Source organism: Pseudoselenomonas ruminis (assembly GCF_008271295.1).
In the GTDB taxonomy this organism is placed as follows: domain Bacteria; phylum Bacillota; class Negativicutes; order Selenomonadales; family Selenomonadaceae; genus Selenomonas_A; species Selenomonas_A ruminis.
The window spans coordinates 57,672-114,852 of sequence record NZ_VTOY01000001.1; the positions used below are offsets into that span (position 1 = coordinate 57,672).

At 50.7% G+C, this 57,181-nt stretch carries 58 protein-coding genes (2 of these 58 only partly in view); 52 read left to right on the forward strand and 6 right to left on the reverse strand.

What is annotated here, in order from left to right:
- From neuC to FZ040_RS13895, 7 genes are all read left to right on the forward strand, one after another.
- Positions 1–382 carry the 3' end of a UDP-N-acetylglucosamine 2-epimerase gene (gene neuC, locus FZ040_RS00250; protein ID WP_149170149.1) on the forward strand. The gene continues 779 nt to the left of window position 1, outside the view, so 382 of the gene's 1,161 nt are visible here — the last part of the coding sequence; the start codon falls outside the window, past its left edge; its stop codon occupies positions 380–382.
- Between the two features lie 28 nt (positions 383–410).
- The gene (neuB, locus tag FZ040_RS00255) at positions 411–1,466 is read left to right on the forward strand and encodes an N-acetylneuraminate synthase (RefSeq protein ID WP_304621457.1); all 1,056 of its coding nucleotides are present in this window, start codon (positions 411–413) and stop codon (positions 1,464–1,466) included.
- Entirely contained in the window at positions 1,463–2,161 is a 699-nt protein-coding gene (locus FZ040_RS00260; protein ID WP_149170151.1) for an acylneuraminate cytidylyltransferase family protein, read from the forward strand. Before neuB ends, FZ040_RS00260 begins: the two co-directional genes overlap by 4 nt.
- Positions 2,162–2,367: 206 nt before the next feature.
- The gene (locus tag FZ040_RS00265; RefSeq protein WP_149170152.1) at positions 2,368–2,688 is read left to right on the forward strand and encodes a hypothetical protein; all 321 of its coding nucleotides are present in this window, start codon (positions 2,368–2,370) and stop codon (positions 2,686–2,688) included.
- Positions 2,689–2,745: 57 nt separating this feature from the next.
- Entirely contained in the window at positions 2,746–3,672 is a 927-nt protein-coding gene (locus FZ040_RS00270) for an NAD-dependent epimerase/dehydratase family protein (RefSeq protein ID WP_149170153.1), read from the forward strand.
- A 106-nt stretch (positions 3,673–3,778) separates the two neighbouring features.
- Positions 3,779–3,970: a toxin-antitoxin system HicB family antitoxin gene (locus FZ040_RS00275; protein WP_149170154.1), complete on the forward strand. Its 192-nt coding sequence runs from the start codon at positions 3,779–3,781 to the stop codon at positions 3,968–3,970.
- An 87-nt stretch (positions 3,971–4,057) separates the two neighbouring features.
- Positions 4,058–4,201: a hypothetical protein gene (locus FZ040_RS13895; protein ID WP_187620178.1), complete on the forward strand. Its 144-nt coding sequence runs from the start codon at positions 4,058–4,060 to the stop codon at positions 4,199–4,201.
- A 30-nt stretch (positions 4,202–4,231) separates the two neighbouring features.
- Here the strand turns inward: FZ040_RS13895 and FZ040_RS00280 are convergent, their stop codons facing one another.
- The 4 genes from FZ040_RS00280 to FZ040_RS00295 all read right to left on the reverse strand — a co-directional run bounded on the left by FZ040_RS00280 (position 4,232) and on the right by FZ040_RS00295 (position 6,967).
- Complete coding sequence (locus tag FZ040_RS00280; protein ID WP_149170155.1) at positions 4,232–5,053, reverse strand: Rpn family recombination-promoting nuclease/putative transposase; 822 nt, start codon at positions 5,051–5,053, stop codon at positions 4,232–4,234.
- Positions 5,054–5,243: 190 nt separating this feature from the next.
- A complete protein-coding gene (locus FZ040_RS00285) occupies positions 5,244–5,585 on the reverse strand; it encodes an RpnC/YadD family protein (RefSeq protein ID WP_149170156.1) in 342 nt (113 codons plus the stop codon).
- A gap of 67 nt (positions 5,586–5,652) precedes the next feature.
- On the reverse strand, positions 5,653–6,477 hold the full coding sequence (locus FZ040_RS00290; RefSeq protein WP_149170157.1) for an Rpn family recombination-promoting nuclease/putative transposase: 825 nt from the start codon (positions 6,475–6,477) through the stop codon (positions 5,653–5,655).
- A gap of 190 nt (positions 6,478–6,667) precedes the next feature.
- A complete protein-coding gene (locus tag FZ040_RS00295) occupies positions 6,668–6,967 on the reverse strand; it encodes a hypothetical protein (protein WP_149170158.1) in 300 nt (99 codons plus the stop codon).
- Between FZ040_RS00295 and FZ040_RS00300 the strand changes: the two genes are divergently transcribed.
- Positions 6,933–7,283 carry a DUF6431 domain-containing protein gene (locus FZ040_RS00300; protein ID WP_255448727.1) on the forward strand — a complete coding sequence of 117 codons (351 nt, stop codon included), beginning with the start codon at positions 6,933–6,935 and terminating at the stop codon, positions 7,281–7,283. The genes FZ040_RS00295 and FZ040_RS00300 overlap by 35 nt on opposite strands.
- Before the next feature lie 117 nt (positions 7,284–7,400).
- Here the strand turns inward: FZ040_RS00300 and FZ040_RS00305 are convergent, their stop codons facing one another.
- Positions 7,401–8,387: an Rpn family recombination-promoting nuclease/putative transposase gene (locus FZ040_RS00305; protein ID WP_149170160.1), complete on the reverse strand. Its 987-nt coding sequence runs from the start codon at positions 8,385–8,387 to the stop codon at positions 7,401–7,403.
- Positions 8,388–8,617: 230 nt separating this feature from the next.
- On the opposite strand from FZ040_RS00305, the gene FZ040_RS00310 reads away from it, so the two are divergent.
- The 6 genes from FZ040_RS00310 (at position 8,618) to FZ040_RS00335 (ending at position 15,845) form a co-directional block, all read left to right on the forward strand.
- The gene (locus tag FZ040_RS00310) at positions 8,618–9,610 is read left to right on the forward strand and encodes a bifunctional heptose 7-phosphate kinase/heptose 1-phosphate adenyltransferase (RefSeq protein WP_149170161.1); all 993 of its coding nucleotides are present in this window, start codon (positions 8,618–8,620) and stop codon (positions 9,608–9,610) included.
- A 33-nt stretch (positions 9,611–9,643) separates the two neighbouring features.
- Positions 9,644–12,559, forward strand: a complete 2,916-nt coding sequence (locus FZ040_RS00315; RefSeq protein ID WP_149170162.1) for an insulinase family protein — start codon at positions 9,644–9,646, stop codon at positions 12,557–12,559.
- 90 nt (positions 12,560–12,649) lie between these two features.
- Positions 12,650–13,537: a 4-hydroxy-tetrahydrodipicolinate synthase gene (dapA, locus tag FZ040_RS00320; RefSeq protein WP_149170163.1), complete on the forward strand. Its 888-nt coding sequence runs from the start codon at positions 12,650–12,652 to the stop codon at positions 13,535–13,537.
- Positions 13,538–13,605: 68 nt separating this feature from the next.
- On the forward strand, positions 13,606–14,268 hold the full coding sequence (sdaAB, locus tag FZ040_RS00325; protein ID WP_149170164.1) for an L-serine ammonia-lyase, iron-sulfur-dependent subunit beta: 663 nt from the start codon (positions 13,606–13,608) through the stop codon (positions 14,266–14,268).
- 20 nt (positions 14,269–14,288) lie between these two features.
- Entirely contained in the window at positions 14,289–15,164 is an 876-nt protein-coding gene (gene sdaAA, locus FZ040_RS00330) for an L-serine ammonia-lyase, iron-sulfur-dependent, subunit alpha (RefSeq protein WP_149170165.1), read from the forward strand.
- Positions 15,165–15,278: 114 nt separating this feature from the next.
- The gene (locus FZ040_RS00335) at positions 15,279–15,845 is read left to right on the forward strand and encodes a coenzyme F(420) biosynthesis enzyme (RefSeq protein WP_149170166.1); all 567 of its coding nucleotides are present in this window, start codon (positions 15,279–15,281) and stop codon (positions 15,843–15,845) included.
- Between the two features lie 31 nt (positions 15,846–15,876).
- Here the strand turns inward: FZ040_RS00335 and FZ040_RS00340 are convergent, their stop codons facing one another.
- Positions 15,877–16,710 carry a transglycosylase domain-containing protein gene (locus tag FZ040_RS00340; RefSeq protein WP_149170167.1) on the reverse strand — a complete coding sequence of 278 codons (834 nt, stop codon included), beginning with the start codon at positions 16,708–16,710 and terminating at the stop codon, positions 15,877–15,879.
- A gap of 231 nt (positions 16,711–16,941) precedes the next feature.
- On the opposite strand from FZ040_RS00340, the gene argC reads away from it, so the two are divergent.
- From argC to FZ040_RS14075, 38 genes are all read left to right on the forward strand, one after another.
- Positions 16,942–17,976, forward strand: coding sequence for an N-acetyl-gamma-glutamyl-phosphate reductase (gene argC / locus FZ040_RS00345; protein WP_149170168.1), 1,035 nt, complete (start codon positions 16,942–16,944; stop codon positions 17,974–17,976).
- A gap of 18 nt (positions 17,977–17,994) precedes the next feature.
- Positions 17,995–19,206, forward strand: a complete 1,212-nt coding sequence (gene argJ, locus FZ040_RS00350) for a bifunctional glutamate N-acetyltransferase/amino-acid acetyltransferase ArgJ (RefSeq protein WP_149170169.1) — start codon at positions 17,995–17,997, stop codon at positions 19,204–19,206.
- A gap of 20 nt (positions 19,207–19,226) precedes the next feature.
- Positions 19,227–20,117: an acetylglutamate kinase gene (gene argB / locus FZ040_RS00355; RefSeq protein WP_439653897.1), complete on the forward strand. Its 891-nt coding sequence runs from the start codon at positions 19,227–19,229 to the stop codon at positions 20,115–20,117.
- A gap of 12 nt (positions 20,118–20,129) precedes the next feature.
- A complete protein-coding gene (locus FZ040_RS00360; RefSeq protein WP_149170171.1) occupies positions 20,130–21,335 on the forward strand; it encodes an acetylornithine transaminase in 1,206 nt (401 codons plus the stop codon).
- A gap of 110 nt (positions 21,336–21,445) precedes the next feature.
- Positions 21,446–22,375 (forward strand): ornithine carbamoyltransferase, encoded by a 930-nt coding sequence (gene argF / locus FZ040_RS00365; protein ID WP_149170172.1) that lies wholly within the window; start codon positions 21,446–21,448, stop codon positions 22,373–22,375.
- Positions 22,376–22,429: 54 nt separating this feature from the next.
- On the forward strand, positions 22,430–23,647 hold the full coding sequence (locus tag FZ040_RS00370; protein WP_149170173.1) for an argininosuccinate synthase: 1,218 nt from the start codon (positions 22,430–22,432) through the stop codon (positions 23,645–23,647).
- Complete coding sequence (gene argH, locus FZ040_RS00375; RefSeq protein WP_149170174.1) at positions 23,644–25,071, forward strand: argininosuccinate lyase; 1,428 nt, start codon at positions 23,644–23,646, stop codon at positions 25,069–25,071. The genes FZ040_RS00370 and argH overlap by 4 nt, the downstream gene beginning before the upstream one ends.
- A gap of 101 nt (positions 25,072–25,172) precedes the next feature.
- Positions 25,173–25,361, forward strand: a complete 189-nt coding sequence (locus tag FZ040_RS00380; RefSeq protein WP_149170175.1) for a hypothetical protein — start codon at positions 25,173–25,175, stop codon at positions 25,359–25,361.
- Positions 25,358–26,167 (forward strand): HAD family hydrolase, encoded by an 810-nt coding sequence (locus tag FZ040_RS00385; RefSeq protein ID WP_149170176.1) that lies wholly within the window; start codon positions 25,358–25,360, stop codon positions 26,165–26,167. The genes FZ040_RS00380 and FZ040_RS00385 overlap by 4 nt, the downstream gene beginning before the upstream one ends.
- Before the next feature lie 11 nt (positions 26,168–26,178).
- Positions 26,179–27,111, forward strand: a complete 933-nt coding sequence (locus tag FZ040_RS00390; protein ID WP_149170177.1) for a ComEC/Rec2 family competence protein — start codon at positions 26,179–26,181, stop codon at positions 27,109–27,111.
- On the forward strand, positions 27,108–27,308 hold the full coding sequence (locus FZ040_RS00395; protein ID WP_149170178.1) for a DUF3006 domain-containing protein: 201 nt from the start codon (positions 27,108–27,110) through the stop codon (positions 27,306–27,308). The genes FZ040_RS00390 and FZ040_RS00395 overlap by 4 nt, the downstream gene beginning before the upstream one ends.
- Positions 27,309–27,331: 23 nt before the next feature.
- Positions 27,332–28,387 (forward strand): N-acetylmuramoyl-L-alanine amidase family protein, encoded by a 1,056-nt coding sequence (locus FZ040_RS00400; RefSeq protein WP_149170179.1) that lies wholly within the window; start codon positions 27,332–27,334, stop codon positions 28,385–28,387.
- Positions 28,388–28,412: 25 nt separating this feature from the next.
- Entirely contained in the window at positions 28,413–29,003 is a 591-nt protein-coding gene (locus tag FZ040_RS00405) for a GerMN domain-containing protein (RefSeq protein ID WP_149170180.1), read from the forward strand.
- A gap of 158 nt (positions 29,004–29,161) precedes the next feature.
- The gene (gene tig / locus FZ040_RS00410) at positions 29,162–30,451 is read left to right on the forward strand and encodes a trigger factor (RefSeq protein WP_149170181.1); all 1,290 of its coding nucleotides are present in this window, start codon (positions 29,162–29,164) and stop codon (positions 30,449–30,451) included.
- A gap of 26 nt (positions 30,452–30,477) precedes the next feature.
- On the forward strand, positions 30,478–31,089 hold the full coding sequence (gene clpP, locus FZ040_RS00415; RefSeq protein WP_149170182.1) for an ATP-dependent Clp endopeptidase proteolytic subunit ClpP: 612 nt from the start codon (positions 30,478–30,480) through the stop codon (positions 31,087–31,089).
- Positions 31,090–31,098: 9 nt separating this feature from the next.
- Entirely contained in the window at positions 31,099–32,364 is a 1,266-nt protein-coding gene (gene clpX, locus FZ040_RS00420) for an ATP-dependent Clp protease ATP-binding subunit ClpX (protein WP_149170183.1), read from the forward strand.
- Positions 32,365–32,464: 100 nt separating this feature from the next.
- Positions 32,465–34,771, forward strand: coding sequence for an endopeptidase La (gene lon, locus FZ040_RS00425; protein ID WP_149170184.1), 2,307 nt, complete (start codon positions 32,465–32,467; stop codon positions 34,769–34,771).
- Positions 34,772–34,860: 89 nt separating this feature from the next.
- Positions 34,861–35,487 (forward strand): ribosome biogenesis GTP-binding protein YihA/YsxC, encoded by a 627-nt coding sequence (gene yihA / locus FZ040_RS00430; RefSeq protein ID WP_149170185.1) that lies wholly within the window; start codon positions 34,861–34,863, stop codon positions 35,485–35,487.
- A 55-nt stretch (positions 35,488–35,542) separates the two neighbouring features.
- Complete coding sequence (ahbA, locus tag FZ040_RS00435) at positions 35,543–36,001, forward strand: siroheme decarboxylase subunit alpha (protein WP_149170186.1); 459 nt, start codon at positions 35,543–35,545, stop codon at positions 35,999–36,001.
- Between the two features lie 21 nt (positions 36,002–36,022).
- Positions 36,023–36,508, forward strand: coding sequence for a siroheme decarboxylase subunit beta (gene ahbB, locus FZ040_RS00440; protein ID WP_149170187.1), 486 nt, complete (start codon positions 36,023–36,025; stop codon positions 36,506–36,508).
- Between the two features lie 164 nt (positions 36,509–36,672).
- Positions 36,673–38,769, forward strand: coding sequence for a TonB-dependent receptor (locus FZ040_RS00445; protein ID WP_255448681.1), 2,097 nt, complete (start codon positions 36,673–36,675; stop codon positions 38,767–38,769).
- A 21-nt stretch (positions 38,770–38,790) separates the two neighbouring features.
- Positions 38,791–39,396 (forward strand): MotA/TolQ/ExbB proton channel family protein, encoded by a 606-nt coding sequence (locus FZ040_RS00450; RefSeq protein ID WP_255448682.1) that lies wholly within the window; start codon positions 38,791–38,793, stop codon positions 39,394–39,396.
- The gene (locus FZ040_RS00455; RefSeq protein WP_149170189.1) at positions 39,386–39,790 is read left to right on the forward strand and encodes an ExbD/TolR family protein; all 405 of its coding nucleotides are present in this window, start codon (positions 39,386–39,388) and stop codon (positions 39,788–39,790) included. The genes FZ040_RS00450 and FZ040_RS00455 overlap by 11 nt, the downstream gene beginning before the upstream one ends.
- A gap of 15 nt (positions 39,791–39,805) precedes the next feature.
- Entirely contained in the window at positions 39,806–40,615 is an 810-nt protein-coding gene (locus FZ040_RS00460) for an energy transducer TonB (protein WP_149170190.1), read from the forward strand.
- A 34-nt stretch (positions 40,616–40,649) separates the two neighbouring features.
- Positions 40,650–42,242, forward strand: a complete 1,593-nt coding sequence (gene hutW / locus FZ040_RS00465) for a heme anaerobic degradation radical SAM methyltransferase ChuW/HutW (protein WP_187620179.1) — start codon at positions 40,650–40,652, stop codon at positions 42,240–42,242.
- 47 nt (positions 42,243–42,289) lie between these two features.
- A complete protein-coding gene (locus FZ040_RS00470; protein ID WP_149170192.1) occupies positions 42,290–43,045 on the forward strand; it encodes an energy transducer TonB in 756 nt (251 codons plus the stop codon).
- Between the two features lie 19 nt (positions 43,046–43,064).
- Positions 43,065–43,571 (forward strand): flavodoxin family protein, encoded by a 507-nt coding sequence (locus tag FZ040_RS00475; RefSeq protein WP_149170193.1) that lies wholly within the window; start codon positions 43,065–43,067, stop codon positions 43,569–43,571.
- Between the two features lie 18 nt (positions 43,572–43,589).
- Positions 43,590–44,327 (forward strand): ABC transporter ATP-binding protein, encoded by a 738-nt coding sequence (locus tag FZ040_RS00480; protein ID WP_149170194.1) that lies wholly within the window; start codon positions 43,590–43,592, stop codon positions 44,325–44,327.
- On the forward strand, positions 44,324–45,067 hold the full coding sequence (locus FZ040_RS00485) for an ABC transporter permease (RefSeq protein ID WP_149170195.1): 744 nt from the start codon (positions 44,324–44,326) through the stop codon (positions 45,065–45,067). Before FZ040_RS00480 ends, FZ040_RS00485 begins: the two co-directional genes overlap by 4 nt.
- A gap of 37 nt (positions 45,068–45,104) precedes the next feature.
- Positions 45,105–47,063: a TonB-dependent receptor plug domain-containing protein gene (locus tag FZ040_RS00490; RefSeq protein WP_149170196.1), complete on the forward strand. Its 1,959-nt coding sequence runs from the start codon at positions 45,105–45,107 to the stop codon at positions 47,061–47,063.
- A 24-nt stretch (positions 47,064–47,087) separates the two neighbouring features.
- A complete protein-coding gene (locus tag FZ040_RS00495) occupies positions 47,088–48,104 on the forward strand; it encodes a FecCD family ABC transporter permease (protein ID WP_149170197.1) in 1,017 nt (338 codons plus the stop codon).
- Between the two features lie 2 nt (positions 48,105–48,106).
- On the forward strand, positions 48,107–48,913 hold the full coding sequence (locus tag FZ040_RS00500) for an ABC transporter ATP-binding protein (protein ID WP_149170198.1): 807 nt from the start codon (positions 48,107–48,109) through the stop codon (positions 48,911–48,913).
- A gap of 20 nt (positions 48,914–48,933) precedes the next feature.
- Positions 48,934–49,878 carry an ABC transporter substrate-binding protein gene (locus tag FZ040_RS00505; RefSeq protein WP_149170199.1) on the forward strand — a complete coding sequence of 315 codons (945 nt, stop codon included), beginning with the start codon at positions 48,934–48,936 and terminating at the stop codon, positions 49,876–49,878.
- 122 nt (positions 49,879–50,000) lie between these two features.
- Complete coding sequence (locus tag FZ040_RS00510) at positions 50,001–51,188, forward strand: pyridoxal phosphate-dependent aminotransferase (RefSeq protein WP_149170200.1); 1,188 nt, start codon at positions 50,001–50,003, stop codon at positions 51,186–51,188.
- 203 nt (positions 51,189–51,391) lie between these two features.
- Positions 51,392–53,515 carry a chemotaxis protein CheA gene (locus FZ040_RS00515; protein WP_149170201.1) on the forward strand — a complete coding sequence of 708 codons (2,124 nt, stop codon included), beginning with the start codon at positions 51,392–51,394 and terminating at the stop codon, positions 53,513–53,515.
- Positions 53,516–53,529: 14 nt separating this feature from the next.
- Complete coding sequence (locus FZ040_RS00520; RefSeq protein ID WP_149170202.1) at positions 53,530–54,042, forward strand: chemotaxis protein CheW; 513 nt, start codon at positions 53,530–53,532, stop codon at positions 54,040–54,042.
- On the forward strand, positions 54,029–55,729 hold the full coding sequence (locus FZ040_RS00525) for a methyl-accepting chemotaxis protein (protein WP_187620180.1): 1,701 nt from the start codon (positions 54,029–54,031) through the stop codon (positions 55,727–55,729). Before FZ040_RS00520 ends, FZ040_RS00525 begins: the two co-directional genes overlap by 14 nt.
- Positions 55,729–57,181 carry the 5' portion of a chemotaxis protein CheB gene (locus FZ040_RS14075; RefSeq protein ID WP_222930923.1) on the forward strand. Its footprint extends 110 nt past the window's final position, so only the first 1,453 of its 1,563 coding nucleotides appear in the window; its start codon is at positions 55,729–55,731; its stop codon lies beyond the right edge, outside the window. The genes FZ040_RS00525 and FZ040_RS14075 overlap by 1 nt, the downstream gene beginning before the upstream one ends.

The window sequence follows — 57,181 nt, forward strand, 5'->3', positions numbered from 1 at the left end:
GGATTTACCGAATGTCCATGTATTTACCTCATTAGGCGTAAGGCGGTATCTGTCTTTGATGAAGTATGCCAAGTTTGTTTTGGGAAATTCATCTAGTGGAATCATTGAGGCTCCGGCGTTGCATGTGCCGACAGTCAATATCGGTAATCGTCAACGTGGCCGATATCAATCGGCAAGTATCATAAACTGTGGTGCTGCTGCGGAGGAGATTATGCAGGCTATGGAAGTGGCTATGAGTGAAGAACATCAGCAGATTTGTAAACAAGTTGTCAGCCCTTATGGGGATGGACATGCTGCAGAAAAAATCGCACGAGAAGTAGTTACAGTGATTAGCTCCCCGATTGACTTGAAGAAAAAATTTTATGACTGGCCGGAGGTGTAATCTGTATTGAGAAAAGACCATATATATTATTGCTGAAGCAGGCGTAAACCATAATGAAGATATGGAATTAGCACGCAGATTGGTTCGTGCAGGCGCGGAGGCTGGTGTAGATGCGGTAAAGTTCCAGACCTTTCGGCCGGAAAAACTGGTAACACAATCTGCGGAAAAGGCGGCTTATCAAAAAGTAACTACTGGTAAGCAAGAGAGCCAGCTGGAGATGCTGCAGAAACTGACGTTATTGGACAAGGATTATGTAGAACTTCAGCAGTTGTGTCAGGATTGTGGTGTAGATTTTATTTCCACATCGTTTGATAGTGAAAGTTTGCATTTTTTGACAAATGGACTGGATATGCCATTTATCAAGGTGACTTCTAGAGAAATTACGAATGCGCCGTTTCTACTGGAAATTGCGCAAACACAAAAGCCTATCGTTTTATCTACGGGGATGGCAACACTAGGGGAAATAGAACAGGCTTTGGCTGTACTGGCGTATGGTTATTTACATGAAGATTTTCCTGCTGATTTTCAGGTGGTTCAGCAAGCATATGTGTCTGTTGATGGACAGGATATTTTGCGAGAAAAAGTACAGCTGCTGCATTGCACCACGCAATATCCAGCACCGCCGTCGCAGGCCAATCTTAAAGCTATGGAAACCATGGCGCAGGCTTTTGGCCTGTCAGTTGGTTATTCTGATCATACGGAGGGAATAACTATTCCTGTGGCAGCAGTTGCCAGAGTGGCTGTAATTATTGAAAAACATTTCACGCTGGATAAAGATATGCCTGGGCCGGATCATAAGGCGTCTTTAGAACCGAATGAGTTAAAGGCTATGGTGCAGGCAATTCGCACGGTAGAACAGTCTATTGGTACAGGCATAAAGATTCCCGCTGCTGATGAGGTGCCTAATATTCCTATCGTGCGTAAAAGTTTAGTCGCAGCCAAGAATATTGAGGCTGGAGAGATATTTACCTTGGACAATTTGACTGTCAAGAGAGCTGGTCGAGGGATAAGTCCAATGGATATTTGGTATATACTTGGAGAATCGGCGAGACATGCATATAAGGAAGATGAAAAAATAAAATGAAAAATATAGCAATTATTCCAGCGAGGAGTGGCTCAAAAGGGCTCAAAGATAAGAATATTAAATTGATGGATGGCAAGCCGATGTTGGCGTATAGTATTGATGCCGCCAAGGCATCAGGTCTGTTTGATGAAGTTATGGTGTCTACGGATTCACAGAAATATGCGGATATTGCTGTAGAATATGGTGCTAGTGTACCATTCTTGCGGTCGGCAGAGAATAGCTCTGATAATGCAAGCAGTTGGGATACCGTGCTAGAGGTGATTCGTAGGTATAGAGATATAGATAGAAGGTTTGATACCGTATGTTTATTGCAGCCTACATCACCTTTGCGAACTGGAGAAGATATTGTCGGGGCGTACAAAGTTTTTCAAGAAAAGAATGTAAATGCGGTAACATCGGTTTGTGAAGTAGATCATTCGCCACTATGGACTATGACTTTAGATGAAGATGGGATGTTAACAGATTTTCGATATCGTCATACAGACGTTCCGCGACAGAACCTTGAGATTTATTATCGGATAAATGGAGCAATATATATTCGGCAGTTAGTATATGGAGATGCTGGTGTTAAATTAGAGGATGATAGAGAAATTGCCTTCATTATGGATAAAATTAGAAGTATAGATATCGATGACAAATATGATTTTGCTCTAAGTGAATATTTAATGAAACGGATAAAATATAATAACATGTAAATTAAAGTTTGTTTTATCTAGCATGATGGTTTTTATTGAATGGTTTGATTGTTATCCTATATATGCTTATCGATTTAAATAATGAGGGAGTATTATTTTATGAAGATTATTCTAAAGCCGTTATCGCTGTAATTATTACAACGGTAGCTACCACCGCTAATGCGTATCGGGAACGAAAATTGAAAAAGGAGGATTGTAGATAATCGTTGTCGATGGGTGAAACAGGCACGTATGGTAAGGCAAATTTATATGCGGCAGAAAGAACGTGTATAGATGTAGCGGCAGAAAAAGAAGTTGATACACACAAGATTTTTGAAGATATTAATATGTACGTTTCACAGTTAATTGTATATCTTCCTTATAATGGAAAAATGTTATGTGATGAAGTCTATTGTTTGGCTAAAGATAATAAAGCTGTTACAAAAGAAAAGAATAGTGGATCAGCGGAAAAATTGTTGTACCGTATTAGAGCTCAAGAAAACAAATGCCGAGTGATTTTAAAGTTTGTTTGGATATATATTAAATAAGAAGTAAAAGAATAATTATATGTTAAGCTCAATCGGTAAAAAATAGGAGGCTTATTTATGAGAGGGCTTATAACGGGTGGTGCAGGTTTTATTGGCTCGCATTTAGTTCGACAACTTTTGCAGACAGATCATCAATTGGTGGTGATGGATAATGCTATCACTGGGGGAAGGCATTATTTGCCGGCAGGAGGAGGATTTACTTGCTGGCAACAAGATATCCGAGATGCAACAGCGAAGAAGAAAATTCAACAAGAAAAATTTGATGTCATTATACATTTAGCGGCGCAAACCATGGTGGATGCTTCGATAAAAGACCCAGTGTTTGATGCTTCGGAGAATATCATGGGGACACTAAATGTGTTGGAGGCTGCACGGCAATGTGGTGCTCGGGTGATTTTTGCTTCGACGGCAGCTGCTTATGGTGATGTGGTGGAGAACGAGCTGCCAGTGCTGGAGTCCCACGAACTTTCGCCGCAGTCGTTTTATGGACTTACCAAGGTTGGCGTCGAGAAATATCTGGCGCTTTATCATCAGCATTATGGCTTGGATTACGTTATTTGCCGGTTTGCGAATGTCTACGGTGAGCGCCAGGGCGATAAAGGCGAAGGCGGCGTCATCAGTATTTTCGCCAAGCGAATTGCTGCGGGTAAGGATATCACGATTTACGGTGACGGCACGCAAACGCGCGATTTTGTTTATGCCGGTGATATTGCCCGAGGTATCTGCAAGGCAATGACTACGGAAAACGTGAATACCGTGTATAACCTTAGTACGCAGACGGAGACGAGTCTGCTGGATTTAGTACGTATCATGAGTGAGGTTTCGGGCTGTGAGATTACGCCTAAGTTTTGGCCAGTGCGCGAAGGAGATATATACCGTTCGATGCTTTCGAATCAAAAAGCAAAGGCTGGCCTTGGCTGGGAGCCGCAGGTTTCCTTAGAAGACGGTTTGCGGCGAACGATGGATTATTTTCGTGGAATTTGACATGTCAATTTGACTTGTCAATTGTCAGTTGACCGGTCAATTTTGACTTTTGACTTGTCAAAATTGACATATTCGTTGGAGTTAATTGGAACTGCGAGGTGAGTAGATGTTTGTAGTAAAGAAGAATTCGGAGATGATTAACAAGACGTTCCGGTTGCCGGTGGATTTGGTGGAGCGGCTTACGGAGGTAGCGCAGGCGCAGGAGGTGTCAGTCAATAATCTGGTGCAGCAGTGCTGTGAGTATGCGCTGGGGGATATGGCTGGTGAGGCGCACCGGGATACAAAACAGAGGAAGTGAGAGGATGACTGATCTTTCCAGGAATTTGCAACAGATTCGTGCGACACTGTTTCAGGTGCGTGTAGATGACCTTTTAGGGGGTAGCATTTGCTGCCAGAGGAGATTTCGCTTCTCGAACGTTTTCGCCAGCGTCCTATGGCAAAACAGGAGCATCTTTCGCGGCTGATTGATTTTGAGTTGCAGGATAGTGAAAATACAGAAAGCAAAACCCCATCGTTCTCGGATAAATGAGAACGATGGGGGTCTGCTTTTTGTATTGAATTAGAGTTGTTTGGCTAATTCTTGTATGCGCGCTTCGGAAAGATGGGAGTATTTGATGATTTCCTCAATGGGTTTGCCATCACGAAGCATAGCAATTGCCAAATTGGATGCCATTTCCTCGCGTCCCTCAGCACGCCCTTCAGCGCGGCCGTCATCGTGGGCTTCGCGCATTTTCATTTCATAGGTCATATAACTCACCCTTTCCTCATGGTTCGTTTTCGTTTTGGTGATGCAGGCATCGATTTCCTTGATGAAGTCGTCAGCTGCGGGCAGTCCGTTCATATAGTCAAGGAATGCTTTTATATCTGGTGATACATCGTTAGCGGTACCCTTGCTGCTGAGAAATATTTTGGTAGTACCGTCGTTTAGTTCGAGGTTTTTGTCTTCGATGCAGAGATTGCGGAATGTATAGATATGTCGGTTTTGTTCAAAGAGTTCAAACGGACAAAGAAAGATGATGATGGAGGAGCGAAGCTCCTTGTACAGTGCGCCTCTGGCCAGGGAATCAACATCAATCATAGACTGGTAGTATCTGGTTCGCTGGGCAAGTTCCTGATCGCCATAATCGCGCACTTGCATCTCGATATCATAAATTGTGTCATCACCTTCGACGTAAACATCGAGCCGTATGCCTTTGCTGTCGTATTTCATTTTTAGAGATTTTTCTTCTTCCAGGTAGGTGATATCCCGAATCTTGATGTTGAGGATTTTTTCGATGAGCCGCTTGCAAAACCGTTTGTGTCGCATAACGAGTTTGAACATATAGTCATCGATGATGGTAAGTTCCTCCCAAGGCTTGATTTCACGATGATAGGCAGACATGGCAGATACTCCTTTCTTATATTATAACGCTGGAAAATGAGTTTTGTCGATGGATAAAACTTATATAAAACATTTGTTTGCTATATCTATAATAACACAAATGTTCGAATATGTCTATAGTGATGGAAAAGTGAACTGTTACCATAAAAAACATCGTTCTCGGATAGATGAGAACGATGTTTTTTATGGATTATTTGGATTGTAGGGCAAGTTCTTCGACTTCTTCGCGTGAGAGGTTGACGAGTTCGATGATTTCCTCAATGGATTTATTTTTGGCTAACATTCGTTTCGCTATACGCAGGTCAGCATTTCGTTCTCCTTCAATACGCCCTTCAGCGCGGCCCTCAGCACGGCCTTCAGCACGTCCCTCAGCGCGGCCGTCGTCGTGGGCTTCACGCATTTTCATTTCGTAGGTCATATAACTCACCCTTTCCTCATGGTTGGTTTTTGTTTCGGTGATGCAGGCATCGATTTCCTTGATGAAGTCGTCAGCTGCGGGCAGTCCGTTCATATAATCAAGGAATGCTTTCACATCTGGTGATACATCGTTGGTGGTACCTTTGGGCCTCGGATAAATGAGAACGATGGGTTTTTATGGATTATTTGGATTGCAGGGCAAGTTCTTCGACTTCTTCGCGTGAGAGGTTGACGAGCTCGATGATTTCCTCTATGGATTTATTTTTTGCTAACATTCGTTTGGCTGTACGAAGATCAGCATTTCGTTCACCCTCAGCACGGCCCTCAGCGCGGCCGTCGTCGTGTGCTTCACGCATTTTCATTTCGTAGGTCATATAACTCACCCTTTCCTCATGGTTGGTTTTTGTTTCGGTGATGCAGGCATCGATTTCCTTTATGAAGTCGTCAGCTGCGGGCAGTCCGTTCATATAGTCAAGGAATGCTTTTACATCTGGTGATACATCGTTGGTGGTACCCTTGCTGCTGAGAAATATTTTGGTAGTACCGTCGTTTAGTTCGAGGTTTTTGTCTTCGATGCAGAGATTGCGGAATGTATAGATATGTCGGTTTTGTTCAAAGAGTTCAAACGGACAAAGAAAGATGATGATGGAGGAGCGAAGCTCTTTGTACAGCGCCCCTCTGGCTAGGGAATCAACATCAATCATAGACTGGTAGTATCTGGTACGCTGGGCAAGTTCCTGATCGCCATAATCGCGCACTTGCATCTCGATATCATAAATTGTGTCATCACCTTCGACGTAAACATCGAGCCGTATGCCTTTGCTGTCGTATTTCATTTTTAGGGATTTTTCTTCTTCCAGGTAGGTGATATCCCGAATCTTGATGTTGAGGATTTTTTCGATGAGCCGCTTGCAAAACCGTTTGTGTCGCATAACGAGTTTGAACATATAGTCATCGATGATGGTAAGTTCCTCCCAAGGCTTAATTTCACGATGATAGGCAGACATGGCAGATACTCCTTTCTTATATTATAACGCTGGAAAATGAGTTTTGTCGATGGATAAAACTTATACAAAACGTTTGTTTGTTATATCTATAATAACACAAATGTTCGAACTTGTCTATAGCGAGGGAAAAGTGAACTGTTACCATAAAAAACATCGTTCTCGAATAAATGAGAACGATGTTTTTTATGGATTATTTGGATTGTAGGGCAAGTTCTTCGACTTCTTCGCGTGAGAGGTTGACGAGTTCGATGATTTCCTCTATGGATTTATTTTTTGCTAACATTCGTTTCGCTATACGCAGGTTAGCATTTCGTTCTCCCTCGATACGCCCTTCAGCACGTCCTTCAGCACGGCCGTCATCGTGGGCTTCGCGCATTTTCATTTCGTAGGTCATATAACTCACCCTTTCCTCGTGGTTGGTTTTCGTTTCGGTGATGCAGGCATCGATTTCCTTGATGAAGTCGTCAGCTGCGGGCAGTCCGTTCATCATAGATACGCAGTTATCCGGGTATGGTTCTCATTCCCGCTATGTACGCTTGAAATGTGGCATCCGGGTGTATATGGATGTGCCAGCAGGCATTTGCCCAAACTGTGGTCATACACATACAGAGCTACCGGATTTCATCCGTCCTTACAAGCATTACGAATCCTCCGTTATACAGGAGGTCGTAAATGGAAAGTCCACGGATATTTGTGAAGCAGACGAGTCTACCATGAAGCGCTGGAAACGGGAGCACCAGCGGATGGCACCGCATGTTGAGACGCTTCTGCGGACCGTACTTTCGGCAAGCGTTACGAGCTATTAGAGGACAAATCAAGAAATCCCTAACATTTGAGCTGCAGGATAATCCCAATATAGATAGCAAGGAACCGCCGTTCTCCTCAAATTGAGAATGGCGGTTCCTTGCTATTCCGCGGGGGCGTTATAATTCTTGGGCAAGCTCAGCAATACGCTCGGGGGACAGGTTAGTGTATTTCATGATCAGGTTGATGTCCATATTGTCGCGCAGCATGTCAAGGGCGGCAGCTTCGCGTGCTTTTTGTTCGCCCTCGGTGCGTCCCTGCTCAAGCCCCTGCTCAAGCCCCTGCTCAAGCCCTTGCTCAAGCCCTTGCTCAAGCCCTTGCTCAAGCCCTTGCTTCATGCCTGCCTCACGGCCTTGTTTGAATCCTTCGGCAAGGTTTGCTTTGAGGTCGCTGTTGTAGTCCCAGATGGCAGATTCGCGAGCTATATATTCTCGATAGGCAGCATCGTCCATGATATAGCGGTCAGATGCCTGCATAGCATCTTTGATGGCTGTATTTTTCATTGCGAGTTCCTCCTTTTGGTTTTCATCAAGTTTATTGGCGAAAAAAGCTAGCCATTTTTCGATACGGTCCATAGATTGGACGGGTTTATCCTTGTATTTGGGAATTTCGAGAAAGTGGATTTCAAGGTCATCGGTCAGGCGATGGTGGGTTTCTGGGTTGTATAGGACATAGGCTGCATGCGGATCATCCTGGGGAAGAAAGCTGTAGCGCAGGATGTTGATGGAAATAGCAGGTTTCAGTGTGCCGTAATTATCACCGGTGTGGAGTGAATCAAAATGCAGGTACATGTGCGACCAATAGAACAGTGTACGTTTTTCCATGTTGCGTCGATTGACTACCTGCATTTCAATGTCGATGCGGCTGCCGTCGCTTAGAATGCCGAAAATATCAAGGCGTCCGAGTTTATCAGATTGTTTGTCGGGAGATAGTTCCGTATTATGGAATTGTAGATCGACAAATGCATCGTCACCGTCACGCCCAAGAATATCATTGATGAGTTGCAAGGTGATGTTTTTACGCTCTTCGCGACCAAAGACGAACTTGAAAAGCAAATCGTTGGTGGGGTCATAGGAACGTACGGTAGGGACACGACTCTGCTTCATGGTAATCCTTCCTTTCTTATATTATAAAGAATGATAGATGCCTCTGCAATATGCATAGAGGTATTACAGAGAAATATATGTTCTCCACACATATATTCTACCATATTCGGAACATAAATTCTATAAGATGTGATGTATACATAAAAGCTTGGTGTGAAAGCATATTGGCAGGATTTTATCTTTGCGGCGCGAATACATTAAGCATAAATATGATGTGGGGAGGATGCGTTATGGATAATCAGAGATTATGCCAATTCCTGGATGAGAAGACGTCGGCTTGCAAGGTGCTGGTGGTTGGCGATATCATGCTGGATAAATATTATTATGGCGAGGTCACGCGTATCTCCGGGGAGGCGCCGGTGCCGATTACGCGGGTAAATTCCTCGGCGGAAAAGCTTGGCGGCGGTGCCAATATTGCCTATAACTTGTCGGTGCTTGGCTGTAAGACGGGGCTGTCGGGATTCGTCGGCGACGACGCCCATTGTGTGAGCATGGTGGAAAAGCTCGCCGATTATGGAATCGATAGTGCCGGTCTTATCCGCACGGACCGCCCAACGACGACGAAGGTGCGCATTATGAGCGGCAATCAGCAGATGTTCCGTTTGGATTTTGAGCAGGTAGGCCCTATGGCTGACGAGGATGCGGAGTCCTTCCGCCGCTTTATTGCCGAAAAGCTCAATGAGAGTCTGGACTGCGTGGTGATTTCCGACCATGACAATGGCGCCTGCACGGAAAAGACTTGTGCAAAAATCATCGAGCTCTGTCATAATCACGGGGTGCCGGTTGTCGTGGATATGAGCGGTCACAATTGGGTGAATTATGCGCATGCTGATTACATCGTGGCCAATATGAAGCGCGTGAATCAGGCGCTGCTGCAGCCAATTGACAATGAGGACGCCAAGGTGGAGAAGGCGGCGCATTATCTTATGCGGAAGTATAAGGTACGAAATGTCATCATGACGCGTTCGGAAAAAGGCCTTTCGCTGGTGGGCGACAGCGTCATCAAACATATTCCGACCAAAGCGCAGGAGCTGTTTGATGTATTGGGTGCTACCGATACGATTGCGGCTGTGTTTGCCCTGGCACTGGCCGGGGGTCTTAGCCCGCAGGAAGGCGCGTATTTGGCTAATCTTGCAGCCAGCCGGGTTGTCGCAAGACTTGGAACGTATGCGGTGACCAGAGAAGAGCTGCAGGGGTTACTGCAAGAGGGTTCTATGGTATAATAGATAAATGATATAAATAGAGGAGGCCTTTTGTTGAACGTAAAAGACATAATACATGGATTTAAAGTTATACGTAAGAGTGTCATTCCCGAGACGGATTCCACGGCCTGGTTCTTCGAGCATGAGAAGAGCGGCGCCCAGTTGTTTTTCCTGCAGAATGACGATGATAATAAAGTTTTTTCGATTTCTTTCCGCACGCCGCCGGTAGATGATACGGGTGTGGCGCACATTGTGGAGCATTCGACGCTCTGCGGCAGCCGCAAATATCCGCTCAAGGAACCGTTTGTCGAGCTGGTGAAAGGGTCTCTGAATACCTTCCTCAACGCGATGACGTATCCGGATAAGACGATGTATCCGGTGGCGAGCCGCAACGATAAGGATTTCCAGAATCTCATGGATGTTTACCTCGATGCGGTGTTCTATCCGAATATGCGGGAGAATCCGCAGGTCCTCATGCAGGAAGGGTGGCATTATGAGATTGAAAAGCCGGAAGATCCGCTGCAGTACAGTGGTGTTGTCTACAATGAGATGAAAGGCGCGCTTTCGGCTCCGGACGATTTATTGCAGAGCCGCATTATGACGGCGCTTTATCCGGATACGACGTATGGGTTTGAATCCGGTGGTGACCCGGAGGCTATTCCGCAGCTGACGCAGGAGATGTTTACGGGCTTCCATAGCAAATACTATCATCCGTCGAACAGCTATATTTATCTCTACGGTGATATGGATATTGAAGAAAAGCTCGCTTATCTGGATGCGGAGTACCTCAGTCAGTTTGACCGCATTCCGGTGCCGTCGCGTATTGACCGGCAGACAGCGTTTGCCGAGGTTAAGCGCGAGCAGCTTTCCTATCCGATTGGAGCGGAGGAAGAAACGGCGGAAAAATCGTTCCTATCCCTTAGCTGGGTAGTGGGTGAGAGCCTGGATACTACGGATATGGTCGGCCTTGAGATTTTGGAGCATGCGCTGCTACGCACACCGGCGGCTCCGCTGCGCAAGGCGCTGATTGATGCCAAGCTCGGCAAGGATGTCGATTCGACGTTTGAAGATGATATGCTCCAGCCGTTCTTTAGCATTATGGTCAGCAATTCGGAGGCTGACCGGGCTGAGCGTTTCTATGGCATCGTCATGGATACACTCAAGAAACTGGCCGATAAGGGCCTTGACCGCACGCTGATGGAAGCGTCGATGAATCTTTTGGAGTTCCGTCTGCGTGAATCGGATTTCGGTTCGGCCCCGAAGGGACTCATCTACGGCATCCGCGCGATGAGAACGTGGCTCTATGGCGGCAGTCCGGAGGAGAGCCTGCGTTATGAAAAGGTGCTGGCTGAGCTGAAAAATGGCCTGGAAAATGGCTACTTTGAGGAGCTTATCCGCAAGTATTTCCTGCGCAATTCCCATGCGGTACTCTTGACGCTTAGCCCGAGCACGACGATGGCGGCGGAGCGCGAGGCTAAGCAGGCAGAGGAACTCGCGGCGAAGAAGGCTTCGATGTCGGCGGAGAAAATCCAGCAGATTATCGAGACGACCAAGGCCCTTAAGGAACGCCAGCAGAGTCCGGAGACGGAGGAGGCGCTGGCGACGATTCCGGTGCTGAAGCTTTCGGATATCCGCAAAGAAGCGTATGATTTGCCGCTCAAGGAACTAGAGCTTGACGGCACGAAAGTGCTTTTCAGCGATGTGGAGACGCATGGCATTGTCTATCTGACGCTGATTTTTGACGCGTCAAAAATCACTAAGGAGCAGCTTCCGTATGCATTCCTGCTCAGTGAGCTTATCGGCAGTGTCGATACCGAGGCGCATACCTATGCAGAACTTGCGAATCTCAAGAACCTGCATACGGGCGGCATTGCCTACGATATCGTGACTTATACGAAGTCGGGTGAGCCGGATTCCTGCCAGCCGACGTTTCGCATCAAGGCGAAAGTGCTCAAGGAGAAACTGCCGGAACTTCTTTCCCTGTTGCAGGAGATTCTCACGAAGAGTAAGTATTCGGATAAAAAACGTGTCCGCGAACTGTTAGACCAGGAGCAGGCGGCTATGGAGCTGAACCTCCAGCGCTCGGCACATCAGGTGGTAGCATCGCGGCTGGCATCCTATCTTTCGAAGGCTGGCCGTTTTGCCGAAGAAGGCGGGCTGCCATTCTATCAGTTCGTGAAGGGCATTTTGGCGAATTTTGACGAAGAACTTGCCAAAATGCAGGTGGTATTTGCCGATATACTGCCGAAACTCTTCAATACCGATGGGCTGATTGTGGCGCTGACCGAGCGGGAGACTGACTATCCGGCAACGGCGAAGGAAGTGGCATCCTTCCAGGAGGGGCTTTGCCATACGGTATATCCGGTGCAGGACTACAGTTGGGAGCTGGCACCGCTCAACGAAGGCCTTACGTCTTCGAGTCGCGTCCAGTATGTGGGCAAGGGCGCAAACTTCCTGAAACTTGGCTATGAGTTTACGGGAACGATGCATGTTTTGGAGACGCTTCTCCGCTATGATTATTTCTGGACGAAGATTCGCGTACAGGGCGGTGCTTATGGCGCGTTTACGAGCTTTAACCGCAATGGCATGATGTATTTCAGTTCCTATCGCGACCCGAATCTTGCCGAGACGCTGGCTGTCTTTGACGGGACGGCGGATTATATCCGCAACTTCGAGGCATCGGAGCGCGAGATGGATAAATTCATCATCGGTACTATGAGTGGTGTGGATACGCCGCTGACGCCGCAGATGAAGGGCAGTGCTGCCGTTACCTGCTGGATGCGCGGCATTACAAAAGCCGACCGCCAGAAGAACCGTGACGAGATTCTCGCCACGCGGCAGCAGGATGTCCGCAAGCTGGCAGATCTCGTGGATGCCTGCATGAAACAGAATGTCCTTTGCGTATTTGGCGGGCAGGAGAAGATTGAAGAGAACAAGCAGCTGTTTGCTGCGGTTCATTCTGCACTTTAACGCCTTGGATGCGTTGACTTTGCCTAAATATCATGGGATAATGATAAGAACGATTGAAAGCAAATAGACTCATATGTGGGAGGCTTTTTCATGAAGAAACCAATTTTCACGGGCGCTGGTGTCGCAATTATTACGCCATTCACGGAAGACGGTATTAATTTTCCGGAACTTGGCCGCATCATCGAGGACCAGATTAAAGGTGGTACGGATGCCATCGTAATCACGGGTACGTCGGGAGAATCTGCTACGATGTCGGATGCCGAGCATCGCGCCGCTATCAAGTTTGCGGTGGAGCAGGTTAAGGGCCGTATTCCGGTTATCGCTGGTACGGGGTCGAACGAGACGTCGTATGCAGTGGCGCTGTCGAAGTACGCAGAAGAAGTTGGTGCAGATGCCCTGCTGGTGGTTACGCCGTATTACAACAAGTGCACGCAGAAAGGCCTGGTGGCGCACTACACGGCGATTGCCGATGCGGTCAACATTCCGATTGTTCTTTATGATGTACCGTCCCGTACGGGGGTAAGCATTTCCACGGAGTCTTATGTCAAGCTCTCGAAACATCCGAATATCGTAGCTGTCAAAGAGGCAAACGGCGATTTGTCGAAGATTCTGCGCCTCAAGGCTGCGGTTGGCGACGATTTGGTTCTCTATTCTGGTAACGACGACCAGATTGTGCCGATTCTGTCCCTCGGCGGCAAGGGCGTTATCTCAGTGCTCTCCAACGTAGCGCCGAAAGAGACGCACGATATGTGCCAGGCTTTCTTTGATGGGGATACGGAAAAAGCGGCCAAGATGCAGATTGAGTATGCTGACCTCATCGATGCACTGTTCTGCGAAGTCAATCCGATTCCGGTCAAAGTTGCGATGCGCAAGCTCGGCTATGATGCTGGTCCGCTGCGCATGCCACTCTGCGAGATGGAGCCGGAACATGAGGCAAAACTTGAGGTAGCCCTCAGAAACCACGGGCTCCTGAAATAAGCAGCAAAAACATAAGAAATAACAGCCTTCCCCTGCGGGGGAAGGCTTTGTCGTTAGAGGTGATAGACATGCATGGCGTGTTTGATATTGTAGGTCCCGTGATGATTGGCCCGTCCAGTTCGCATACGGCAGGTGCGGTGCGGCTGGGCTTGATGGCCCGCAAGATTTTGGGAGAACCGGCGGTGAAGGCAGAAATCAATCTGCACGGCTCGTTTGCCCAGACTTATCGCGGACATGGTACGGATAAGGCGCTGATTGCGGGGATTCTTGGTTTTTCTCCCGAGGATGAACGCATTCGCGATGCGCTGATGCTGGCGCAGCAGCAGGGGTTGGATTTTAGTTTTCAGACGGTGAATCTTGAAGGGGCGCATCCCAATACGGCGGTCATTTATCTGGTCGGGGCTACGGGCCGCGTGGCCCGCGTGCGCGGTGCATCAGTGGGCGGCGGCAATATCCTGATTACGAACATCGATGGGTATTCGGTGGAACTCACGGGGCAATATCCGGCGCTTATTACGATTCATCGCGACCGTCCCGGCGTTATCACGCAGGTCACGCAGATTTTGTCCCGCTATGAGGTGAATATCGCCTTTATGCGCGTGTCCAGACAGAATCGCGGCGAGACGGCCATGATGATTATGGAGCTGGATGACCAGCCGGCCGATGAAGTGATGGAGGAGTGCCGCGAGGTTTACGAGGTGGAAAATGCCTTTACGATTCCGGCAATCTGATGTGAGGATGGAAGATTACGATGATTAATTTCAATACGATGGGGGAACTCATCGCAATGGCGGAAGAAAAGGAATTGCCGATTCATGAAATCGTCATTGCGCGGGAGATGCATGTAAGCCAGCGGCCGCGGGCGGCAATAATCGAGCTAATGCAGCAGAATTGGGCCGTGATGCAGGCGTCGATTAAGCGCGGTATAAAAAATACCGAGCATTCGGTCAGCGGACTCACGGGCGGCGATTCGAAGAAGCTGTTTGCTGGCAAAGAAAAAGGCTATCTGGGGACGCAGGCCTTAGCCGCTGCCGCCTATGCGGTGGGAATTAGTGAAGTAAATGCGGTTATGGGCCGCATTGTTGCCTGCCCGACGGCCGGTTCCTGCGGCATTGTGCCGGCCGCGCTTTATGCGGCGCGGGAGGAGCGGAAGCTTTCGGATGAGGTGATTATAAAAGCGCTCTTTACGGCGGCTGGAATCGGCATGGTGGTGGATCAGAACGCCTCGATTGCTGGTGCCGAGGGTGGCTGTCAGGCCGAGTGCGGTACGGCAGCTGGCATGGCGGCGGGGGCGCTCGTGGAACTTGCGGGCGGCACGCCGTCGATGGTCGGCAATGCCTGCGCGCTTTCCATCAAGAATCTGTTAGGGCTCGTCTGCGACCCTGTAGCGGGGCTCGTCGAAGTTCCCTGTGTCAAGCGCAATGGCTTTGCGGTGGTGGAGGCCATGCTTGCCGCCGATATGACGCTGGCGGGAATCCGTTCGGTGATACCGGTGGATGAGGTTATTGATGCTATGAACCGCATCGGCAAGTCCTTGCCGAAATCACTGCGTGAAACGAGTGAGGGCGGTCTTGCCACAACGCCGACGGCAAAGGCGGTGGAGCGAAGGATTTATCCGGATTCTTGACCGCTTTATCGGATTAAAGTTTGATGAGTTGCTGGAAGATTCGGCGAAAATAGTGTAGAATAAAAATAATGCGAGACGGATTCGCAAACAATCTATATTATGGAGGGAAAGTCCATGAAGAAAATCGTTCAGATGATGGTTGCGCTTTGCCTGGTCGTATTCAGCACGCAGGTGGCTTTTGCCAATGCGGATAAGACAACCGTTCAGGATGGAGCCGATATCACGACAATCAAGCGCCTGGCTGTCGCTGCGCCGCGCTATCAGCAGGTAGACCCGCAGTCGCCGGATAAGGCAATGCTGACGCAGATTATTTTTGATGCCAGCCGGGTATCGCATAGTTATGTTGCATCCTATGATACGGTAGCCGAGGGGATAAAGAAAGCATCGAATGTCGACATCAAATCCCTTGACCGCCGCCAGGCCGCCAAGGTGTTCAAAGAAAATGTTGGCAATTATGCCGATGCCTACGTCGTTCTGACGGTGGCTAACAGCGGCCGTACGACGTTCTTCTTTGATGTTTATAAAGCCGGCAGCGATGAGCTTCTGTTCACCTATGAGATTCGCGCCAACAGCAGTGAGGGCAATACGGTGGCAACGTACAACAACATGTGCGAGCAGTTCTACAAGCACTTCGAACGCGCGGCAACGGAACAGCTCAAGAATAACAGCAAAAAGAAATAATTAAAAAAGACTTCCCAATGGGAAGTCTTTTTTAATGCGCGAGATAGATTGGCTTGATTTTGGCCGAGGCCGCAGTACTTTCGTCAATGTAGCCGTTATGCTCCATAGCGTCGATGACGACGAATTGGCGTTTTTTCGCCATGAGGAAGTCGACATAGGGCGAGTAGAGCGAGGGTGCGTTGGGAAGGCCTGCCAGCATGGCCGATTCGGGCAGCTGGAGTGCGGAAGGCTTTTTGCCAAAGTAGCCTTCGGCGGCTGGGCCGATGCCGTAGTAGTTGGAACCATAGTAGATGGTGTTGAGGTAGAGCTCAAGGATTTCGTCCTTGCTGTAGTTGGCTTCGATGTCGAGTGCCAGCAGCAGTTCTTCAGCCTTGCGCCCGTAGGACTGTTCGTTGGAGAGGAAAAGATTTTTGACCAGCTGCTGGGTGATGGTGCTCGCGCCTTCTTCAATCTGACCGTATTGGAGGTTGACCAGCGTGGCCCGCATGATTCCTTGGATATCGAAGCCGTGATGGCTGTAAAAGCGCGTGTCTTCCACGGCGACGATAGCCTGTTGCAGGGATTCGGGAATATCGCGTATCTTGACGTAGTTTTCATGGTCAATACGGGCATCAACGGCTCGTTTGATGAAGATAAAACGGCTGATGCGGTCCGTCGTGCTGACGGCAACCTGCGAATCCGTCTGCTGGATGGCTGGGAGCCGCGCTTCGACCTTTGGCAGGAAGTCACCGAGATGCTGCCAGGTTTTCGGTGAGAATACTGAGGAGCCGCCGGCCAGGAAAAAGGCCAGGAAGAATATCAAAATGAGTAAAAAGACGAAGCGAAGGAGGCGCAGGCCCAGCCTTCGTTTTTTTGTTTTTTTCATAGAGTTCTCCTTTGTTTCGTGGATTGCTCCTTATTATAACACGTCTGCCAGGTGTTTTCTTCATCAATTTTTGTATAAAGGAATACTTTGGGAAAAAATACTTGCAATAATATACAGTATGGATGTATAATTATAAACATCATTTACAGAGTACGGCAAAAAGCGGTACAATAGAGTTGCAGTATCCATTCCAGCAGAACAAAGTTCTAGGTATTCGAAGGAGGAAACAGAATGAAGGTCAGTGTCTTAGGCGCTACCGGTTATGCCGGGGCCGAGCTTTTACGCATCCTATACAATCATCCGGATGCTGAGGTCGTGCATATCACGTCCGAAAGCCATACGGGTGAGAATATCAGTGATTTGTATCCTCATTTGCGAGGGCTTTACGATATGAAGCTTGAAAGCATGAAGGATATCGAAGCAATTGGCAGTGACAGTGATTTCGTATTTATCGGCTTGCCGCATGGCCATGCGATGGAAGTGGGCAAGGCGCTGGCGGATAAACCGGTGCGCATCATCGATTTGGGTGCGGACTACCGATTCGCGGATACATCGGTTTATGAAGCCTGGTATCATGTGCCGCATACGCATACCGATGCGGTTCGGGTCTATGGCCTGGCTGAACTCTATCGCGAAGATATCCGCGAGGCGAAGATCATCGGCAATGCGGGCTGCTTTACGACGGCGAGTATCCTCGCGCTCGCACCGCTGGCAAAACAGCACTTGATTGATGTAAATACCATTATTGTCGATGCCAAATCGGGTGTGTCAGGCGCGGGGCGTTCTGCCAAGCAGCCGAATCACTTCCCGGAACTCTACGACAATTTTCGTGCCTACAATGTGGCCAAACACCGCCACACACCGGAAATCGAGCAGGCTATCACCGATTTGTCGGGCGAGACCACGGTGCTGAACTTCACGCCGCATCTCGTGCCGATGTCGCGCGGCATTTTGGCAACCTGCTATGCGTCATTAAAGGATGGCGTTCAGCCAGAGCTCGTGGATGCAGCCTTTGAAAAGCTTTATGGCAAAGAATACTTCATCCGCCTGCTCGGGCGCGGGGCGTATCCTTCGACGAAAAATGTCCGCGGGTCTAATTTCTGTGATATCGCCTGGCATATCGATGAGCGGACGAACCGCGTAATCGTTTTGTCGGTTATCGACAATCTGGTAAAAGGTGCTGCCGGACAGGCTGTGCAGAATTTTAATATTGCTTGTGGTTTTGAGGAAAAAACGGGACTCGATTATGTTCCGATGTATCCATGATAGAAAGGACTTGTTACTATGTTTTCAGAGAAAAATGTAAAAGCTGGCGTTACGTTCCCGAAGGGATTTAAGGCTGCTGGTGTCAAAGCGGGCATCAAAAAGAGCGGCAATCTTGACGTAGCAGTTATCTATACGGAGAAGGAAGCAGCGATTGCCGGAACGTTTACCCAGAATGCGGTAGCGGCCGCTCCGGTATTTGTATCCCGTGATGTCGTAAAGACTGGTACGGCCCATGCGATTGCGGCAAATGCCGGCTGTGCCAATGCCTGCACGGGCGAGCAGGGCATGAAAGATGCACTGGCTATGCAGAAAATTGCCGCCGAGGCACTGGGCTGTGCTGCCAATGATGTCGTTGTAGCTTCGACAGGCGTCATCGGTGTAAATCTGCCGATGGATAAAATGGAAAAAGGCCTTAAACAGGCAGTAGCGGAACTGGATGAAAATGGCAGTGAAAAGGCTGGCAATGCCATCATTACGACGGACACCTATTCGAAGGCTTGTGCAACGACAGTGACTATCGGCGGCAAGGAAGTCCGCTTCGGTGCGATTGCCAAGGGTTCGGGCATGATTCAGCCGAATATGGCAACGATGCTCTGCTTTATCACGACCGATGCGGCAATCGACAGCAAGCTGCTGCAGCAAGCCCTGTCGGAAATCGTCGAGGTCTCCTTCAATATGATTTCGATTGACGGCGATATGAGCACCAACGATATGTGCATTGTATTGGCCAACGGGGAAGCTGGCAATGCGAAAATCACTGCTGTAGGCGACGATTATGAAACCTTCAAGAATGCCCTGCAGTCCATCTGCCAAGGGCTGGCCAAACGCATTGCTGCCGATGGCGAGGGCGCAACGAAATTTCTGACGGTCAATGTCAAGGGAACGAAATCCTTTGCAGATGCCAAGACCATCGCGATGAGCGTTGCCAAAAGCCCGCTTGTCAAGACGGCATTCTTTGGTGAAGATCCGAACTGGGGGCGCGTAATTTGTGCCGTTGGCTATGCTGGCGTGCCGATGGACCCACAGAAAACGGTGGTGAAATTTGGCGGCATTCCGGTCTATGCCAATGGCGTCGGGGCTGCATTTGATGAAGAGGCGCTGCGCACTGTTATGTCCGCGCATGATATCGTCATTGATATCGATATGGGCGACGGCGAAGAAGAGGCCACGGTCTGGACTTGTGACTTCTCCTATGAGTACGTGAAAATCAACGGGGAGTATCACACCTGATAGCATACCGAAGGGGATGAATGGATTTGTTTAAACCAGAAGATAAGGCGGCAATCCTTGTGGAAGCACTGCCGTATATCCAGGAGTTTTACGGCAAGACGATTGTGATAAAATACGGCGGCAATGCCATGATTAACGATGACCTCAAGGAAAAAGTCATGCAGGATGTAGCCTTGATGAAATATGTAGGCATCCGTCCGGTTATCGTTCATGGCGGCGGTCCAGAGATTACGGGATTTCTCAAGAAGGTCGGTAAGCAGTCCTCGTTTGTGGCGGGGCTGCGGGTTACCGACGAGGAAACCGTAGAGATTGCCGAAATGGTCTTGGATGGCAAGGTCAACTCGGAAATTGTCAATCTGCTGAACCGCCGCGGCGTCAAGGCTGTAGGCCTAAGCGGCAAGGATGCCGGACTCATTCAGGCGCGCAAGAAACTGGCTACGGTCTATGAGGGCGAAGAATCCAAAAAGGTGGATATCGGCTATGTCGGTGAGGTGGCGGCTATTAACTCCGGAATTATTGAAGACCTGCTTGATCAGGATTATGTGCCAATCATCGCCCCGATTGGCGTTGGCGAGAATGGCGAAAGCTACAACATCAATGCCGATTATGTTGCCGCTGAGATTGCCGGAGCGCTTGAGGCAGAAAAATTGCTGCTGCTGACCGACATCGAAGGGATTTATAAGGATTTTAACGATAAGAATACGTTTATATCCACCCTGCATCTGCCCGAGGCACGCCAGTATATCAAAGAGGGAATCATTGCCGGCGGCATGATTCCGAAAGTTGAGGCATGCCTTACGGCGCTGGAAAAAGGCGCGGGCAAAACGCATATCATTGACGGCCGGCTTGACCATTCGATCATCCTCGAGGTGTTTACCGAACAGGGTATTGGTACGCAGGTTGTCAGATAAGGAGATACTATCATGAAAGAAACCGACCAGCTTATTTTTTCGGAAGACAAGGATAATTATCTTCCGGTCTTTAACCGTTATAAGATTGTCCTCGACCATGGCAACGGTGTATACGCTTGGGATAACAATGGCAAGAAATATATCGATTTTCTCGGCGGCATTGCCGTCAACGTCCTGGGACATAATTATCAGCCACTCGTTCAGGCGGTGGCCGAGCAGGCTGGCAAGCTGATTCACTGCTCGAATCTCTACTACACGCAGCCGCAGGCAGATGCTGCCAGCAAATTGGTTAAATTGAGCGGCTTGGGCAAAGCCTTTTTCGGCAATTCCGGTGCGGAGGCAAATGAAGGTGCAATTAAGATTGCCCGCAAATATGCGCATAGCATAAATTCCGAGAAGTCGCAGATTATTACGGCTTGGGACAGCTTCCATGGGCGTACGATTGCCACGCTTACGGCTACCGGCCAGCCTCATTACCATGAGGGTGTCGGGCCGCTGCCGGAAGGCTTTGATTATGTCCATTACAACGATATCGATGAGCTCGAGTCCATGATGAGCGACAAGACGGCGGCAGTCATGCTCGAGACTATCCAGGGTGAGGGCGGCGTCCATACGCCGGACGGCGATTATCTGAAAAAAGTTCGCGAGCTTTGCGATAAGTATCAGGCTTTGCTGATTTTTGATGAAATCCAGGCAGGTATCGGCCGTACGGGCAAGTTCTTCGCTTATGAAAAATACGGCGTCAAACCGGATATTGTCACGCTGGCCAAAGGGCTTGCTGGCGGCGTTCCCATCGGTGCGTTTATCGTAACCGATGAAGTTGCCAAAGCCTTCAAGCCGGGCGACCATGGCACGACGTTTGGCGGCAATCCGCTGGCATGCGCCGCTGCCAATGTAGTGCTCGATACGGTGCCGAAAGCGGATTTCCTTCAGCAGGTTGAGGAAGTCGGCAGCTACTTCAAGGGCAAGCTCGAAGCACTGATGAAAAAATATCCAGCCTTAATCAAGGATGTCCGCGGTACCGGATTGATTTTGGGCGCGGAGCTTTCCAGTCCGGAACACGGCCGCGATATCGTCAATGGCTGCCTTGCGAAGGGCGCAATCATCAACTGCACCGCCGGTAAAGTGCTCCGGTTCATTCCGCCGCTTATCATTACGAAGGCACAGGTGGATGAGGTAATGAATATTCTCGATGAAGTTGTGAGTCAATATGCATAATTCTTGTATATGTATACAAAATATTTGCAGTTTCCTCTTCACAAGCAAAAAACAAAGTGTTATAATATGCAATAGTGACGGACATGAGTTACAGTAACGGAGGTTGAAGTATGCTGAAAGGAAAAGATATGTTATCCATCCACGACTTATCGGTGGATGAAGTGCAGGAAATCCTGACACTGGCAAAAGAGCTCAAGGCCAAACAGAAAGCAGGCGTTGAACATCATCTGCTTAAAGGCAAGACCTTGGGAATGATTTTTGAAAAATCCTCGACGCGTACACGAGTTTCCTTCGAGACTGGCATGTATCAGCTGGGCGGTCAGGCATTGTTCCTCTCCAACCGCGATCTGCAGCTGGGGCGCGGTGAACCCATCAAGGATACAGCCCGCGTGCTTTCCCGCTATCTCGATGGCATTATGATTCGCACGTTTGGTCATGACCGCGTAGAGGAATTAGCCCAGTGGGCGGATATCCCCGTTATCAATGCGCTGACGGATCTTTTGCATCCCTGCCAGGTGCTCACCGATCTTTTGACGATTCAGGAGCACAAGGGCAAGAATCTCAAGGGGCTTAAGATGGCCTACGTCGGCGATGGCAACAATATGACCAACTCGTATATGTATGGCTGTGCTAAGGCTGGTATGACCTTTGTAGCAGCGACGCCGGAGGATTATCGTCCGGATGAGACGGTCATGAAGAACGCCATCGAAGATGCCAAACAGACTGGCGCTTCTATTTCGGTCATCACGGACCCGCAGGAAGCTGTCAAGGGGGCAGACATCGTTGTTACTGACACCTGGGCCAGCATGGGACAGGAAGACGAGCACGAGGCACGCAAGAAAATCTTTGCTCCGTATCAGGTCAACAAAGAATTGATGGCGCTGGCCGATAAACGGGCTATCGTCATGCACTGCCTGCCGGCATACCGCGGGGAGGAAATCACGGAGGAGGTTCTCGAAGCAAATGCCGATGTCATCTTTGACGAGGCAGAGAACCGCCTGCACACGCAGAAGGCTATCATGGCACTCACGATGTGCTGATACTCTTATAAAGCTTTAGGTATATTGAATGTAAAGGAAAAGAGGTAAATTTCTATGGCTAAGAAACAGATTAAGAAAGTCGTACTGGCTTATTCCGGTGGTCTTGACACCTCCGTTATCATTCCCTGGCTCAAAGAAAACTATGATGGCTGCGAAGTTATCGCTGCTTGTGCTGACATCGGCCAGGGCGATGAGCTCGATGCTGTTCATGATAAAGCGCTGGCATCTGGTGCATCCAAGGTCTATATCTGTGATTTAACCGAGGAGTTCCTGACGGGCTATGTGTGGCCGACGCTTAAGGCTGGTGCAGTATATGAGGATAAATATCTGCTCGGCACGTCGTTCGCTCGTCCGATTATCGCCAAAAAGCTGGTTGAAATTGCGAAAAAAGAGGGCGCAGATGCCATTGCGCATGGTGCTACGGGCAAAGGCAACGACCAGGTTCGTTTTGAACTGACGGTCAAGGCACTGGCTCCGAATATCACGCTGATTGCGCCGTGGCGTGAGTGGGATCTTGACTCCCGCAGCGCAGAGATTGAGTATGCCAAGAAACATGGTATTCCCATCGCAACGGATAACAAGAAATATTCGATGGACCGCAATATCTGGCATCTGTCCCATGAAGGTTCCGATCTTGAGGACCCGGCTAACGAGCCGGACAGCAGCATGCTATTGATTTCCAAACCGGTTGAGGAAGCTCCGGATAAAGCCGAGTATGTCACCATCGATTTCGAAAAAGGTGAGCCGGTGGCGGTAAACGGTGAGAAACTCGGGGCAGTGGAACTGCTGACGAAACTCAATGAGATTGGTGCACGCAACGGTGTTGGCGTTGTCGATATCTGCGAGAACCGTCTCGTTGGCATGAAGTCGCGTGGCGTTTATGAGAATCCGGGCGGAGCACTGCTCTACTATGCACATCGTGAACTCGAGTATCTCTGCCTTGACCGTCAGACCTATCATTATAAACAGCAGGTTGGCATCCGCTATGCAGAGCTCGTTTACGATGGCATGTGGTTCTGCCAGCTGCGCGAGGCGCTCGATGCGTTTGTTAACAGCACGCAGCAGACGGTAACGGGTTCGGTCAAACTGAAACTCTACAAGGGCAACATCATGTCTGCCGGCAGCAAGAGCCCGTATTCCCTGTACAGCCAGGAGTTTGTAACGTTCGAGCATGACGATGTTTACAACCAGGCCGATGCTACGGGCTTCATCAACCTCTTTGGCCTGCCGCTCAAGGTACGTGCGCTCATGCAGGAGAAAACAGGAAAATGAGCGAGGCAATGTGGGGAGGCCGGTTCACGAAGACCACCGATGAGATGATCAACGAGTTCCAGGCGTCCATAGGCTTCGACAAGAGAATGTATCACGAGGATATCGCGGGCAGCATCGCACATGCAACGATGCTGGCCAAGGCCGGTATCATTTCGGTGGATGATAAGGATAAGATTATCGCTGGCCTCAAGGATATTTTGGCGCAGATTGAAAACGGGGAATTTGACTTTTCCGTTGACCTTGAAGATATCCACATGAATATCGAAAAGCGTCTGACCGATGCTATCGGTGAGGCTGGCGGCCGTCTTCATACGGCCCGCAGCCGCAACGACCAGGTTGCACTGGACACGCATATGTATGTGCGCCGTCAGGTGGTGGAGGTCCAGAAAGAAATCCAGAACCTGCAGCAGGCACTCGTTGAGACGGCGGAAAAATATGGCGATGTCATCATGCCGGGTTACACCCATTTGCAGCGGGCACAGCCCATCCTGTTTGCGCATCATCTGATGGCATATTTTGGAATGCTTTCGCGTGACTTTGCCAGATTTGAGGGCGTCTATAAGCGGGCAGACATCATGCCGCTCGGTGCGGGTGCACTGGCAGGCACGACGTTCCCGATTGACCGCGAGTTCGTAGCAAAACAGCTGAACTTCGAGGCGATTTATAACAACAGCCTCGATGCCGTAAGCGACCGCGATTACATCATGGAATTTTTGAGCGCGGCTTCCATTCTGATGGTTCATCTGTCGCGTTTGTCGGAGGAGACAATCCTCTGGTGCAGCCGTGAGTTCTCGTTTGTAGAGCTTGACGATGCCCATTGCACGGGCTCGTCGATGATGCCGCAGAAGAAGAACCCCGATGTATCGGAATTGGTGCGCGGCAAGACCGGCCGTGTCATTGGTCATCTGATGGCCATGCTGACGACGGTCAAAGGCCTGCCGCTGGCTTATAACAAAGACCTTCAGGAAGACAAAGAGGGGATCTTTGATGCCATCGACACCGTGAAGTTCAGCCTGGCTGTCTATGCGCAGCTGATTCGCGGCATGAAGGTCCGCAAGGAAGTCATGATGACGGCCGTGGCGGAGGATTTCTCCAATGCTACGGATTTGGCCGACTATCTGGTCAAGAAGGGCATGCCGTTCCGTCAGGCACATGCGGTGTCCGGTACGGCGGTTCATAATTGCATTGCCCAGGGGAAATACCTGAAGGATATGACGCTTGAGGAGTTCAAAGAACTTTCCCCATTATTTGAAGCAGACATCCAGGAGGCTATCAGCCCGGAGACTTGTGTCAAGAATCGCAATTCTTTTGGCGGAACTTCCTATCAGCAGGTTGAACTGCAGCTAAAGGCAGCCAAGGAGCTGCTTGCGGCCGAGCATAAAATCTGTGACGCTGCGGAAAAGGTGCAGGTCAACGTGCAGTAATCATGCCTTGAAGGCATAAATAAATCTTGAAGGAGACTCTGATTTTTAGTAGTATAGAGGTATATGTACTTCTATATTTCTAAAGATTGGAGTCTTTTTTGATGGATTGGTTGCATAAAGCGGTAAAGCCCATGGATGTTCTGATTGCGGCAGTTGGCTTGTACGTGTTCCTGTTCGGTATCAATTACAATGACATGTCAATCATTGACACAGCCTATGCTGTTTCGTTTGGAATTTGGGGTGTACTGTTTATCGTTCGCTGCTATATCTGTTGGAAAGGTTCAAAATGACAAAAGCTGTATTTTTCGATATCGATGGAACGCTTATCAACATTCACCGCGGGCAGACCAGTCTGACGGAGCCGGTGAAAAAAGCCATCCGTGCGCTGCGGAAGGCGGGCCATCATACGTTTATTGCGTCGGGGCGTCCCTGGGCGTACCTGGCAAAAGAGCTTACAACGTCCGGCTTGTTTGATGGTTTTGTACTGCTCAATGGCGCTGTGGTGCTGCTGGATGGCAAGGTAATATTCCGCAAGGACTTGCCTTTAGAAGTCGTTCGCGCTATTGTAAAGAGAGCAGAGGAATGTGGTGTCGAGTATATCCTCGAAAGCAATCCGTCGGTATATCTGAAACGGGAATACAAAGCCCTCGAAGAAGTGTATACGTCGATTGACATCGGTTTGGAGGATTTTGTGCGCGATTATGATGAGAGCCTTGCAGGATTGCAGATTGGCAAGATTGAATTCCTGTCTGAGACGCCAAACGCTGGCGGTCTTTTTCACGAGCTGCTGGCCTGGCCGGGGCTCACGGGACTTATTGACCCGACGCTGCTAAAATACATGGAACTTTATTCGGCCGATATATCCAAGGGCACTGGAATTCTTGAGGCATTAAAATACCTGGGGATTCCTGTGGAAGAAAGCTATGCGTTTGGCGATGGCTTAAATGATTTGGAAATGATGGATACCGTCGGCACGAGTCTGGTTATGGGCAATGCTGGCAATGAACTCAAGGCAAAGGCAGATTATGTGCTGCCAAGCGTTGATGAAGATGGTGTAGCGGATGGGATATACCGTTACATCCTAAAGACAATCTGAGGTGGTTTTTCATGCGAAAAAAAATAGGAATGATATTGGGCGCGGTCCTGCTCGTGGCGGCTCTGCTGGCAGGCTGTGGGAAGGCTCCCGCCGATACCGCTGCCAGCAGTCAGCCGGCTGCCGGGACGACGGCCGCGGCTCAGGGAAATCTGGTCGTCAAGATGCTCAACGTCGGACAGGGCGATGCAATCTTGATACAGACGCCAGCGCAGACCGTGCTGATTGATACCAGCGATCTTGATGAGCGCGATAAGCTGCGGCAGGAGCTCAAAAAGGCCGGTGTCACGAAAATCGATAAGGTGATTTTGACTCATCCGCATGCCGACCATATCGGCGGCATGGAAGTGGTGCTCAGTGAGTTCGAGGTAAAAGAAGTCTATGACAACGGCATGCCGTCCACGTCGAAGATTTATCTTGGCTATATGAAGCAGCTCAAGGCCAAGGGGATTGCGCATAAGGCGCTCAAAGCCGGTGATGTATTAGACTTTGGCGGCGGGGCAAGCTTCCATGTCTACGCACCGACGGAATCACATCAGCAGGAAGGCCGTCAGAAGGGCTATAAGCATGACCCGAATAACGAGTCGGTTGTCGGCAAGCTGGTTTTTGGCGAGTTTGCCATGATGTTCACGGGCGATGCGGAGAAGAAAGAAGAGGAGCCGATTGTCGGAGGCTTTGGCGGCGAGCTGAAAGCGCAGGTCTTAAAAGCTGGCCATCATGGCAGCAAGACGTCGTCTTCCAAAGAATTCTTGCGGGCTGTCCAGCCGGAAACGGCCTTGATTTCCTGCGGGGCAGGCAATGACTACGGGCATCCGCATAAGGAAACGATGAAGAAATACAAAGCCCTTCATCTCAAGATTTTCGAAACGGACAAGAATGGAACGATAACCGTTTCAACGGATGGCAAGACGTACACGGTTACGCCGGAACAGGGGGAACAGCAATGATTTCTGCCTATATCGACCGTCTCGAGGGGGACTTAGCGGTTCTCCTGCTGGGCGACGAAATGAAAAAAGTCAATTTTCCTGTTTGCTTTTTGCCGGCTGACGTTGGCGAAGGAGATTATCTGAAATTGGATATTTCCTACGATAAAGAAGCAACCGAGCAGGCAGAACAGGAAGCTTTGGATTTATTGAAAGAGTAAGGATCATGAGGAGGAACCATTTCATGAAGATGCTATTCCGCTGGGCAAGTTTGGCGGGGGCGGTCATCCTGGCCGCATTGGTGTTTTTGCCAGGGTGTACAGAGGCGGCCCGGCATGTACGGAACCATGAGCTCAATTATTTCCAGACGTCAAATGTCAAAGTAGATGGCCGGGATGCGCTGCGCATCGAAATCGGCATGGATAACGACAAGCTCGAGTATGAGACCAGCGTCAAGCCTTATGCCGAAACGCAGCTCATTGTTGATTTGCAGAATACGAAGCCCGGCGAACTCCGCAAGACGATTTCGCTCAAGAGCAAGCTGGCTACGAAGGTTCGCATTGCTGAGCTGCAGCGCAATCACACCCAAATCCGGATTGACTTTTCCAATCCGGCCGTAAAAGATAATTACCGGATTTATACGCTGGAGCGCGACCGCAAGGCGAAGAAGCCGTACCGTCTCGTCATCGACGTGCTGGATAATGGAGCGGCAGGCGGCAAAGTGACTGGGATAGCTGGCCGCACGATTGTACTAGATGCCGGTCATGGCGGCACGGACAGCGGCGCCGTTGGCCCGACTGGTGTCATGGAAAAAAATGTTACGCTGGCTGTGACCAAGAAGGTTGAGTCGATTCTTAAAAATTCCGGTGCCCGGGTGGTTATGACGCGCACCCGCGATGTTGATGTCTATGGGCCAAATGATACGGCCAGACAGGAATTGCAGGCACGCTGCAACGTATCAAACTTTGACCCGTCGTCGGAGCTTTTCGTGTCGATTCACTGCAATTCGTTTTCGAGCCAGGAGGCCAAGGGTATGGAAACCTATTATTATGCTTCCTCGTCCCGTGGCAAGCGGCTGGCAACGCTGCTGAATGAGGAGCTGGAGAAAGCCGGCGGCCTTTTGAACCGTGGCGTCAAAACCGCAAATTTTTATGTCATAAAACATACCAACGTGCCGGCGTCGCTGATTGAACTTGGCTTTATCTCAAATTACCGGGAAGAGCGGCTGCTCAATACCGATAGTTATCAGCAAAAACTTGCTGGTGCCGTGGCACGGGCAATTGCACGGTTTTTCAACTAAAAGATGATGGACATGAGGTGATAAAATGAAACGATTACGAGTTATCCTGCTGGCTGTATTAGCGCTGACGCTTTTGGTGACGGCAGGCTGTGACCCAAACAATGAGAAGGGAACGCCGGGCGGAACGTCGGCAGCCGTAAGCGGGAACAGCGGAACGTCGGCAGGCAGTGCGGCATCTTCTTCGGGAACGCAAACGGCTTCGAAAAAAATGAACATCAAAGTATATTACCCGGATGAGCAGGGAATGAAGCTTATCGCTGTAAAACGCACGATAAAAAGCGATGACGCCGGCAAGTACGCCGAAGCCATGAAGTCGCTGCTTCAGGGGCCAAAGGATAAAGGGCAGATTGCCGTCATCCCGAAACAGGCAAAACTCCGCAGTGTAAAGGTGAAAGACGATGTTGCCTATGTGGATTTTAGCCAGGATTTGGTGAAACAGTTCACGGGCGGTTCTACGGGGGAAGAAATGCTGGTTGGTTCCGTTGTCAACACGCTTACCGATTTCCCGGAAATCAAGAAAGTCCAGATTCTTGTCGAAGGGAAAAAAATCGAAACGCTGGCTGGCCACATGGACCTTTCTGCACCGATTGCCCGGATGGCAAACCTGTTGAAGTAAAACTTGATATTTTGACTTTTCCGATGGATACGCGCAGAAAACCTTGTCTTTCTGCGCGTTTTATGTTAAGATGACAAGAGTATGGCATACTAGAGCCTAGAGTGGCCTGGTGGTGTCACTACCTAAGAAACAGATATTACAGGAGGTCATTTCAGACAATGAAAGTTACGGTTGAGAATGGTGAGAACCAGCAGGTTACTCTGACGATTGAGGTTGAAGCAGCAGAGGTTTCCAAGGCAGTTGAGCGTGCATGCAAACGCCTGGCTAACCGTGTAAATATCCCGGGTTTCCGTAAAGGCAAAGCTCCGCGCATGATCGTTGAGCGCCACGTTGGTAAAGATGCAGTAATGCAGGAAGCTTTCGATCTCGTAGCTCCGAAAGCATTCGGCGATGCTCTGGAAGAGCAGAAAATCGATCCGGTTACCCGTCCGAACATTGATATCGTTACCCTCGAAGAGGGCAAAGACCTCGTTTTCAAGGCTACGGTTACGCCGCGTCCGGAAGTAAAACTGGGCGAGTATAAAGGCCTCAAAGTTGAGAAGGCTGCTGTAGAGATTAAAGATGAAGACGTTGAGAAACAGCTCAAGAACTTCCAGGATCGTCAGGGCAAGATGGTTGACGCTCCGGAAGGCGCTGCTGTTGCTGATGGCGACTTCACGACGCTCGATTTCGAGGGCTTTGTTGATGGCGAAGCTTTCGAGGGCGGCAAAGGCACGGATTACCCGCTGCAGATTGGTTCCGGCAGCTTCATCCCAGGCTTCGAGGAGCAGCTGATTGGCGCTAAGATTGGCGAAGAAAAAGAAGTAAATGTCAAGTTCCCGGAAGAATACCATGCAAAAGAACTCGCTGGCAAAGATGCTACGTTCAAATGCACGGTCCGCAGCATCAAACAGAAAGAGCTGCCGGCTATCGATGACGAACTCGCTAAGAAAGTAAGCACGTTCGAGACGCTCGACGAGCTCAAAGCGGACATCCGCAAGAACCTGCAGGAAAACGCTGAACGCAAAGCAGAAAACGACCAGAAGAGCGCTGCTATCGAGCAGGCTACGAACAACATCACGGTTGATATCCCGGCTGTCATGATTGACAACCGCGTAACGTCCATGATTCAGGAAATGGCTATGCGCCTTGAGCAGCAGGGCATGAAGCTCGAGCAGTATCTGCAGTATGCTGGCACGGACATCGCTAAGATCCGTGAGGACTATCGTGAGACGGCTGAGAAGAACGTTAAGACGGATCTCATGCTGGAAGAAGTTGCTAAGGCTGAGGAAATCAAAGTCGAGGCCAAAGATTTGGATGCTGAGGTTGCTGCTATGGCAGCTGCTTATGGCGCTACGCCGCAGCAGGTCCAGAAAATCATCAAGGAGCAGGGCCGCATCGGTGATCTGGCTGCTTCCGTTCTCCGCAAGAAAACGGCACAGTTCATTATCGACAACATTGCTGAATAAGCAGCCCTGATAATGGGGGTATTTCAATGAGTTATGTACCTATGGTCGTAGAACAGTCCAGTCGCGGGGAGCGCGCTTATGATATTTATTCGCGCCTGCTCAAAGACCGCATCATTTTCCTGGGCGGTCCGATTGATGACAATGTAGCCAATGTAGTGGTGGCACAGCTCCTGTTCCTGGAGTCTGAGGACCCGGATAAGGACATCTACCTCTACATCAACAGTCCGGGCGGCGTTGTCACGGCTGGTTTGGCTATCTACGATACCATGCAGTATATCAAACCGGATGTATCGACCATCTGCATCGGTCAAGCAGCCAGCATGGGCTCGCTGCTCTTGACGGCAGGTGCCAAGGGCAAGCGTTTTGCCCTGCCGAATTCGCGTATTATGATTCATCAGCCGCTTGGCGGTGCGCAGGGCCAGTCGACGGATATCCAGATTCAGGCCCGCGAAATCCAGCGCATCCGCGATGTCATCAACGATATCATCGTGAATGCTACGGGTAAATCGGTTGAAGAGGTTAATGAAGATACGGAACGCGATAATTTCATGACGGCTGAAGAAGCTAAGGCTTATGGTCTCGTTGATGAAGTTATTGTTCGTCCCAAGAAGAGCAAAAAATCGGAATCTAAGGATTAAGGGGGTGGCATGTTGAAGTTTGGGGATGAAAAAGGTCAGCTCAAGTGCTCGTTCTGCGGTAAGACGCAGGAGCAGGTGCGTAAGCTGGTTGCTGGTCCGGGCGTCTACATCTGCGATGAGTGTATTGAACTCTGCAATGAAATCATTGAAGAGGAATTCAGCGAAGATGTAGAGGTAGAACTTAAGGACGTCCCAAAACCGAAGGACATCCGTGCTACCCTTGACCAGTATGTAATTGGACAGGATGAGGCCAAAAAGAGCCTGGCTGTTGCTGTCTACAACCATTACAAACGAGTGACTATGGGGTCGCCCAAAAGCGAAGATGTTGAACTGCAGAAGTCCAATATCCTCATGCTGGGGCCGACCGGCAGCGGTAAAACGCTGCTGGCTCAGACGCTGGCTCGTATCCTGAATGTTCCGTTTGCCATAGCCGATGCTACGTCACTTACCGAAGCCGGCTATGTAGGCGAGGACGTAGAGAATATTCTCTTGAAACTCATTCAGGCTGCGGATTATGATGTGGAAAAGGCTGAGCGTGGTATTATCTACATCGATGAAATCGACAAGATTGCCCGCAAGTCGGAAAATCCGTCGATTACCCGCGATGTATCGGGTGAGGGCGTACAGCAGGCACTGCTGAAAATCCTCGAAGGTACGACGGCTTCAGTTCCGCCGCAGGGCGGCCGCAAGCATCCGCATCAGGAGTTAATCCAGATTGATACGACGAACATTCTCTTTATCTGCGGTGGTGCCTTTGATGGCATTGAGAAGGTTATCGAGGCTCGCCTCGGACAGAAGCAGATGGGATTCGGTGCGGATATCAAGTCCAAGCGCAAGCGCAGTGTAGGCGACAGCCTGCGGAAGCTCCTGCCAGAGGATTTGCTGAAACACGGTCTTATCCCGGAGTTTATCGGCCGTCTTCCGGTTGTTGTTACGCTGGAATCGCTGGATGAAGACGCGCTGGTCAGCATTTTGACGAAACCGAAGAATGCACTGGTGAAACAGTACCAGAAGCTTCTTGACATGGATGGCGTCAAATTGGAATTTGATGACGATGCTCTTCGCCAGATTGCCAAGGAAGCGCTTAAGCGCAAGACTGGTGCCCGCGGCCTTCGCTCAATCATCGAAGCCATCATGCGCAACGTAATGTATGATGTGCCGTCGATTGAGGGCGTAACGGCTTGCCGCGTGACGAAAGATGTCGTTACCACCAAGAAAGACCCTGTACTGACTGTGGCGAAAAAAGCAAAGGTCAGCGAAGAGGAAACTGCCTGATGGCAGCTTAATAAAACGAGGCGCTGCTATGGCAGCGCCTTGTTCATTTTGAAAACAATAGGATGTAAGGATGGAAAATATCGAACAAGGAGGGATAAATATGACGCAAACACGTACCTTGCCATTACTGCCGCTGCGCGGCATGATGGTTTTTCCCTACATGATGATTCATCTCGATGTAGGCAGGGAACGTTCGATGGCGGCGCTGGAGCAGGCTATGGTAGAAGATCGGGAAATCTTCTTGACTGCCCAGCTGGACGCCGAGACGGATAAACCGGGACTTTCCGATATCTATACGGTCGGCACGGTGGCAGAAATCCGCCAGCTGGTAAAAATGCCGGGCGAAAGTGTCCGCGTTCTCGTGGAAGGACAACATCGCGCGATTATCCGCGACTACCGTGAGACCGAAACGTATGCGGAAGTTGATGTCGAAGAATTCAAAGATAAGATTGACACTTCGATGAAGATGGAAGCGTTGAACCGCGCCGTGGTTCATCAGTTTGAAGAATGGGTCAAGCTGTCGAAGAAGATTCCACCTGAGACGCTGGTATCGGTAGCTATTATCGATGATGCCGGCCGCCTCGCTGACCTTATCGCCAGCCATCTAAACCTCAAATTGGAAGTCCGCCAGGAGCTTCTGGGCGCAGTCGATATCAAAGAGCGTCTGGAAAAACTCTATGAGGTATTGACCCGTGAATTGGAAATCCTTCAGCTCGAGCATAAAATCGGCCGCAAGGTCCGCAAGCAGATGGATAAAATCCAAAAGGACTATTATCTGCGCGAACAGATTAAGGCAATCCGTGATGAGTTGGGCGATAAAGACGGCAAGACCGCCGATATTGAAAACGCCAAAGCCAAGCTCGCGGAGGGGGATTATCCCGATGAGGTCCGCAAGGTCGTCGAGCGGGAAATCAATCGTCTCGATGGCATGAGCGGCATGAATGCTGAAAATAACGTCATCCGCAACTATGTGGATTGGCTGCTGGAACTTCCCTGGCGCAAAGAGTCGGAAGACACGATGGACATCAAAAAGGCCCAGAAAATCCTGGATAATGACCACTATGGCTTGAAGAAAGTCAAAGACCGTATCCTCGATTATCTGGCCGTTCACCAGCTGGCCAAGGATAAGAGTGCACCGATTCTCTGCCTGGTTGGTCCGCCGGGCGTAGGTAAGACTTCGCTGGCTTCTTCGGTGGCAAGAGCTACGGGCCGCAAGTTTGTCCGCGCGTCCCTCGGCGGCATTCGCGATGAAGCCGAGATTCGCGGTCATCGCCGGACGTATATCGGTGCAATGCCGGGACGCATTATCGAAGGCATCCGCAACGTGGGGACCCGCAATCCGGTGTTCCTGCTCGATGAGGTCGATAAAATCAACATGGATTACCATGGCGATCCGTCGGCGGCACTGCTTGAGGTGCTCGACCCGGCGCAAAACTCGACCTTTAGCGACCACTATATCGAGGTGCCCTTTGATCTATCCAAAGTCATGTGGATTGTCACTGCCAACAATTTGGGCAATATTCCGCGTCCGCTTCGCGACCGCATGGAAATCATCCAGCTTTCAAGCTATACGGAGATGGAAAAACTGGAAATTGCCAAGCGCTATCTCGTAGCGCGTCAGCGGGAACAGAATGGACTCAAGGCTAAGGATATCCATTTTGGTGCCGGCGTGCTGGCCAAGATCATCCAGGATTACACCAAGGAATCCGGCGTCCGTGAACTCGAGCGCGTTATCGGACAGGTATGCCGCAAGGCTGCCCGCAAGATTGTCGAAGGGGAAGAAGCGCCGATTAAGGTCTCCAAGAAGAATCTCACGGACTTCCTCGGCAAAGTCAAATTCGTTGACAGCAAGGCCAATAAAAAACCACAGGTCGGTGTCGTAACGGGCATGGCCTGGACTGAAGTGGGCGGAACGATTCTGCCTACGGAAGTCTCGGTACTCAAAGGCAAGGGGAAATTGATTCTGACCGGTCAGCTCGGCGATGTCATGCAGGAATCGGCCCAGGCCGGCCTTACCTACATCCGGAGCTGTTCCGATAAGCTGAAGCTTCCGGAAGATTTCTATGAAAAAGAAGATATTCATATCCATCTGCCGGAAGGGGCAATTCCAAAAGATGGACCGTCCGCTGGTATTACGATGGCAACCGCCATGGTTTCTGCTTTGACGGGCCGCAAGGTCCGCAGTGATGTGGCCATGACTGGTGAAATTACCCTGCGGGGAACCGTCCTGCCGATTGGTGGACTCAAGGAGAAGGTCCTGGCTGCCTATCGTGAGGGCATGAAGACCATTATCCTGCCGAAGGATAATGAACGGGATATCGAGGATATTCCGGAATCTGTCCGGGAAAAACTGGAATTTGTTCCAGTTGAGACGATGGACCAGGTATTAAAGACTGCATTGATGTAAAAAGAAAAGCCGACCCCGGGGATGCAGGGCATTCCGCGCCTGCTGGCGTCCCTTCGGGGGCGGCTTTTTTCGCTAAGGAGATGAAAAAAATGGCCAAAGACCGTGTAATCATAACGCAGGGAAAATATGTAGCTTCGGCGGTAAAGCCAGAGCAGTATCCGGAGAATGACCTGCCGGAAATCGTTTTTATCGGGCGTTCCAATGTCGGCAAATCGTCGCTTATCAATTCGCTTACCCGTGTCAACAATCTGGCGCGGGTGTCGTCACAGCCGGGCAAGACGCAGACCATCAACTTCTTTGAAGTCGGTGTCAAGATTGAAGAGGTAGAGGGACGCAAGGCGTTTTATCTTGTGGATTTGCCGGGGTATGGCTATGCCAAGACCGGCAAGGAGAAGCGCAAGATTTGGTCGAAGTTCATCGAAGAATACTTCCTGACTTCGCCGCGGCTTCAATTCGTCTGCCAGCTCATCGATATCCGTCATGACCCGATGGCCTCGGATGTCGAGATGTTCGAGTGGCTGGTGAAGAACAATATTCCCGTGCTTATTGTGGCAACGAAAGCAGACAAGATTGGCAAGAATGCCCGCCAGAAAAATATTGCGGCAATCAAACGAAAGCTCGGGATTGCCGAGGTGCCGGTGCTGCCGTATTCGTCTTTAAAAAATGAAGGGCGTTCAGATTTGCTTGACGTTATCGGGGATAGTTTGGTAGAATAAGAGTAAAGAAATGTGAATCCGATTCACATCTATCAGATTGAACGGGAGGTATACCATGACAGAGCTTACGTCGTTTGACAAATCTTTACTCAACCTTTTGCAGGGAAATCTGCCGGTATGCAGCCATCCGTTTGCCGTGTTGGCCGAGCAGCTCGGAGCGGATGAGCAGACGGTTTTAACTCGGCTCCAGCATTTGAAGCAGGAGGGATACCTGCGCCGTATCGGAACGTTTTTCAATTCCAATAAGCTCGGGTATAAGGGAACTTTGGTTGCCTTGCGCGTGGACCCTGCTTATATGGATTCCGTGGCTGAAGCCATCAATCAATATCCGGGCGCTACGCATAACTATGAGCGCGAGGGACGTTATAATCTGTGGTTTACCTTACTGACGCCGAATCTCAAAACCGAGAAGGAGATTCTCGATGAGGTCGAGGCTCTCCCAGGTGTGGAAGACTTGCTTAATCTGAAGGCAAATAAGAAATACAAAATCAACGTGCAGTTCAAACTGCATTGAGGGGATATTGGGGTAAGAGAAATGGCACAAGAAGTTGCAATGACAGAATTGGATAAGAAAGTCATCCGGGCGCTTCAGGGAGATTTTCCTTTGGTGTCCGATCCTTATCAAGTGCTGGCGGATCAGGTAGGTATCTCAAAAGAAGACTTCCTGGCGTGCGTGAAAAAAATGGAAGAAAGTAACGTCATTCGCAAGATGGGGGCGGTACTCCGTCATCGGGAAGTGGGATTCCGTGCCAATGTTTTAGTAGCATGGGCTGTTCCCACTGAGCAGCTGGATGAGATTGCTGAGAAAATGGCGGCAAGTCCATCGGTATCTCACTGCTATGACCGCAACACGGCACCGGACTGGCCGTATAATCTCTATACGATGGTTCATGGGCACAGCCGGGAAGAATGTGAACGCATTGTCGAAGAACTTGGGCAAGAATGCGGCGTTACCGAGCATACCATGTTATATTCCAAAAAGGAATGGAAAAAGACTTCGATGAAGTACTTTTGTGAATAATAATGCATAAACAATTAAGAGACGGAAACGTCTCTTTTTTTTGTTTACATATTGACAATGATAATCAATGTTGATAATATAATTGACGTGCTATCGATAATGATTATCAACTACGAATGGTATTCAAAAATGAACGCTATTCACTTTTGGAGGATGAGCAGAGGATGACAGGTAAAAGGAAGTTAATGTGGTTAGTTGCGTTAGGGATTTTAGCAAGCGGCAATATGTGGATGATTCCAGCGGAGAATATTGCTGAGGCAGCAGAAGGCAGTTCACCGACAAGTATTCGGCTAAACGACAGTTATGTGCGGCCGGATTATGTCGAGGTCGAAAAGCTTCGTGATACCAAGCAGATTATTGTTATCACGAAGAAAGAAATGGAGGAAAAAGGCTATAAGAGCATTTCGGACGTATTGAAGGACCAGCCCAGTATTAATGTGGGCGCTACGGGCTGGGGGCAAGTGGATATCCGGGGGCAGGGCAGTGAGCAGGCCACGCGCAATATTCAGGTTTTGGTCGATGGGGCGCCAATAACTACCATGGTCAATCATCCCTTGCCGAATAATTATGATTATGTTCCGGTAGAACAGATTGAGAAAATAGAAATTATCCCTGGTGGCGGTTCGGTTATCTACGGCAGCGGGGCGGCAGGGGGCGTGATTAATATTACCACGAACCTTCGCTCCTTGCAGAAGCCGCAGAGCAGTGTGACGTCGGAGTGGAATTCAGATGGTTATCGCAGCAGTTTGAACTATGGCACCAAGGCCGGGGAGAAAATGGCCGTGCAGGCGGGATATGCACGTTTGGATAGGGATTTGTTCTTTGTGAATACGTTCCGCAAAAGCAACTATGTTTATGGCGGTTTTCGCTATGATGCGGACAAGTCCCATAGCGTGGCTTTCCGTTACAGCCATCTGGATGAAGACAGCAAGTTCTTGCAAAATGTAAGCCGCTGGAAGATTGATGCCTATGGACATAATTATCGTCCCGATAAGGCGAGCGATTATTTAAATGGTGACCGGCTGCTGAATACTTACAATATGAGTTATAACCAGAATCTGGGGAAAAAATTCAAATACAGCGGTGATTTTTTCTATACGGATGGCTATTACACCAATACGAAATTTTTTGATGGCAAGATGAAAACTAAGTCCTATGGGTCCCGCATGCGTTGGGATTGGAATTATAGTCCGCGGGATTCACTGCTTATGGGCTTGGACCTTTTTGAACAGGAATCGCATCTGAAATATAAAACTTCTGCCAGCGGGAAATTGATGGACTTCAATTATGATAAAACGACAGAAGCACTGTATCTGCTCAACAAAATGAAAAGAGGCAGGCTGACTTATACCCAGGGCGTTCGCCGGGAGAAACTTATTTGGGAATTTGATAAGGACGGTGGAACAACTGCCCGTCCGATAGGCGGTGTGGATTCTTCCAATCGCTGGAATACCGCAGGCGAGCTTTCCGTAGGGTATCGTTATAACAAATTAGGCAAGCTGTTCCTGCGCTACGAGCGGGGGTATACGTCACCGGATGGGCTGCAAATCTGTGACGAGGTGTATTCGGACCGGAGCAAAAAAGTTTATGCGGCGACCAGTGCACAGGAAGAGCGATATGATTTATGGGAGATGGGCCTGCGGGACAAGTGGGGAGCGTCGACGGTCAGCGTGACGCTGTTTGCTTCGGAAACCAACAATGAGTTGGAACGTCCTTATTTTAAGGGAGCTTATGGTTGGGAGTATAAGACGTATAACATGTATAATACGAAACGCCGTGGCGTGGAGACGAGTCTTTCCCAACGGCTCGGCAAGTTGCGGGTGCAAGAGGGCTATACCTATCTGCATGGCGAGCGGAATTACACGGCTCAAGGCCGGGCTTTGATGGCGGCTCATGGGGCTGGCGAGATTGACTTTACGAATAGCGGGCTGAAAGCCGTGCCAAAACATAAAATCCTGTTGTCAGCCGATTACAAATTCAACAAGCAGTGGAGTGCAAATGCCAAATACACCTTCTTTGGCAAATATAACAACTTTATCAAGGAAGAAGACCGGCATGATGATGGCAACATTGTTCATTCCTATGGCTTGCTGGATTTGAGCTTTAAATTCCAGCAGAATAAAGATTTGATCTGGTATGGCGGTGTAACGAATGTATTGGGCAAAGATTATTATGAGTATGATTCTGCCGGTGGTAGTTTTGCAACGCTGGTTCCTGGTGCCGAACGCACTTATTTTGTGGGTATGAATTATAAATTTTAAGAACAGAAAGGAATTGTGATTATGGATTTTTTTGCATTGTTTCAAAAGGGCGGACTGGTTATGTATCCTATTATGCTGGCGTCCGTTATTGCCTTGACGATTGCGTTTGAACGATTTTTTTACTATCGGAAGGAAGCTTTGCATACGGAGGATTTTTCCAGCAAGATAAATAAGTGTCTGCTGGCTGGTGAACAGGAAAAGGCCGAGACGCTATGCCAGGAGGCAGGAGCGCCGGGAGAAGTACTGCTCACGGCAATGGCAGAGGAAAAATACGGCAAACGTGAGGAAGTTGTGTTAGCGGCCGCGAAGCGTAAAGCCTTGGAATTGCGCCAGTATTTGGAGTATTTGAGTGTTATTGTCACGATGGCGCCGCTTTTGGGGCTTTTAGGAACGGTGACGGGTATGATCCAGTCATTTTCGGTGCTTAATGTGGCAGATGGAGAACCCTTTGCTATTACCGGCGGCGTCGGCGAAGCGCTGGTCGCTACGGCGACAGGGCTGCTGGTAGCTATCATGGCCTTGTGCCTCTATGCGTATCTGTCTCATCGGGCCAATGCCATTATTGCAGATGTAGAATATGTATCCACCATGTATATAGCGGCTGGAGGGGAAGAAGATGCGTATTGATTTGACGGCGCGGGAGGAAAAACCGCGGCTGATGATTATTCCGATGATTGACATTATCTTTTTTTTGCTGGTGTTCTTCATGATGAGCATGCTCACGATGGTGGTGCAGAAAAGTGTGCCGCTGACCCTGCCACAAGCGAGTACCGCTAAAGTCAGCATGGTAGAAAATATTCCGGTTACCGTAACCGCGGATGGTGCTGTGTACTATGAACAGGAAAAGATGAGTCTGGCCGATTTGGAAGATCGACTTTGGAAGCAGAAACAGCAGGGAGAGGTTTCGATTATTTTGCGTGGCGACGCGTCGGCTGATTACGGCAAAGTGGTGCAGGTCATGGATATGATTAAGAATCTTGGCATCACCAAGGTTTATATCGCCACGGATACCAAAGGATAATGGGATGATAGCAGGATGAAAAAGCAAAGCTGGAATTATTATTTTGCAATGGCAGCCGGTACCCATGGACTGGTTTTGGCGCTGCTCGCTGTGGCGGGCCTTGGGTGGTTGTCTGGTGAACCGGAAGAACGGCCAGCGATTGAGGTAGGCTTTGTGGCTGAAGCTGCGGTTAATGGTATGGCTGGCGGTTCCAGTGGGGAAGAAGGCAATAAAAAGAGTCCTGGCCCCAAAATAAAGACGGCTTCGGTGGCAGCAGTAGAAAAATTGCAAAACCTGCGGGGGCATTCGCTGGAAAACGCTCAGAAGAGGCCGGATAAAATGACAGCCGCAGCTGCTGAAGCGGCTATTGCGGAGGCTGCGGCTGCCTTGGATGATGCTGGGGCTGAAGCAGGAACTGCAGAAGGGAAAAATGGTGCCGATTCTGCGGCGGGAACCAGTGGCGGCAGTGGTACTGCCGCTGGCACAGGTGGCAGTGGTGCTGGCCAGTCGTCGGGACTGGGGGACGGCTTTACCGCGAATGGGGATGGTACCTATACCGCCGCCAGTGCGGAGGGAATAAGTTATCAGGTGTTGCAGGATGCCAATGCAATATACCCTGAGGAGGCCCGCAGCATTGGATACAGTGAGGCAGTGGAAGTTGTGGCCAGAATCATGGTAGGGCTGGATGGCAGCGTGGAAAGTGTTACGATAGTAAGCAATCCGCCGCCGCTAGGCTTTCGGGAAGCGGCCCAGGAGGCATTGTGGAGCATGCGCTTTGCCCCCATTTATTATCAAGGGGTAAATATCCGGGTGCCGTTTGAAAAACACTTGATTTTTCAGCCATAACGGGATGAATCGTTGAAATAGGAGAATGAAGGTTATGAAGTTAGAACATTATCTGCAAGGGCTCAGTGCGGAGAAGCGGACTGTGCTGCTGGGGAGGGAAACAGCGGATCCCTTGCACGAAGCTTTTGCCAGTAAGCGAGTGGTACATGCCGGGCTGATGGGGGCACCGATTGAAAGGGAGGAGCAGCAGGAAGCTTACCAGAAAGCTTTGCAGGTTCCGGCCAATCGCAATCGTCAGCATGCGCTCTATGTCCATATTCCCTTTTGCCAGACGAAATGCCTTTATTGTGGCTTCTATCAGAATGCTAGCAAACAGGAAGTGGAAGATGCCTATGTAAAGAATCTGCTGAAGGAAATTGCTGCGGAGGCTGACAGTCCGCAGCTAAAGGGGACGCCGATTGATTGTGTCTTTATTGGCGGAGGGACGCCAACTTCCCTGTCAGCCGATAATGCGGCGGCGTTACTGCAGGCGATACAGAAGTCGTTTACGCTGGTGGAAAATTGTGAGGTCACTTTGGAGGGGCGCATTCACGATTTAGTACCAGAAAAGATTCATGCCTGGCTCGAAAACGGTGTCAATCGTATTTCGCTGGGAGTACAGTCTTTTGACACGATTTTGCGCCAGCGGCTCGGGCGTCTGGACACCCGGGAAGAAGTGCTCAGACGGATAAAGCTCTTGAAATCGTATGATGTAACAGTGATTGTCGACCTTATCTATGGGCTGCCAGGGCAGACGATGGAGCGGTGGATGGCTGATATAAAGACGTTGGCGGAAGCTGGAGTGGATGGCATGGACCTTTACCAGTTAAATATTTTTCCTGGGGGGCCACTGGCCAGAGCCGTGGAAAATGGGGCAGTGCCGCCTTGTGCCGATATTGCCGGGCAGGCAGATATGTATATTGCGGCGCGTGATTACCTTTTGGGCGAAGGTGTGGAGCGCCTGAGCTTGTGCCATTGGCGGCGCACGAAACGGGAGCGCAGCTTGTATAACAGCTTAGCTAAAGCTGGGGCCGATGTGTATGCCTTCGGCTGTGGGGCTGGCGGTCATTTCGGCGGCATCAGCTGGATGAATCAGCGGTTGTTACCAACATATCAGGAGGAAAGGGAAAAGGGCAGCAAGCCGATTATGATGGCTGGTCATCAGGTGGAGGCTCAGCTGGGGCAGATTTGTGACAACATTATCTGTGACCTGGAAAAAGGCTTTGTGGACTTCCGCCGGTTGGTGATTGCTGACAGCTGTTTGGAAGAATTGGAAACCGTGCTGGCGTTGTGGCAATCCCGAGGACTCCTCGTGGAGGATTTGGGCGTTTACCGTCTTACCAAGGCAGGAGAATTTTGGTATATCAGCCTGACGCAGAGCCTGGTGGAATGTGTGCAGGTGCTTTGGGAAAAAAAGGCGGAAGCACTGGCAGAAGAGCTGAACGGCAAGGTGGCAGATAATTTGGATGAAGTGCTGGCAGAGATGCTGCCAGAGGCTACGGCTGCCAGGCGGCAGGAACTGGCCGGAGAAATTCCGGTGGCAGTGCGAATGATGCTTCGTCATTCCAGCAAGGAAGCGTTACAGAAAATGTTGGCGGATATGCCTCAGGCGATGCGGGAAAAGATGCTGGCCAAGGCTGGCGTTTAATTTTTCTTTAGCTAATGAGAATGAATATTATTATAAGGAGGGTGCGTATGGAATTGGTATGTCCGGAACGGTGGCAATTTGATTGGCGGCGGCTGGTTTTGCGCCCGTTACCGCTATCCTGTCTATGTCATGTGGTGGGAATTGGCGGAGCATGTTTGCTGTTTGCCTTTTACAATGCGCCGGAGGAACCAGTAAGCACTGCCGAAGAGATACAGGTAGAGATGATTCCTGCGGGTCAGATTGATAGTGGCGGCGGTCAATTGAGCGGGAAGGGCATGCCGGTCATAAAAAATCCTGCGCCGGCGCCAATGTCAAAAGTCAGGGAACCAGCTGTCTCTGGGCAGCCGTTAGCAAATGCCGCCGAGACGCCGGATGGACTGGTGGCTGCTGGGGGAACAGGCAGCAGCGGCACCTCAGCGGCTTCCGGCCCTGCAGGCGTCGGCTCAAGTGGTGATGGGGGAGCGGGCAGTGCCGCCGGTGGCGGTGGAACAAGCACGGCCGCAAGTGATACTGCTCCTGCGGAAAGCCTGGGCAGTATTGCTGCCCGCTTTGCCGCAGAGGTGGAAGCAAATAAGGAGTATCCCTACATGGCGGTCAAGCGTGGCGAAACTGGTGTAGTAAGTGTTACGGTAACGCTGTCGTCAGCGGGGAACATAGAAAGCGTTTATATCAGCGGTTCATCTGGTTCGAATCTGCTGGATAAAGCTGCTTTGCAGGCGGTCAGAAGTTCCTGTCCCTTTTCCCATGGCGCGGGCAGGAGCATAACGATGACTGTTCCGATACATTTTTCAATGAGTTCGTAATAGTGAGAAGGAGGAAAAGATGAAGATATTGTTAACGTATTCCAGTAAAACTGGAAATACGAAAAAAGTGGCCGAAGCCATTGGGGAGGCCTTGCAGCTGCGGGCGGTCCCGGTGGAGGAAAAGCCGGCTGTCACCGGATATGACCTGGTTATTGCTGGCTATTGGGTGGATAGAGGCACGGCGGATGCCAAAATGAAGGACTTTCTGGGAAAGTTGACAAGTCAAAAAGTGGCACTGTTTGCCACCTTGGGGGCTGAGGCAAATTCCGAGCATGCCACCCAATGCCTGGAGAATGGTGCGGCGCTTTTAGGTGAAGGCTGTGAAGTGGTGGGGCGGTTCATCTGCCAGGGAAAGGTTGCGGATGAAATGGTAGACATGATGAAAAATATGTTTCCTGCCGGGCATCCGCATGCAATGACACCCGAGCGGTTAGCACGGATTGAAAAAGCTGCCACGCACCCGGATGCAGCCGATTTGGCGGCGGCCAGGGAATATTTTAGCCGCTTGTGTTTGGACAGGCAGTGAGGTGGTGAAGCGGTGTAAATGTCTATTATCGTTGAAAAAATATGCTGCTCGCGTAAGGGGCGGGCAATCCTGCAGGATGTTTCGCTAATGGTGCAGGTGGGGGAAATAATGGGACTGTTAGGACCTAATGGTGCTGGCAAGACGACCTTAATCCGCTTGTTGGCGGGACTTGCGCGGCCAGATTCCGGACGCATTTGCATGTTTGGAGAAGACGCGGCGAAGCGCAGTGTCAAATTCCGCCGTTTGATGGGACTGGTGCCCCAGGAAAATACCTTTGAGAGTGAGCTTACCATTGAACAGAGCATGCTATGCAGTGCGAGACTCTATGGTATTGCTAATGCCCGTGCAAAGGTGGAAGCGGTCTGCCGGGAGTTTCAGATTGGCAGCTGGCGCAAGAAATATCCCGAGAAGCTGTCGGGGGGAATGAAACGGCGGGCGATGATTGCCCGTGCGATGCTTTCAAGTCCCCAAGTCCTGCTGCTGGATGAGCCAAGTGTAGGGCTTGACCCGGATATGCGTCAGGAAATCTGGCAGGCGGTTAAAAAACTAAAGGCGGCAGGGAAAACCGTTCTAATCACAACGCATTATATGGAAGAAGCCGAGAAGCTTTGTGACCGGATTGCGTTTTTGCGGGCGGGGCAGGTGATTTACCAGGGGACTACGGCCGGTATGCGGCAAAAGATTTCGCCGCAGCAGGAGATCAGCCTCGAAGATGCTTTCGTGGCATTGGCGTTAGCGGGGAGGCGGACTGGATGATGGGCGGTGTTCAGGCGGTATTTTATCGTGAGATGCTGATGCTGGTCCGCCGGATTGGCGGCCTGGGCTATCTGTTCTCGGGGCTTTTGTTTCCGATGATTTACCTCTTGGCCTTCGGCTGGGGGCTGGGGAATAACATATCCGTAGCTGGTGGGTACATTGCCTACTTGGCGAAAGGGATGCTCGCGATAACCGTAATGATGAACGCGTTTCAGCAGACGGCGTTATCGGTTAGTGCCGCAAGATTTTATTACCGCACGTTTGCCGTTTTGCGGTTAAGTCCGATAAGTGATGGCGCTATTGTTTTGGGTATTGCGCTGGCGGGGACTGTCCGCGCGCTGCTGGCGGCGGCAGTAGTCTTTATTGCGGCAAAATTGTTCTTCGGGATAGCGGTATTGACTGGGCCGGGATTCGTTGGCCTGGTGCTTACGGCGTTTGCGTTTGCGGCTTTTGGCGTAGCCGTGGGATTGTCGATAAAAGGACAGGAGCAGTTTTCTATTGTGATAAATTTCTTTATCACACCGATGACATTTTTTTGTGGCTCCTTTTTTCCAATTGCCAATCTGCCAGAAGTTGTGCAGGACATCGTGCGCTTTTTGCCGCTGTCCCTTACCAATCAGCTGCTGCAGGCCACAAACTTTGTGGGTGAGGCTGGTATCGCCGCTTTGGCGTTGGTGTTTTTTATGACGGTTATTTATCTGTACAGTACCTATCGGGTACATAACTACAGTGAATTTTGATGGATGTTTTTGAGATTTTTAGAGAAAGAGGATTTTCATGATTAGAAAACTTGCAAAAAAGAAACGTACTTTACTGGTTGCAACGGTTTTAGGAACGATGACAATGGGAAGCTGCGTCGCAGCAGAGGCGGCTGCTGACGATACGATACAGACGCGTGACGTAGTCGTGACGGCCTCGCGTACGGAGCAAGAGGTGAAGGAGACGCCTGCTGCCGTAGAAGTTATCACGAAAGAAGATATCGAGAATACAGGAGCGGAGACTTTGGCGCAGGCTTTGGAGATGGCGGCGGGCATCAACGTGCTGGAAAATGGCATGGTGGGAAATCAGTCCTCCATTCGCGGCATGAACACCAATCAGACGCTTATCATGATTGACGGGCGGCGGGTGCGCACGGAAAATACCAGTGAGACGCAGAATTACTACGAACTTCAGCGCGTCAATATGGATGAGGTAGAACGCGTGGAAATCGTGCGCGGTGCCGCAAGTTCTTTGTATGGTTCGGAAGCATTGGGTGGTGTCATCAACATCATCACGAAAAAACCGGGCACTCGGGGCGGTTCTGCCTCGGTGGATTGGACTTCCCGCCAGCAGGATACGGGCTTCCGCTATGATTTGGGTAAGGAAGGCAAATGGGCCTGGGCTATGAACGGCAAGGTATCCGATGTGCGCCGCCGTATGAAGGACACTGCTTCCAATCAATATGGAAAGCGGTATTATTTCGGGCTCGATGGCCGCATGGATGTAGCTAAGAATAAAAAACTGGATTTCTTTGTCAATCACTTGTATGAGGACCTTTATATGATTGATTCGGCAAAGGCTGGCACGGATTATGACCATCGCCGCATTTCCACCGGCCTGAAATATTCGGGCAAGGATCATTTGGGTGAATACGAGGCGCAGGCATATTACACGTATTTTGATAAAGACCAGCGCACGCGCAGCCGTCTGACTCATGCGTTAACCAGTTTTGATGATATGACGTTTAATTCCTACATTGCCGATGGCCGCCGCACGTTCAATCTGGATGACCGGAATACGCTGACGGTTGGCGGGGAATTCCGTCAGGAAGATTACGAGAGCACCCGCATCAAAAAAGGTTCGCTCGGAACGGTAACCCATGAGGGAATCACCAATAATATCGGCAAGGTATCGATGGATTATGGTGCGCTTTATCTGCAGGATGAATATGCCGCGAACAAACGCTGGCTGCTGATTCCTTCGGTGCGTTGGGATCATAACAATGATTTTGGCGATGAGGTTACCGGAAAACTTGGTACGACCTATAAACTCAGCAAGCGCACCCGCTTTAAGGCCAATGTTGGTTCTGCTTATCGTGCCCCGACGGCTTCGGAACTTTACTTCTTCTGGAAGCATACGCCGACGGCTGCGATGACGGTAAATATCCAGGGCAATCCAAACTTGAAGCCGGAAAAGGCAATGATTTTTGATGGCGGCTTTGAGGCAGAACGGGGGCGTACGTCAGGGAAAATAACCTATTTCCACAACAAAGTTGATAATCTTATAAATCTGAATACGAAATTTGGTTATGTGCCGGGAACTGGCATGGTTGCCAATGGTATTTATGAAAATGTCGATAAGGCAACAGTACAGGGCTTAGAGGTCGAAGGCAGACAGAAACTCGGCAGCCGCTTTACCCTGCGCAGCACTTACACCTATCTCGATGCTCAGGATGACAACAGCGGGGAGCGTTTGACCGGCCGTGCCCGCCATAAGACTTCCTTGCAGCTCATGTATAAAGATAAGGGGCATGGAATCGATGCGACGCTTTGGAACGACTGGCTCGATGGCTACCGCTATTCGTCAAGCGGTAAAAATGGCTCGACGGGAGCAAGCATCATGAATGTGGTGGTCAATAAGAAAATCGGGAAACAGGCCAGTGCTTATTTTGGCATCAACAATCTTACCAATCGCAAGAATGACGTCCTTTATTATGATGGACGCATCTGGCGTGGCGGTGTGAAAGTAACGTTTTAACGGTTTTTCTGGGGAGGTTATTTGATGGAACTTGCGGTAACACCAGCGCATCCCAGGACACGAAAGCGGTTTTGGGCGTTAGCTGGCGGCCTGCTCTTTTTAGGAGCGGCGTTGCTGTTTAGTATCTGTCAGGGGGCAGCGGTTTTTTCACCGCTGTCGGCCTGGCAGATTTTGTCTGGGGGTGCCGGACAGGAAAACTTTACCATACTGTACCACATCCGCTTGCCACGTTTGATTACCGGGGCTTTGACCGGTGTGAATCTGGCACTGGCCGGCTGTATCCTGCAGGGGATTTTGCGCAATCCTTTGGCAGATCCGGGGATTATCGGGGTGTCGGCAGGGGCGGGACTGGCAGCGATGGCCGTCATGATTCTATTGCCCAATCTGGCATCGCTGGTGCCAATGGCCGCTTTTTCCGGAGCGTTGGCGGCAGTTGCCCTGGTGTTTTTCCTGTCTTGGGAAAATGGAATACATCCGCTGCGCATGGTACTGGCCGGGGTGGCGGTGGCAGCCTTCTTCGGCGGTGCCATGACGGCGTTGATGGTGTTTTATTCCGACCGGGTTCAGGGAACGGTCAATTGGATGGCCGGGGGCTTTGCGGCCCGCACCTGGAGCCATGTGTATATGGTGCTTCCCTATACGCTGCTGGGGCTGGCGGGAACTTTTGCTGGCAGCTGCTGGCTGAATGCGCTGCAGATGGGCGAAGATACGGCACGCAGTTTGGGGGTGCGCGTGGAACGCGTGCGTCTTTATTTGCTGGTGCTGGCTGCTTTATTGGCGGCGTCAGCCGTCAGCGTGGCCGGTATGCTGGGCTTTGTGGGACTCGTAGTCCCGCACATGGTCCGGCTGCTGACAGGGGCAGATTTTGATTATTTGCTGCCAGCTTCAGCTTTATGGGGCGCAGCCTTAGTCGTTGGGGCAGATGCAGCGGCCCGGGTTGCCTTCGCGCCGATAGAAATTCCCGTAGGTGTTTTCATGTCGTTTTTGGGAGCACCGTTTTTCCTGTACCTGTTGCGGCAGGGCATGCAAAGGGGGCACTAAAGATGGCAGAACGCGAAACACTGCTGTTGGCGAACAAGCTGCGATTGGAATACGGTGGCAAGGTGGTGGCTGATGGATTGGATTTGGCGATTCATCGGGCGGAAATCACGGCGATAATCGGGCCAAATGGTTCGGGCAAATCGACACTTTTAAAAGCCCTGGCAAGGTTGCTCCGGCCGGGAGCAGGCAGTATCAAGCTGCGGGGGAAAGATTTGTGGTCTCTTTCGGAAAAAGAGGTGGCGCAAAAGATTGCCTTCATGCCTCAAAGTGCCTCAATACCGCCGGATTTGACGGTGGCGGAGGTGTTGCGTATGGGGAGGCTGCCCTATCGCAGTTTTTGGCGTTCCTGGCAGGCCGGTGATGATGTCATTTGTCAAAAGGTGTTGCAGCTTACCGGACTTACGGCATTTGCCCAGCGGTCAATGGGGGCGCTGTCCGGCGGCGAGCGCCAGCGGGCGAGACTTGCCCTCGCGCTCGCACAGGAGCCACAAATCCTGCTCCTCGATGAGCCGACTACCTATTTGGATATCCGTCATCAGCTGGAACTTATGGCGATAGTGTCGAGCCTGCATGAGAAAATGGGGCTGACAGTGGTTATGGTGCTGCATGACCTCAATCAGGCTGTGCGTTATAGCCAGCGGCTGGTGGCCATGAAAGCGGGGCGCATCCTTGCCGATGGTGAGGTGGCTGAGGTCTTTTCCTGTGAACTGGTGCGCAGGCTGTATGGCGTGGAAAACGAAATCAAAACCGTAGAGGTTCATGGCCAGCGGCAACAGGTATTTTTCCCGTCGGCGGTGATGGGAGTATAAGCGAGTAAAAGGAGAAAAATATGCGAAAAACTATGGGCCTGCTGGCATTGATTTGCTTGTTGGGGGCGGCGGCTTGTTGGCTGCTGCCACAGGCAGAGACAGCAGTAAAGGAAACGGATACCCGTCAGGTAACCGATAGTGCGGGGCGGGAGGTGACGATTCCTAAGCATCCTAAGCGGGTCGTCATCCTCAATGCTTCCAATTTGGACCTTTATGTCGCCGCTGGTGGTGCAAAGGCGGTAGTGGGAAAGCCGGTGTCTCAGGCACTGGCACCAAGTGTAGCCGAGGCAGTGGCCGAAGCGGAGGAAGTCGGGATTATCCATTCGCCGGATGTGGAGAAAATCTTGAGTTTAAAACCGGATTTGGTCATCGGTACCAATGTGCCCTACCATACGAATTTGGCAGATACCTTATCCCAGGCAGGGATTCCGCTTTATGTACAGTCCCTCGACAGCCTTGAGGATTTGAAGACTGCACTGGCTTTTTACGGTTCGCTGACGGGCCAGGAAGCCCAGGCACAGGACGTGTCGGATAAGCTTATGGCGGATATTGCAGCGGTCAAACAACAGGCCGCAGGGAGGACGCCGCCTAAGAGTCTGATTCTCTTTGGTTCCCCGGAAAGTTTTAACATGGGAACGTCCAAGTGTTTTACGGGAAATCTGCTGAATGAATTAGGCGGTGGCAATATTGCCGATAGAGCTATGGGCGATGGCGGTTATCTGCCCCTTAGCATGGAGTTCGTGGCAAGGGAAAATCCGCAGGTGATTTTTGTCATTACGCATGGCAATGCCGCTGAACTCGAAAGCAAATTGCGGCAGGAACTGGCTGCTAGTGAAGCCTGGCAGAATGTGGCGGCTGTACAGACCGGCAAGGTGTATGTGCTGCCTTATGAGTTGTTCGCGGTAAATCCTGGGATACGGACCGCCGATGCGATGAAGGTGTTGGCCAAGGCATTATATCCTTGAATTGCCGGATGATGATTGTGTTTAGATGATAAGCATGGCTTTTTTTTGCTTAGTTTTTATGGTAGAATGTAAACAGTGTTTTTTTACAAAAGATATTGTTTACATATAGAGGGAGTATCGCCATGATTAATCAAAAAATGTATGAACTCGGTACGAAGAAATCTACCATCCGCACGATTTTTGAATTTGGGCGCAAACGGGCGGCTGAAGTCGGTGAGGAGAATGTCTACGACTTCAGTCTCGGCAATCCAAATGTACCGACGCCGGAATTTATCAAGCAGGCGGCTGTCGATATTCTGATGAATTCGGAGCCAAGTGCTGTCCATGGCTATACGGTGGCACCGGGCAATCCGCAGGCACGCGAGGCACTGGCTAAGAGCGTCAACAAGCGGTTCGGCACGAACTTTGCGGCCAAGAACTTCTTTATGACGGCTGGTGCGGCGGCCGCTATCACGATTTGTTTTAAGGCACTGGCGCAGCCGGAAGATGAATTTATCACGTTTGCGCCGTTCTTCCCCGAGTACCGTGCGTTTGTCGAATCCGTTGGCGGTAAGCTCGTAGTCGTGCCAGCACAGCCAGCCGATTGGCAGATTGATTTTGCTGCCTTTGAAAAGCTCGTGACGAATCATACGAAGGCGGTCATCGTCAATTCGCCGAACAATCCAAGCGGTGCCGTTTACTCGGAGGAGACGATAAAAAAACTCGCCGACATACTGCGCCGTAAGGAAGAGGAGTACCATCATCCCATCTTTATCATTTCCGATGAACCGTACCGCGAGATTGCGTTTGAGGGCTACACGGTGCCGTATGTGCCGAAGTTCTATGACAACACGCTGGTCTGCTACTCCTACAGCAAGTCGTTCTCGCTGCCGGGTGAGCGTATCGGTTACATCGTCGTGCCGGATGAGGTGGCAAACTTTGGTAAAGTGTATGGCTCGATTGCCGGAGCTGCCCGCGTGCTCACGCATGTCAATGCGCCGTCGCTCTGGCAGCTTGTCATCGGCCGCTGCGCCGATATGCCGTCGGATATTTCCACGTATGTAAAGAACGGCCAGCTGCTCTATCAGGGGCTCATTGATGCCGGCTTTGAGTGTGTCAAGCCGCAGGGGGCGTTCTATCTCTTCCCGAAATGCCTGGAAGAGGATGACTACGCGTTCTGCGAGCGGGCAAAGAAATATGACCTGCTGCTCGTGCCAGGCACGGACTTTGGCTGTCCTGGTTATTTCCGCGACGCGTACTGCATCAAGACCGAAACGATTGAAAAATCTTTGCCGCTGTTCAAGAAGCTGGCTGAAGAATATAAGAAGTAAATTATTACAAAAATGACCTGTCAAATGACAGGTCATTTTTTGTTGGCGAATTTGTGAGATATTTGTCAGAGCTGACAGGAATTTGACCGGTGGGGAAGAATATAATATGTTAGAATTGTTTGAAATGTCACAAAGTAAAGGATTGTTGATTATGCCGGCGGTGTCCGGCATGATGGGGATTGGATGTAAGGGAGTGATGACTGGTGGCAGAAAATGAACCGATGGTAGAGGTCTTTATCTATGAGACGCGTCAGTTCCTTGAGCAGTTGGAGCAGGTCGCGCTTGCAAGTGAAGACAGCGGCAGCTTCCAGCCAGAGGATGTCAACGAAGTTTTTCGGGCGATGCATACCATCAAGGGCTCGGCGGCCATGATGCTCTATGATGAAATCTCACATCTGGCCCATGCGGTGGAGGATATCTTTTTCTATATCCGCGAGCTGCATCCCGAGAAGATTGATGTGTCTGCGGTGACGGATATCGTGCTGACGGCCGTGGATTTCATGAATGGCGAGATGGATAAGCTCGACAGTGGTGCTCAGCCCGATGCTTCGAGTGAGGAATTGCAGAAATCAACGCATGAGTTTTTGCGGAACTTCAAACTGGAAAATGGGCATGATCCCGATGTCGACCTGCGCAAGGCGAAAAATAAGACGCCAAAAGCGGCAGAACCGGCTGAACCTGCTAAGCAGCAGTATTTCATTCAGGCTGTGAAACCCGAAGAGGTCAAGACGGAAACCGGCAGCAGCCATGTCTATAAGGCTGTGCTCCAATTTGACCCCGAGGGCGGAATGGTGGAGGTCCGGGCGTTTGGTGTAATCAATCGCTTGGAGGACCAGGCCAGCGAGCTGCACTATCTGCCGGAGAAGATCATCGAGGATGAGACGGCCGCCGATACCATCATTAAGGATGGTTTTAAACTCTGGTTCACGACAGGGCTCGGCGTCGAAGAGGTCCGCAAGCTGCTGGATGAGACGATGTGCCTGACGGGGCTGGAACTCACAGAGCTTTCGTCGACAGCCGAGTGTGAGTATTGGCCGACGCCAAAGCAGAAGGCGGCACAGGCAGTCGAAGAGGCATCGCCAATCGTGCCGGTAAAGCCGGAGGCGAAACCATGGCCGGCGCCGATGAAGCAGGCTGGCCATGAAGGGCATGAGTCGCAGATGATAAGTGTCCGCGTGGATAAGCTCGACCGGCTGATGGAGCTGGTCGGCGAAATGGTCATCGCCGAGTCGATGGTCACGCAGAATCCGGATATCCGCGGGATGGAGCTTTCGAATTTTGACAAGGCGGCCCGGCAGCTGCACAAGATAAACGGCGAGCTGCAAGACCGCGTCATGGCGCTCCGGATGGTGCCACTTGAGGCGACGTTCAAGAAGATGAACCGCATTGTGCGGGATATGACGAAGAAGCTGGGCAAACAGGCAAAGCTGATGCTCGTTGGTGCGGACACCGAGGTCGATAAGAATGTCACGGAGCATATCGGCGACCCGCTGATGCATATCATCCGCAATTCCATCGACCACGGCATTGAGATGCCCGAAGTGCGCAAAGAAGCCGGCAAGCCTGAGCTGGGGACGGTCGTGCTCTCCGCGCAGAATGCCGGTGGTGAGGTCGTCATCCGCATTGAGGATGATGGCGGCGGCATGAATCGCGACCGCATCATGAAAAAGGCGAAAGAGAAAGGGATACTGACAAAACCTGAGGAGGAGTACACCGACCAGGAAGTCTACAGCTTTATTTTTGCGCCGGGCTTTTCGACGAAGGAACAGGTCACGGAGTTTTCCGGGCGCGGTGTTGGCATGGATGTCGTCGTATCGAATATCAAGGCTTTGGGCGGCACCATAACGGTCGACAGCAATCCCGGCAAAGGCAGCGTGACCATCATCCGCATTCCGCTTACGCTGGCAATTGTGGAAGGAATGTGCATTAAGGTGGGTGGCTCTGGATATACGATACCAATCAGCTCGATTCGCCGCTCGTTCCGGCCCGAGGAAGGGGATGTTTTCCTCGATGTTTCGGGACAGGAAATGTTTATGGAGGAAGGGAGTCCCTGTCCGATTGTGCGGCTTCACAGGCTCTACGATATTGATGGGGCCAAAGAGCAGCTGACAGAAGGCATCCTGCTGGTGACGGAGGCAGATGACCACTATCTGGGCATCTTTGCCGATGAATTGGTGGGGGTTCAGCAGATTGTCGTAAAGCCGGTGCCGGGGTATATCCAGGCGATGACGAAGATGACCGGCATTACGGGCTGTACGATTTTGGGCGATGGCAGCATCAGCCTTATCATCGACCCGGGTAAACTCATGGGACTGCTGGTGGAATAATAGGAGGAACGGAAATGGATGAAGAACTCCTGCAAGAGGAAGATACCCAAAAGGATAAATACCTGACCTTTACGCTGGGCGAGGAGCTCTATGGCATCGATATCCGTGTGGTTATCGAGATCATTGGCATCCTGCCCATTACCAAGGTGCCCGAGGTGCCCGACTATGTGCGCGGTATCATCAACCTCCGCGGCAAAATCATCCCGGTTATCGACATGCGGCTGCGGTTTGGCCGGGAGTTCCGGCCCTATACGGACCGCACCTGCGTTATCGTTATCGAGGTCAAGGAGGTACTGCTCGGGCTTATCATTGACGGGGTCAGCGAGGTGCTGTCGATACCGGAGGGGCAGACGGTGGTGCCGCCGGAACTTAAGGCGGCGAGCAACCGCTATATACGGAATATTGGCAAGCTGCCAGACAGCAAAGTCGTGCTTTTACTGGATTGGGAAAAACTTTTCGATGTGGAAGAAGAAAAGATGCTTAGCGGGATGAATGAGGAAAGAGGGACCGAAGATGGAACTGTTTAAGAATACGAAAATCAGTACCAAGCTGGTGGCATTGACCGGAATACTCGGAGCCTTGATTTTGGTGACGGCGGTTTGCTTCCTCTGTTTTTTGAGCTCGGTAAGTGAACAGTATCAAAAAGTCTATGACGAAGATGCGTATGCGGCTACGTTGGCGACGCAGGCAGGAAAAATTTTTACCGAGTCACGCAATGAATATACGCGTTTTTTGACTCGGGTAGATCCGGTGATGCGGCAGGAAGCCATGGCCAATATGCAAAAGCGTGATAAGGAACTGGATGTGGTTTTTGGCGAACTGGAAAAGCGGGCTATTTCCGTTGATGCCAAAAAGGTGATGAGTGATATCCGTGGGCAGATTGATACATTCCGCAGCCAGCGTGATGCGCTGATTAAAGCACAGCCGTCACCGGGCGCGCCAGTGGAGAATTTGCCAGAAGCGCAAAAAGCATCGGAAACGGGCTACAAGCTTGCACAGAGTTTTGATTCCGTGATGGAAATGGGCAATACGAGTACGCAGGCAGAGTTCCGGAAAATCAAGGAAGAAATCGACAAAATCATGTTGATTTCGGTCATCAATATTACGATAGTCGTGATTTTAGCCATGTTCTTTGGCATGCGTTTGGCCCGTAATATTGGCAGCCGGATTGATCGTATGGCGGCTGCAGCTGAAGTGATAGGCAATGGTGACCTCAGTCAGCCCATGAAGCCGGAAAATAACGATGAAATTGGCCAGGCTGTTGCGCATTTCGAGCAGATGCGCCAGAATCTCAATCAGTCGATGAACAATATCCATGTGGCGGCAGAACAAGTGGCGGCAGGTTCGCGCAACGTTTCCGAGGCTAGTGTGTCACTTTCGCAGGGAGCTGCCGAGCAGGCGTCTTCGGTGGAGGAGCTTTCGGCGTCGATTTCCGAGATTTCGTCGCAGACGGCCAGCAATGCGGAAAATGCCGACAAGGCCAATAGTCTCACGATACAAGCGCGGCAGCAGGCAGCTGTTGGGGACGCTGATATGAAGGAAATGTTGGCCGCGATGGAAGCGATCAATACGTCTTCGGCGAATATCTCTAAAATTATCAAGGTAATTGATGAGATTGCTTTTCAGACCAATATCCTGGCGTTGAATGCCGCGGTAGAGGCTGCACGTGCTGGACAGCATGGAAAGGGATTTGCCGTGGTGGCAGAAGAGGTGCGGAATCTCGCAGCACGCAGTGCCAAGGCGGCCAAGGAAACGACCGAACTCATCGAGGATTCGATTACGAAGGTCGAATCTGGCCGGGCGATTGCAGGTAAGACCGCAGAAGCCCTTATGACGATTATGAGCAATGTATCGGAAGTGGCCGATATCGTAAGCTCTATTGCCAAAGCTTCCAGCGAGCAGAAACTGGCGTTGGAGCAGATTGACCAGGGAGTTCTGCAGGTGTCGCAGGTAGTACAGGCGAACTCGGCGACATCAGAGCAGGCTGCATCGGCGAGTGAAGAACTCAATGCGCAGGCTTCCCGCTTGCGTGAGACGGCGGATCAATTCCGCTTGGCAGTAGATCGTTCCGCAAGGAAAAATTACGATAGACCAGCTCCAGCGCCTAAGATGGTGGCAAGACGGGGGAAAGCACCGGGTCCCGCTGTGGAAACGACGCCGGAAGCCAAAGCCTATACCTATGCCGATGATGAGAAAGGATTTGGGAAATACTGATGGAAGATTCGGTATTTCTGGCATATGCGAGCATTGTGGATCGCGAATTTGGCATACAGTTGCCGCGGGAAAAGAAGGCACTGTTAGAATCCCGTCTGCAGCGGTTATTCCATGAAGGCGAAGAGACGGCCAAATATCGCGATGCCGCAGGCTTCTTGAAAGCACTGAAACAAGATGGCACGGGGCGCCTTTTAAAGGTGCTGGCGGAGGCCATTACCACGCACCATACGTTTTTTATGCGTGAGGCGGACCATTTCTGGTTTTATCGGGATACGGTGCTACCCTGGATTGCATCATCGGTTCAGGACGGCGATATCCGTACCTGGTGCGCGGCTTGTTCTACCGGGCAGGAAGCTTATACGCTGGCAATGCTGCTGCAGGACCAGTTTGGCCTGCAGGGGTCGCGGTGGGAAAAGACCCTGCTGGCTACCGACCTTTCAACGGAGGTGCTCGAAACCGCCAAGGCGGGAGTATATGAAAAAGAATCCCTAATGGGGATGCCGGAAAACTGGCTGCGCGGTTATTTTCATGCCGCTGGCAGTGGAAAAATGCAGGTCAATGACGGAATACGGCAACAGGTTTTGTTCCGTCCCTTTAATCTGATGACGCCAAGTTTTCCTTTTAAAAAACCATTTCATGTGATTTTTTGCCGCAATGTCATGATTTATTTTGATGCGCCGGTGAGGAACCGGCTCGTGCGGCAGTTTTACGACTACCTCGAGCCGGGCGGCTATCTCTTTGTGGGCCATTCGGAGACGGTGGAGCGGCAGGCGGCACCGTTCCAGTATGTGATGCCGTCGGTTTACCGCAAACCGCTCGATGCGGCGCCGGTTGAGCGAAAGCAGAATTTGGCGGGCATATACCAGCGGACGCAGGCGGCAACAGAGGGGATGAAGCACAATCTTCTGCGGGCCCGGCGCGCTGCTGGCAGCGATGAGGCCGTGGAGACGCCAAAGAGTGTGAAGCTGATTGCGTTGGGCGCGTCTACGGGAGGGACCGAGGCGCTCGCGGCACTTATCCGCGGGCTTCAGCCGCCACTGCCGCCGATTGTCATCGTTCAGCATATCCCCTATGGATTTAGCCGGCTGTTTGCCGAGCGCCTGAATAATGAGTCGGACTTTACCGCCGCCGAGGCAAGCGATGGTGAGCAACTGCAGCCCAATCATATCTATGTGGCACCGGGCGACCGGCAGATGCGGGTGCGGCGGATGGGCAGTGCGTTTTTCGTTTCCTGCCGTGGGACGGAGCAGGTAAGTGGCCATTGTCCCTCGGTTGATGTCTTATTTGATTCGGTGGCTGAGGCCGCGGGGGCTGAGGCGCTTGGCGTTATTTTGACGGGCATGGGCAGTGATGGCGCCGAAGGACTGCTCATGATGCGGCAGAAGGGCGCGCGCACACTGGGGCAGGACGAAGCGACAAGTGTTGTCTATGGCATGCCGCGCGCGGCCTTTG

What these genes read in the sequence shown, in the direction of transcription:
- FZ040_RS00460 (WP_149170190.1), top strand. Translation starts at nt 39,806, where the DNA reads ATGAAAAAGCAAAGCTGGAATTATTATTTTGCAATGGCAGCCGGTACC.
- FZ040_RS00505 (WP_149170199.1), top strand. Translation starts at nt 48,934, where the DNA reads ATGCGAAAAACTATGGGCCTGCTGGCATTGATTTGCTTGTTGGGGGCG.
- FZ040_RS00450 (WP_255448682.1), top strand. Translation starts at nt 38,791, where the DNA reads ATGGATTTTTTTGCATTGTTTCAAAAGGGCGGACTGGTTATGTATCCT.
- FZ040_RS00405 (WP_149170180.1), top strand. Translation starts at nt 28,413, where the DNA reads ATGAAACGATTACGAGTTATCCTGCTGGCTGTATTAGCGCTGACGCTT.
- FZ040_RS00500 (WP_149170198.1), top strand. Translation starts at nt 48,107, where the DNA reads ATGGCAGAACGCGAAACACTGCTGTTGGCGAACAAGCTGCGATTGGAA.
- FZ040_RS00300 (WP_255448727.1), top strand. Translation starts at nt 6,933, where the DNA reads ATGAAGTCGTCAGCTGCGGGCAGTCCGTTCATCATAGATACGCAGTTA.
- argC (WP_149170168.1), top strand. Translation starts at nt 16,942, where the DNA reads ATGAAGGTCAGTGTCTTAGGCGCTACCGGTTATGCCGGGGCCGAGCTT.
- FZ040_RS00385 (WP_149170176.1), top strand. Translation starts at nt 25,358, where the DNA reads ATGACAAAAGCTGTATTTTTCGATATCGATGGAACGCTTATCAACATT.
- FZ040_RS00275 (WP_149170154.1), top strand. Translation starts at nt 3,779, where the DNA reads ATGTTTGTAGTAAAGAAGAATTCGGAGATGATTAACAAGACGTTCCGG.
- FZ040_RS00470 (WP_149170192.1), top strand. Translation starts at nt 42,290, where the DNA reads ATGGAATTGGTATGTCCGGAACGGTGGCAATTTGATTGGCGGCGGCTG.
- FZ040_RS00490 (WP_149170196.1), top strand. Translation starts at nt 45,105, where the DNA reads ATGATTAGAAAACTTGCAAAAAAGAAACGTACTTTACTGGTTGCAACG.
- ahbB (WP_149170187.1), top strand. Translation starts at nt 36,023, where the DNA reads ATGGCACAAGAAGTTGCAATGACAGAATTGGATAAGAAAGTCATCCGG.
- clpP (WP_149170182.1), top strand. Translation starts at nt 30,478, where the DNA reads ATGAGTTATGTACCTATGGTCGTAGAACAGTCCAGTCGCGGGGAGCGC.
- FZ040_RS00270 (WP_149170153.1), top strand. Translation starts at nt 2,746, where the DNA reads ATGAGAGGGCTTATAACGGGTGGTGCAGGTTTTATTGGCTCGCATTTA.
- yihA (WP_149170185.1), top strand. Translation starts at nt 34,861, where the DNA reads ATGGCCAAAGACCGTGTAATCATAACGCAGGGAAAATATGTAGCTTCG.
- FZ040_RS00395 (WP_149170178.1), top strand. Translation starts at nt 27,108, where the DNA reads ATGATTTCTGCCTATATCGACCGTCTCGAGGGGGACTTAGCGGTTCTC.
- sdaAA (WP_149170165.1), top strand. Translation starts at nt 14,289, where the DNA reads ATGATTAATTTCAATACGATGGGGGAACTCATCGCAATGGCGGAAGAA.
- hutW (WP_187620179.1), top strand. Translation starts at nt 40,650, where the DNA reads ATGAAGTTAGAACATTATCTGCAAGGGCTCAGTGCGGAGAAGCGGACT.
- lon (WP_149170184.1), top strand. Translation starts at nt 32,465, where the DNA reads ATGACGCAAACACGTACCTTGCCATTACTGCCGCTGCGCGGCATGATG.
- tig (WP_149170181.1), top strand. Translation starts at nt 29,162, where the DNA reads ATGAAAGTTACGGTTGAGAATGGTGAGAACCAGCAGGTTACTCTGACG.
- FZ040_RS00480 (WP_149170194.1), top strand. Translation starts at nt 43,590, where the DNA reads ATGTCTATTATCGTTGAAAAAATATGCTGCTCGCGTAAGGGGCGGGCA.
- FZ040_RS00380 (WP_149170175.1), top strand. Translation starts at nt 25,173, where the DNA reads ATGGATTGGTTGCATAAAGCGGTAAAGCCCATGGATGTTCTGATTGCG.
- FZ040_RS00390 (WP_149170177.1), top strand. Translation starts at nt 26,179, where the DNA reads ATGCGAAAAAAAATAGGAATGATATTGGGCGCGGTCCTGCTCGTGGCG.
- FZ040_RS00260 (WP_149170151.1), top strand. Translation starts at nt 1,463, where the DNA reads ATGAAAAATATAGCAATTATTCCAGCGAGGAGTGGCTCAAAAGGGCTC.
- FZ040_RS00305 (WP_149170160.1), bottom strand. Translation starts at nt 8,387, where the DNA reads ATGAAGCAGAGTCGTGTCCCTACCGTACGTTCCTATGACCCCACCAAC.
- argH (WP_149170174.1), top strand. Translation starts at nt 23,644, where the DNA reads ATGAGCGAGGCAATGTGGGGAGGCCGGTTCACGAAGACCACCGATGAG.
- FZ040_RS00400 (WP_149170179.1), top strand. Translation starts at nt 27,332, where the DNA reads ATGAAGATGCTATTCCGCTGGGCAAGTTTGGCGGGGGCGGTCATCCTG.
- FZ040_RS00455 (WP_149170189.1), top strand. Translation starts at nt 39,386, where the DNA reads ATGCGTATTGATTTGACGGCGCGGGAGGAAAAACCGCGGCTGATGATT.
- argB (WP_439653897.1), top strand. Translation starts at nt 19,227, where the DNA reads ATGGATTTGTTTAAACCAGAAGATAAGGCGGCAATCCTTGTGGAAGCA.
- FZ040_RS00445 (WP_255448681.1), top strand. Translation starts at nt 36,673, where the DNA reads ATGACAGGTAAAAGGAAGTTAATGTGGTTAGTTGCGTTAGGGATTTTA.
- FZ040_RS00370 (WP_149170173.1), top strand. Translation starts at nt 22,430, where the DNA reads ATGGCTAAGAAACAGATTAAGAAAGTCGTACTGGCTTATTCCGGTGGT.
- FZ040_RS00485 (WP_149170195.1), top strand. Translation starts at nt 44,324, where the DNA reads ATGATGGGCGGTGTTCAGGCGGTATTTTATCGTGAGATGCTGATGCTG.
- FZ040_RS00360 (WP_149170171.1), top strand. Translation starts at nt 20,130, where the DNA reads ATGAAAGAAACCGACCAGCTTATTTTTTCGGAAGACAAGGATAATTAT.
- FZ040_RS00280 (WP_149170155.1), bottom strand. Translation starts at nt 5,053, where the DNA reads ATGTCTGCCTATCATCGTGAAATCAAGCCTTGGGAGGAACTTACCATC.
- argJ (WP_149170169.1), top strand. Translation starts at nt 17,995, where the DNA reads ATGTTTTCAGAGAAAAATGTAAAAGCTGGCGTTACGTTCCCGAAGGGA.
- FZ040_RS00495 (WP_149170197.1), top strand. Translation starts at nt 47,088, where the DNA reads ATGGAACTTGCGGTAACACCAGCGCATCCCAGGACACGAAAGCGGTTT.
- FZ040_RS00310 (WP_149170161.1), top strand. Translation starts at nt 8,618, where the DNA reads ATGGATAATCAGAGATTATGCCAATTCCTGGATGAGAAGACGTCGGCT.
- FZ040_RS00510 (WP_149170200.1), top strand. Translation starts at nt 50,001, where the DNA reads ATGATTAATCAAAAAATGTATGAACTCGGTACGAAGAAATCTACCATC.
- dapA (WP_149170163.1), top strand. Translation starts at nt 12,650, where the DNA reads ATGAAGAAACCAATTTTCACGGGCGCTGGTGTCGCAATTATTACGCCA.
- clpX (WP_149170183.1), top strand. Translation starts at nt 31,099, where the DNA reads ATGTTGAAGTTTGGGGATGAAAAAGGTCAGCTCAAGTGCTCGTTCTGC.
- argF (WP_149170172.1), top strand. Translation starts at nt 21,446, where the DNA reads ATGCTGAAAGGAAAAGATATGTTATCCATCCACGACTTATCGGTGGAT.
- FZ040_RS00475 (WP_149170193.1), top strand. Translation starts at nt 43,065, where the DNA reads ATGAAGATATTGTTAACGTATTCCAGTAAAACTGGAAATACGAAAAAA.
- FZ040_RS00520 (WP_149170202.1), top strand. Translation starts at nt 53,530, where the DNA reads ATGGATGAAGAACTCCTGCAAGAGGAAGATACCCAAAAGGATAAATAC.
- ahbA (WP_149170186.1), top strand. Translation starts at nt 35,543, where the DNA reads ATGACAGAGCTTACGTCGTTTGACAAATCTTTACTCAACCTTTTGCAG.
- sdaAB (WP_149170164.1), top strand. Translation starts at nt 13,606, where the DNA reads ATGCATGGCGTGTTTGATATTGTAGGTCCCGTGATGATTGGCCCGTCC.
- FZ040_RS00525 (WP_187620180.1), top strand. Translation starts at nt 54,029, where the DNA reads ATGGAACTGTTTAAGAATACGAAAATCAGTACCAAGCTGGTGGCATTG.
- FZ040_RS00295 (WP_149170158.1), bottom strand. Translation starts at nt 6,967, where the DNA reads ATGATGAACGGACTGCCCGCAGCTGACGACTTCATCAAGGAAATCGAT.
- FZ040_RS00290 (WP_149170157.1), bottom strand. Translation starts at nt 6,477, where the DNA reads ATGTCTGCCTATCATCGTGAAATTAAGCCTTGGGAGGAACTTACCATC.
- FZ040_RS00335 (WP_149170166.1), top strand. Translation starts at nt 15,279, where the DNA reads ATGAAGAAAATCGTTCAGATGATGGTTGCGCTTTGCCTGGTCGTATTC.
- FZ040_RS00340 (WP_149170167.1), bottom strand. Translation starts at nt 16,710, where the DNA reads ATGAAAAAAACAAAAAAACGAAGGCTGGGCCTGCGCCTCCTTCGCTTC.